Source organism: Paenibacillus gallinarum (assembly GCF_014836635.1).
GTDB classification, from domain to species: Bacteria; Bacillota; Bacilli; order Paenibacillales; family Paenibacillaceae; genus Paenibacillus; species Paenibacillus gallinarum.
On record NZ_JACSQL010000009.1, the window covers coordinates 1 to 57671 of the forward strand.

Annotated in this window: 54 protein-coding genes and 1 tRNA gene (1 of these 55 running past the window's edge); 42 read left to right on the forward strand and 13 right to left on the reverse strand. The window is 41.1% G+C overall.

The window, feature by feature from the left end:
* Positions 1-346 precede the first annotated feature (346 nt).
* Both H9647_RS17425 and gyrA read right to left on the reverse strand, forming a co-directional pair.
* A complete protein-coding gene (locus H9647_RS17425) occupies positions 347-1459 on the reverse strand; it encodes an HD-GYP domain-containing protein (protein WP_191802338.1) in 1113 nt (370 codons plus the stop codon).
* Between the two features lie 159 nt (positions 1460-1618).
* On the reverse strand, positions 1619-4201 hold the full coding sequence (gene gyrA, locus H9647_RS17430) for a DNA gyrase subunit A (protein WP_191802340.1): 2583 nt from the start codon (positions 4199-4201) through the stop codon (positions 1619-1621).
* Positions 4202-4606: 405 nt separating this feature from the next.
* Between gyrA and H9647_RS17435 the strand changes: the two genes are divergently transcribed.
* Positions 4607-5434, forward strand: coding sequence for a YheC/YheD family protein (locus H9647_RS17435; RefSeq protein WP_191802342.1), 828 nt, complete (start codon positions 4607-4609; stop codon positions 5432-5434).
* A gap of 42 nt (positions 5435-5476) precedes the next feature.
* Here the strand turns inward: H9647_RS17435 and gyrB are convergent, their stop codons facing one another.
* The 9 genes from gyrB to H9647_RS17480 form a co-directional block, all read right to left on the reverse strand.
* Complete coding sequence (gene gyrB, locus H9647_RS17440) at positions 5477-7387, reverse strand: DNA topoisomerase (ATP-hydrolyzing) subunit B (protein ID WP_191802344.1); 1911 nt, start codon at positions 7385-7387, stop codon at positions 5477-5479.
* 140 nt (positions 7388-7527) lie between these two features.
* Positions 7528-7776 carry an extracellular matrix regulator RemB gene (remB, locus tag H9647_RS17445; protein ID WP_191802346.1) on the reverse strand — a complete coding sequence of 83 codons (249 nt, stop codon included), beginning with the start codon at positions 7774-7776 and terminating at the stop codon, positions 7528-7530.
* A 15-nt stretch (positions 7777-7791) separates the two neighbouring features.
* A complete protein-coding gene (gene recF, locus H9647_RS17450; protein ID WP_191802348.1) occupies positions 7792-8904 on the reverse strand; it encodes a DNA replication/repair protein RecF in 1113 nt (370 codons plus the stop codon).
* Positions 8905-8970: 66 nt separating this feature from the next.
* Positions 8971-9189: a S4 domain-containing protein YaaA gene (gene yaaA / locus H9647_RS17455; RefSeq protein ID WP_318245333.1), complete on the reverse strand. Its 219-nt coding sequence runs from the start codon at positions 9187-9189 to the stop codon at positions 8971-8973.
* A 33-nt stretch (positions 9190-9222) separates the two neighbouring features.
* A complete protein-coding gene (gene dnaN, locus H9647_RS17460; RefSeq protein WP_191802350.1) occupies positions 9223-10365 on the reverse strand; it encodes a DNA polymerase III subunit beta in 1143 nt (380 codons plus the stop codon).
* 335 nt (positions 10366-10700) lie between these two features.
* The gene (dnaA, locus tag H9647_RS17465) at positions 10701-12047 is read right to left on the reverse strand and encodes a chromosomal replication initiator protein DnaA (RefSeq protein WP_191802353.1); all 1347 of its coding nucleotides are present in this window, start codon (positions 12045-12047) and stop codon (positions 10701-10703) included.
* Positions 12048-12642: 595 nt separating this feature from the next.
* On the reverse strand, positions 12643-14190 hold the full coding sequence (gene gntK, locus H9647_RS17470) for a gluconokinase (RefSeq protein ID WP_191802355.1): 1548 nt from the start codon (positions 14188-14190) through the stop codon (positions 12643-12645).
* Between the two features lie 56 nt (positions 14191-14246).
* Positions 14247-15608, reverse strand: coding sequence for a GntP family permease (locus H9647_RS17475; protein WP_191802357.1), 1362 nt, complete (start codon positions 15606-15608; stop codon positions 14247-14249).
* Between the two features lie 193 nt (positions 15609-15801).
* Positions 15802-16470: a GntR family transcriptional regulator gene (locus H9647_RS17480; RefSeq protein ID WP_191802692.1), complete on the reverse strand. Its 669-nt coding sequence runs from the start codon at positions 16468-16470 to the stop codon at positions 15802-15804.
* Positions 16471-17052: 582 nt separating this feature from the next.
* Here H9647_RS17480 and rpmH point away from each other — a divergent pair.
* From rpmH to H9647_RS17540, 12 genes are all read left to right on the forward strand, one after another.
* Positions 17053-17187, forward strand: coding sequence for a 50S ribosomal protein L34 (gene rpmH / locus H9647_RS17485; RefSeq protein ID WP_091159838.1), 135 nt, complete (start codon positions 17053-17055; stop codon positions 17185-17187).
* A 162-nt stretch (positions 17188-17349) separates the two neighbouring features.
* The gene (rnpA, locus tag H9647_RS17490) at positions 17350-17706 is read left to right on the forward strand and encodes a ribonuclease P protein component (RefSeq protein ID WP_191802359.1); all 357 of its coding nucleotides are present in this window, start codon (positions 17350-17352) and stop codon (positions 17704-17706) included.
* A gap of 69 nt (positions 17707-17775) precedes the next feature.
* The gene (locus tag H9647_RS17495; RefSeq protein ID WP_191802360.1) at positions 17776-18663 is read left to right on the forward strand and encodes a YidC/Oxa1 family membrane protein insertase; all 888 of its coding nucleotides are present in this window, start codon (positions 17776-17778) and stop codon (positions 18661-18663) included.
* 67 nt (positions 18664-18730) lie between these two features.
* On the forward strand, positions 18731-19459 hold the full coding sequence (gene jag / locus H9647_RS17500) for an RNA-binding cell elongation regulator Jag/EloR (protein WP_191802362.1): 729 nt from the start codon (positions 18731-18733) through the stop codon (positions 19457-19459).
* Between the two features lie 278 nt (positions 19460-19737).
* The gene (gene mnmE, locus H9647_RS17505) at positions 19738-21114 is read left to right on the forward strand and encodes a tRNA uridine-5-carboxymethylaminomethyl(34) synthesis GTPase MnmE (RefSeq protein WP_191802364.1); all 1377 of its coding nucleotides are present in this window, start codon (positions 19738-19740) and stop codon (positions 21112-21114) included.
* A gap of 229 nt (positions 21115-21343) precedes the next feature.
* Complete coding sequence (mnmG, locus tag H9647_RS17510; protein ID WP_191802366.1) at positions 21344-23230, forward strand: tRNA uridine-5-carboxymethylaminomethyl(34) synthesis enzyme MnmG; 1887 nt, start codon at positions 21344-21346, stop codon at positions 23228-23230.
* Positions 23231-23232: 2 nt separating this feature from the next.
* A complete protein-coding gene (gene rsmG, locus H9647_RS17515; RefSeq protein WP_191802368.1) occupies positions 23233-23958 on the forward strand; it encodes a 16S rRNA (guanine(527)-N(7))-methyltransferase RsmG in 726 nt (241 codons plus the stop codon).
* 378 nt (positions 23959-24336) lie between these two features.
* Positions 24337-25155: a nucleoid occlusion protein gene (gene noc, locus H9647_RS17520; protein WP_191802370.1), complete on the forward strand. Its 819-nt coding sequence runs from the start codon at positions 24337-24339 to the stop codon at positions 25153-25155.
* 114 nt (positions 25156-25269) lie between these two features.
* Positions 25270-26031: a ParA family protein gene (locus H9647_RS17525; RefSeq protein ID WP_191802372.1), complete on the forward strand. Its 762-nt coding sequence runs from the start codon at positions 25270-25272 to the stop codon at positions 26029-26031.
* Positions 26024-26866, forward strand: a complete 843-nt coding sequence (locus H9647_RS17530; RefSeq protein ID WP_191802374.1) for a ParB/RepB/Spo0J family partition protein — start codon at positions 26024-26026, stop codon at positions 26864-26866. The genes H9647_RS17525 and H9647_RS17530 overlap by 8 nt, the downstream gene beginning before the upstream one ends.
* 156 nt (positions 26867-27022) lie before the next feature.
* The gene (locus H9647_RS17535; RefSeq protein WP_191802377.1) at positions 27023-28177 is read left to right on the forward strand and encodes an aminotransferase class V-fold PLP-dependent enzyme; all 1155 of its coding nucleotides are present in this window, start codon (positions 27023-27025) and stop codon (positions 28175-28177) included.
* 24 nt (positions 28178-28201) lie between these two features.
* On the forward strand, positions 28202-28702 hold the full coding sequence (locus H9647_RS17540) for a DUF4446 family protein (protein WP_191802379.1): 501 nt from the start codon (positions 28202-28204) through the stop codon (positions 28700-28702).
* Here the strand turns inward: H9647_RS17540 and yyaC are convergent.
* Positions 28674-29282, reverse strand: a complete 609-nt coding sequence (gene yyaC, locus H9647_RS17545) for a spore protease YyaC (RefSeq protein ID WP_191802381.1) — start codon at positions 29280-29282, stop codon at positions 28674-28676. The two genes, H9647_RS17540 and yyaC, sit on opposite strands and share 29 nt — an antisense overlap.
* A 101-nt stretch (positions 29283-29383) precedes the next feature.
* On the opposite strand from yyaC, the gene H9647_RS17550 reads away from it, so the two are divergent.
* From H9647_RS17550 to H9647_RS17565, 4 genes are all read left to right on the forward strand, one after another.
* Complete coding sequence (locus tag H9647_RS17550; protein ID WP_191802383.1) at positions 29384-29632, forward strand: DUF3343 domain-containing protein; 249 nt, start codon at positions 29384-29386, stop codon at positions 29630-29632.
* A 43-nt stretch (positions 29633-29675) separates the two neighbouring features.
* Positions 29676-30644, forward strand: coding sequence for a mechanosensitive ion channel family protein (locus H9647_RS17555; protein WP_191802695.1), 969 nt, complete (start codon positions 29676-29678; stop codon positions 30642-30644).
* A complete protein-coding gene (locus H9647_RS17560) occupies positions 30634-30843 on the forward strand; it encodes a DUF951 domain-containing protein (protein ID WP_191802385.1) in 210 nt (69 codons plus the stop codon). Before H9647_RS17555 ends, H9647_RS17560 begins: the two co-directional genes overlap by 11 nt.
* 65 nt (positions 30844-30908) lie before the next feature.
* Positions 30909-31000: transfer RNA gene (locus H9647_RS17565), tRNA-Ser, on the forward strand.
* 446 nt (positions 31001-31446) lie between these two features.
* Here H9647_RS17565 and H9647_RS17570 read toward each other — a convergent pair.
* Positions 31447-31641 carry a YjzC family protein gene (locus tag H9647_RS17570; protein ID WP_191802387.1) on the reverse strand — a complete coding sequence of 65 codons (195 nt, stop codon included), beginning with the start codon at positions 31639-31641 and terminating at the stop codon, positions 31447-31449.
* Between the two features lie 200 nt (positions 31642-31841).
* On the opposite strand from H9647_RS17570, the gene rpsF reads away from it, so the two are divergent.
* The 25 genes from rpsF to yycI all read left to right on the forward strand — a co-directional run.
* On the forward strand, positions 31842-32126 hold the full coding sequence (gene rpsF / locus H9647_RS17575) for a 30S ribosomal protein S6 (RefSeq protein WP_160035531.1): 285 nt from the start codon (positions 31842-31844) through the stop codon (positions 32124-32126).
* Positions 32127-32177: 51 nt separating this feature from the next.
* Positions 32178-32663 (forward strand): single-stranded DNA-binding protein, encoded by a 486-nt coding sequence (gene ssb / locus H9647_RS17580; RefSeq protein ID WP_191802390.1) that lies wholly within the window; start codon positions 32178-32180, stop codon positions 32661-32663.
* Between the two features lie 19 nt (positions 32664-32682).
* Positions 32683-32952 (forward strand): 30S ribosomal protein S18, encoded by a 270-nt coding sequence (rpsR, locus tag H9647_RS17585; RefSeq protein ID WP_160035535.1) that lies wholly within the window; start codon positions 32683-32685, stop codon positions 32950-32952.
* A gap of 186 nt (positions 32953-33138) precedes the next feature.
* Positions 33139-33762 carry a M15 family metallopeptidase gene (locus H9647_RS17590; RefSeq protein WP_225229381.1) on the forward strand — a complete coding sequence of 208 codons (624 nt, stop codon included), beginning with the start codon at positions 33139-33141 and terminating at the stop codon, positions 33760-33762.
* Positions 33763-34552: 790 nt separating this feature from the next.
* Positions 34553-36295, forward strand: a complete 1743-nt coding sequence (locus tag H9647_RS17595; RefSeq protein ID WP_191802392.1) for an ABC transporter substrate-binding protein — start codon at positions 34553-34555, stop codon at positions 36293-36295.
* A gap of 75 nt (positions 36296-36370) precedes the next feature.
* The gene (locus H9647_RS17600) at positions 36371-37333 is read left to right on the forward strand and encodes an ABC transporter permease (protein ID WP_191802394.1); all 963 of its coding nucleotides are present in this window, start codon (positions 36371-36373) and stop codon (positions 37331-37333) included.
* 12 nt (positions 37334-37345) lie between these two features.
* Positions 37346-38269: an oligopeptide ABC transporter permease gene (gene opp4C / locus H9647_RS17605; protein WP_191802396.1), complete on the forward strand. Its 924-nt coding sequence runs from the start codon at positions 37346-37348 to the stop codon at positions 38267-38269.
* Between the two features lie 11 nt (positions 38270-38280).
* Positions 38281-39258 carry an ABC transporter ATP-binding protein gene (locus tag H9647_RS17610; protein WP_191802398.1) on the forward strand — a complete coding sequence of 326 codons (978 nt, stop codon included), beginning with the start codon at positions 38281-38283 and terminating at the stop codon, positions 39256-39258.
* Positions 39255-40220 (forward strand): ABC transporter ATP-binding protein, encoded by a 966-nt coding sequence (locus tag H9647_RS17615; protein WP_191802400.1) that lies wholly within the window; start codon positions 39255-39257, stop codon positions 40218-40220. The genes H9647_RS17610 and H9647_RS17615 overlap by 4 nt, the downstream gene beginning before the upstream one ends.
* 358 nt (positions 40221-40578) lie before the next feature.
* The gene (locus tag H9647_RS17620) at positions 40579-41514 is read left to right on the forward strand and encodes a D-alanyl-D-alanine carboxypeptidase family protein (RefSeq protein WP_191802402.1); all 936 of its coding nucleotides are present in this window, start codon (positions 40579-40581) and stop codon (positions 41512-41514) included.
* A 280-nt stretch (positions 41515-41794) separates the two neighbouring features.
* Positions 41795-42835: an LCP family protein gene (locus tag H9647_RS17625; RefSeq protein WP_191802404.1), complete on the forward strand. Its 1041-nt coding sequence runs from the start codon at positions 41795-41797 to the stop codon at positions 42833-42835.
* Positions 42819-42947, forward strand: coding sequence for a hypothetical protein (locus H9647_RS26040; RefSeq protein WP_263621327.1), 129 nt, complete (start codon positions 42819-42821; stop codon positions 42945-42947). The genes H9647_RS17625 and H9647_RS26040 overlap by 17 nt, the downstream gene beginning before the upstream one ends.
* Positions 42948-43013: 66 nt before the next feature.
* Complete coding sequence (locus tag H9647_RS17630; RefSeq protein ID WP_160035551.1) at positions 43014-43445, forward strand: CBS domain-containing protein; 432 nt, start codon at positions 43014-43016, stop codon at positions 43443-43445.
* Positions 43446-43564: 119 nt separating this feature from the next.
* On the forward strand, positions 43565-43867 hold the full coding sequence (locus H9647_RS17635; protein WP_191802698.1) for a MazG-like family protein: 303 nt from the start codon (positions 43565-43567) through the stop codon (positions 43865-43867).
* 6 nt (positions 43868-43873) lie between these two features.
* Positions 43874-44794 (forward strand): DUF2232 domain-containing protein, encoded by a 921-nt coding sequence (locus H9647_RS17640; RefSeq protein ID WP_191802406.1) that lies wholly within the window; start codon positions 43874-43876, stop codon positions 44792-44794.
* A gap of 11 nt (positions 44795-44805) precedes the next feature.
* Positions 44806-46797 carry a DHH family phosphoesterase gene (locus H9647_RS17645; protein ID WP_191802408.1) on the forward strand — a complete coding sequence of 664 codons (1992 nt, stop codon included), beginning with the start codon at positions 44806-44808 and terminating at the stop codon, positions 46795-46797.
* On the forward strand, positions 46794-47237 hold the full coding sequence (gene rplI, locus H9647_RS17650; protein ID WP_191802410.1) for a 50S ribosomal protein L9: 444 nt from the start codon (positions 46794-46796) through the stop codon (positions 47235-47237). The genes H9647_RS17645 and rplI overlap by 4 nt, the downstream gene beginning before the upstream one ends.
* A gap of 1 nt (position 47238) precedes the next feature.
* The gene (dnaB, locus tag H9647_RS17655; RefSeq protein WP_160035559.1) at positions 47239-48600 is read left to right on the forward strand and encodes a replicative DNA helicase; all 1362 of its coding nucleotides are present in this window, start codon (positions 47239-47241) and stop codon (positions 48598-48600) included.
* Between the two features lie 363 nt (positions 48601-48963).
* Complete coding sequence (locus H9647_RS17660; protein WP_191802412.1) at positions 48964-50250, forward strand: adenylosuccinate synthase; 1287 nt, start codon at positions 48964-48966, stop codon at positions 50248-50250.
* Positions 50251-50559: 309 nt separating this feature from the next.
* Positions 50560-51171, forward strand: coding sequence for a hypothetical protein (locus H9647_RS17665; RefSeq protein WP_191802414.1), 612 nt, complete (start codon positions 50560-50562; stop codon positions 51169-51171).
* 246 nt (positions 51172-51417) lie between these two features.
* Positions 51418-52899, forward strand: a complete 1482-nt coding sequence (locus H9647_RS17670; RefSeq protein WP_191802416.1) for a M23 family metallopeptidase — start codon at positions 51418-51420, stop codon at positions 52897-52899.
* A 170-nt stretch (positions 52900-53069) separates the two neighbouring features.
* Positions 53070-53795 carry a response regulator YycF gene (gene yycF / locus H9647_RS17675; protein ID WP_191802418.1) on the forward strand — a complete coding sequence of 242 codons (726 nt, stop codon included), beginning with the start codon at positions 53070-53072 and terminating at the stop codon, positions 53793-53795.
* Positions 53796-55622, forward strand: a complete 1827-nt coding sequence (walK, locus tag H9647_RS17680) for a cell wall metabolism sensor histidine kinase WalK (RefSeq protein WP_191802420.1) — start codon at positions 53796-53798, stop codon at positions 55620-55622. It begins immediately after the preceding gene.
* Positions 55619-56902: a YycH family regulatory protein gene (locus H9647_RS17685; RefSeq protein ID WP_191802422.1), complete on the forward strand. Its 1284-nt coding sequence runs from the start codon at positions 55619-55621 to the stop codon at positions 56900-56902. The genes walK and H9647_RS17685 overlap by 4 nt, the downstream gene beginning before the upstream one ends.
* Before the next feature lie 59 nt (positions 56903-56961).
* Positions 56962-57671 carry the 5' portion of a two-component system regulatory protein YycI gene (gene yycI / locus H9647_RS17690; RefSeq protein WP_191802424.1) on the forward strand. It continues 37 nt past the right edge of the window, so only the first 710 of its 747 coding nucleotides appear in the window; the start codon lies at positions 56962-56964; the stop codon falls past the right edge of the window.

Genomic DNA, 57671 nt, shown 5'->3' on the forward strand with positions numbered 1-57671 from the left:
TTGAAATTGTATTAATTCACTCATGAGTTTTACTTGCGTAAAACTCCTCGTTGTTCAGTTTTCAAAGATCAATCTCGTTAACAACTTTCGCCGTCAACTTTTATATCATATCATGTCCGGTTTAGAAATGCAAGCTTTTTTTTCAAAGTTTATTAACTTCGTTTTATGAAGCATGTTATCCAGTGTCTTGCTTACTGGCTAACTTCTTGGCCGGAATTAGAATATACCATGCTGATATTAATTATGCAAGTCCTTTTTCGTAAAAACTTTTAATTCTATTTAGACTTCTTATTAGATTCGAAAACCCTGCCTTCATACAACTGAAAGCAGGGTTTTTCTATATGATCTATTTTTGTATTAACTCTTTAATGTATAGCTGCCTTTGCGCTACTAGATTAACAATCGTCCCTTCTACTGAAACCATAGGGCGAGTTGGATGATCTCGATCTGTAAAAATGATTTCACCTATTCTGCCATCACTTAAGCGAACGATCGTCCCTTGATGGAACTGTGTAGCTTTTCGAATAAAGATCTGTACAATTCTCGGGTCCAGCTTACCAAATGACTCAAGTAAGATTTGTTCTAATACCAAATAAGGTGATTGCGATTCTTTATATGGCTTATCCAAAGTCATAGCATGAAAGATATCAGCTACAGCTACGATCCTGGAATAGATATGAATTTGCTCTCCTACCAGTTTAAGTGGATAGCCTGATCCGTCTATCTTTTCATGATGCTGCAGGGCAGTTAGTTTAACCCCATCATTAATTGCCTTTACTTGTTTGAGAATATTATATCCGTATGTTGTATGTTTACGTACCTCCTCTTCCTCTAAATCAGATAAGAGATTAGGGCTCATTAATAATGATTGATCAATTTTGCTATTACCTATGTTGTGCAGCAGTCCCGCAAGAGCTACTTGGACCCAATCTTTTGATGGCATCTTACACCACTGAGCTAACAAGTAGGATGTTAAAGCTGTCAGTACTCCATTGTGAAACATATATTCTTCTTTCTTAATAGAAGAAGGTACAAAATAAAGAACTTGGTATTTCTTAATATGTAAAATTAAAATTTCTAGCTGGGTACGAAGCTCAAATATTGGTATATCAAATGTTCCTGCCTCATTAAAAGCTTTTTTTGTAAGTATTATCATCTTATCGTATTCTTCATCAAATGAAGTGAGTTCAGCAGAGCGTACAATTGGTTCAAACTGCTCGTCTTCTTCCTTCTTTTGTTCCATCTCTTGTTTCTTACTATCTTGGGTTGGTGAAGAATTGTTTTGTTTCGTCTGATTACTATCGATATCTACCGTCTGAATAAGGAAAGCACGTAATATATCTAGATCACGCGGAAGTATTACTTTTCCTTTGGGAAGCAGCAACCCCCCTAAAGGTGTATGAACATCTTTAAATAATCTAGCTCCTGGTTTTAAATCGATAATCGACATCAACGCCATTTTACTAACGCTCCGTTCTTATTACTTAGGGATTTTAATATTTTTACATTATATACCTTTTATATCGGTGTGTATATTGGTATTACGAAGATGATTATCGCCCTCTCGCTTGCTTCACATAAAAAAAAGAGCCTCCTATGCAGGAGACTCTTTATTATATTATTCTTCCTCGGATTCCTCTTCTGATTCTACATTGCTCGTGTCTACGTCCGTTTGATCCGTTACAGTCTCTTCTGCATCCGTATCTGTATCAGACATTTCAACTGCTCCAGCAATGTTGCCCTCATCGTCGAATTCACCGTCTTCTTCATCATTCTCTTCAGACTTATCTGTTCGACAAACTGTCGCTACAGAATCATTATCACGAGTATGAATCAACTTAACCCCTTGAGTATAACGTCCCATTGTAGAGACACCTTCCATACTCATTCGAATCAGTGTACCGCTGGTTGTAATAATCATGAGATCCTCTTCTGATTTTACAACTTTGAGGCTCACAACAGGACCGTTTTTCTCCGTAACATTGATCGTCTTGATCCCTTTACCGCCACGAGTCTGAATACGATAGTCACCAACTGGTGTACGCTTACCGTAACCATTAGCCGTAACAATCAGCACTTCCTGATCTGGATCAATGATATCCATACCGATAACCATGTCGTCGGAATCAAGAGTGATCCCCTTCACGCCAGTAGCACTTCTGCCCATGGAGCGAACATCGCTCTCAGAGAAGTGAATAGACATCCCTTGTGCTGTACCCAAGATCATTTCTTGTTTTCCATCCGTAAGTTTTACCTCAATAAGCGAGTCATCTTCACGAAGATGAATAGCAATTAGGCCGCCCTTACGTATGTTTATATAATCCTCAAGCGGTGTCTTTTTCACTACCCCTTGCTTCGTAGCAAAGAACAGGTATTTATCGCTCTCGAACTCTTCAACCTCAATAACGGCATTCACCGTTTCTCCCTGTTCGATCTGAATCAGGTTAATAATTGGGGTTCCTCTTGCTGTACGTCCTAATTCAGGGATCTCGTAAGCTTTGAGTCGGTATACTTTCCCCTTGTCCGTAAAGAACATGAGATAGTTGTGGGTGTTCGATACAAAAAGATGCTCAACAAAATCCTGATCCTTCGTATCCATACCTACAACACCGCGTCCTCCACGTCTCTGAGATCGATAAGTCGATACCGGCAAGCGTTTGATGTACCCAGTATGGGTAATTGTAACGATCACATCTTCACGAGGAATAAGATCCTCATCAAGAATGCTCTCCTCACCAACGGTAATTTCGGTACGACGCTCATCAGCGAACCGATCCTTAATCTCTTGCAGCTCATCACTGATGATTTGAAGAACAAGATGCTCATTCGCCAAAATCTCTTTAAACTCCGTGATTTTAGCTAGAAGCTCATTGTATTCATTCTCGATCTTCTCGCGTTCCAATCCAGTGAGTCGTTGCAGACGCATATCCAAAATTGCCTGCGCTTGATCATGGCTTAATTCGAAACGATTAATCAGGCTTTCTCTTGCTGCATCCGTCGTTGCCGATGCACGAATAAGTGCAATAATCTCGTCGATATGATCAAGAGCGATTCGTAGACCTTCGAGAATATGCGCACGAGCCTCTGCTTTACGCAATTCAAACTCTGTACGGCGGCGAATAACAACAATCTGATGCTGCAAGTAGTGATACAACACTTCGCGCAAATTCAGTATTTTCGGCTCGTTATTTACGATAGCCAGCATGTTGATACCAAAATTAGATTGCATGGAAGTATGCTTGTATAAATTGTTCAGTACTACATTCGGATTTACATCACGGCGAAGTTCAATAACAATCCGCATCCCGCTGCGATCAGATTCATCTCGAAGATCTGTAATACCTTCGATTCTTTTGTCACGAACGAGTTCTGCAATTTTTTCTACAAGTCGAGCCTTATTAACTTGATAAGGAATTTCATGCACAATAATTCGTGCTTTATTATTTACTTCTTCAATTGTTGTTTTGGCCCGCATCGTGACAGAACCACGGCCTGTCTGATAAGCCTGTCTGATACCTGATCTACCTAGGATATATCCCGCAGTCGGGAAGTCAGGGCCATGAATATAATCCATCAGTTCCAGAGAAGTAATCTCTGGATTTTTGATCATAGCTTGTACCCCATCAATAACCTCACCCAAATTATGCGGAGGAATATTGGTAGCCATACCTACGGCTATACCACCTACCCCGTTTACCAGCAGATTCGGATATCTAGCCGGAAGTACGATAGGTTCATGTTCCTCACCATCATAGTTTGGCTGAAAATCAATGGTATCTTTATTGATATCACGAAGCATTTCCATAGCAATCTTGGAAAGACGTGCTTCCGTGTAACGCATAGCCGCCGCCATATCTCCATCAATGGAACCGAAGTTACCGTGTCCATCAACGAGCATATAACGCAGTGAAAAATCTTGAGCCATCCGTACCATTGTTTCATATACAGCAGAGTCACCATGAGGATGGTACTTACCGATAACCTCACCGACGATTCTTGCAGATTTCTTATAAGGTTTATCCGGTGCCATGCCTAGCTCTGACATTGCAAACAAAATACGTCTGTGAACAGGTTTTAGCCCGTCCCTAACATCAGGCAAAGCACGGCTGACGATGATACTCATCGCATAGTCCATAAAGGACTCACGCATCTCCACGCCTATATCACGGTCTTTAATTTGCGAGTTATTTTGATCCGCCATGCTGGACCTCCTTCTAGTCTATCAAAACCACATTGTTAAGCTGTCTTACGTTTAATCTTTATATAACTATAGCCTAACACGACTGTAGTACTTCTAAATCGACATCTATCCTATTACATAAGCCTTTACAAAAAGAGCATTATTAAACCTGCTCTATTTCTATATATCCATGCCGTTCCTAGGGAAGTGCCCTTCCTATTTCACAGCTAAGGAATACATTGTATTAATGCAGATGCCACCATTTCCTACAGGATTTCACCTGAGTCCACAGGAATCGTCATATTCCTCTATTATACCACTGTTTTAAGTCGTTGTCCTATGGATTTCCCTCAGTTCTCTAACGTGTAAATCAATTTTATGTGAATGTGAAAAAGAACGGAGTGTTCACAGTAGAGGAGTGTTTTTGTGAGTATACAGAAAGTCTCGAGTAAGTGGAAAAAGATGAAAGTGCTTCTGAAAGATAAATATATTGCCCCCTTCCATCCTGAAACTAGAAAATATAGTCTTACTGCATTAGAACAGATGTGCCAGATCTACCGAACAGTTTATGTTAAGCCAGAACAGGGTACCCATGGAAAAGGAATTATGAGGATTGAATATACTTCATCATCTGCAGCTACAAACAACACAGATGAGTCAAGCAGTGAAGATGTGACCAAGGCAACGTATAAACTTCATTATGTAAAAAAGAAAGAGCTATACTACTCTATTTCTGACCTGCATAAAGCAATACTTAAACGCACCCAGGGAAAATCTTATCTTGTTCAAAGAGGAATCCCCCTCCTGAAATATCAGCAACGCCCCTTTGACTTACGAGTGATGATTCAGCGTAATTTGAGCGGCAATTGGGAAGCTACAGGAATAATAGGTAAAGTAGCTGCAAAAGGAAAAATTATAACCAATATCAATGGCGGGGGACGCATCGTATCTTTTGAGCAGCTAATGAAGCCCTATCTTACCAAAGCTCAGACTGCCAATTTGAAAAAGGAACTTTTTGTGCTAGGGGTACGTACAGCAAAATGTATGGAAAAGAACTATCCTCGCATTAAAGAAATTGGACTAGATATTGCACTTGATGGTCAAGTTAAACCATGGATTCTTGAAGTGAATACTTCTCCAGGTCTATATGTGTTTGGTTATCTACCCGATAAAAGCATCTATCGTAAAATTAAAAAGTACGCCATTGCCTATGGCAGACTTAAGCCTGCCTCCAAATCAAAAACAACAAAATAGATATTAAAAAAGAGGCCAAACTGGCCTCTTTTTATTTTGATGCTATACATCAAGGTTTTTAACGTATCTAGCATTTTCTTGGATAAATTCACGACGTGGTTCAACATTATCCCCCATAAGGGTGTCAAACATCGTATCAGCTAACATAGCATCGCCAATGGAAACCTTTAACATCGAACGGCTTTCTGGATCCATTGTCGTTTCCCAAAGCTGTGTTGCATTCATCTCTCCAAGACCTTTATAACGTTGCACGTTAACTTTCGCATTTTCGCCGAACTCACGAATAATGGCATCACGTTCTGCTTCTGAACCTGCATAACGGACCGTTTTATTTCGCTCCACTTTGAAAAGCGGCGGCTGAGCGATATATACGTATCCTGCTTCGATAATTTTACGCATATAGCGGTAAAAGAAAGTCAGCAAGAGCGTACGAATATGAGCACCATCGACATCAGCATCTGTCATAATAATGACTTTGTGATAACGTGCTTTTTCAATATCAAAATCGTCGCCAATCCCTGTTCCAAGAGCAGTGATCATAGCGCGAATCTCTGCATTAGACAAAATACGATCAAGTCTTGCTTTCTCTACGTTTAGAATCTTACCACGCAGTGGTAAAATCGCCTGGAAGTGACGATCACGCCCCTGTTTGGCAGATCCACCCGCAGAGTCACCCTCTACAATATAGAGTTCGCTGATAGAAGCATCTTTGGAAGAGCAGTCAGCCAGTTTACCTGGCAAAGAGCTTACTTCTAGTACGCTTTTACGGCGAGTCATCTCTCTTGCTTTCCGGGCCGCTTCACGTGCTCGGGATGCTTGGAGCGCTTTATCTAGAACGCGGCGGGAAGTGGAAGGATTCTCAATCAGGAACTCCTGCAGTTTTTCTGCAAACAAGGATTCGACTATACCGCGAACTTCACTATTTCCAAGTTTCGTTTTGGTCTGTCCTTCAAACTGAGGTTCAGGAATCTTAACCGAGATGATTGCTGTGAGTCCCTCACGTACATCATCACCAGTAAGATTGCTGTTGTTGTCCTTAATAATACCTGTCTTCCGAGCATAATCGTTGACTACACGTGTTAGGGCACTCTTAAAACCAGACTCATGAGTACCGCCTTCATGTGTATTAATGTTATTGGCAAAAGAGTAGATGTTCTCAGCGTAGCTGTCATTGTACTGCAATGCTACTTCCACCTGGATACTTTCTCTCTGTCCTTCTACATAAATCGGCTGCTCATGGAGTACTTCTCTTTTACTGTTCAGGTATTGAACATATTCTTTAATTCCGCCTTCGTAATGAAAAGAGTTAGAAACTCCTGTACGTTCATCGGTAATTCGAAGCCCGATTCCTTTGTTAAGAAATGCAAGTTCACGAATCCGAGTAAGTAGCGTATTGTAATCATATTCCGTCGTTTCTGTAAAAATTTCACTATCAGGATAGAAGGTTGTCGTCGTTCCTGTTTCTTCTGTATCTCCAATTACCTTAACGTCATACTGAGGAACACCTCGTTGATATTCTTGTCTGTAGACGTGCCCATCTCTTTTTACGGTAACCACTACTTTACTCGACAATGCGTTCACGACAGAAATACCTACCCCGTGAAGACCGCCCGATACTTTGTATCCTCCGCCGCCAAATTTACCGCCAGCATGAAGTACGGTCATTACGACCTCAAGCGCTGACTTTTTCATTTTGGCCTGTTCGCTTACGGGAATTCCCCGCCCATTATCAACAACGGTAATGCTGTTATCTTCATGAATGGTAACATCAATCTGATCGCAATAACCCGCTAGTGCTTCGTCGATACTATTGTCCACGACTTCCCACACGAGGTGATGCAAGCCTCTTGCGCTGGTAGAGCCGATATACATCCCTGGACGTTTTCTGACAGCTTCAAGTCCCTCAAGGACCTGAATCTCATCTGCATCGTATGCCGGTTGATTCATAGACATGCCTTTCACCTACTTCTCAAGATTAGAGTGTATCCAAGTGATGCTATATGAGTGTATAAAATAAAAAAACTGACTGCGATATAAAAGTACCGCCTCCTTACTAACGGTTAGCAAGGTGACGATACTCGTGATAATTGCTTTTATATTTCAGATAATACGTTCGCTCTTTTTTTGAGTGTAGCAGAGGATATTGGAGAATAGTAAACCGTGCTTTTCGTTACAACAATCGATTTGGCTTCCTCTTCACCAATCTGTTCGATGTTCTTCTCCTGTTTTGCGTACGTAACATACTGTTTGGAAATCTTCGAAGATTTCTCGATAGAGATATCAAAAATGGCTACGAGTTCAGAAGAGCGGATAATCTTGTCACCGCCCAGGTGAATATACATTGTCCGATCCTCTCCTTAACGTTCCACATGACCAGCGTCAACTTGATAGATGTATGCATCCTTCAGTTTGCTAGTGTTGAGTGTCTCTATGCCTGTTGCGGTAATGAAGGTCTGCACCTTGCTCTGAAATGTTTCGATGAGCTGGGTCTGACGATACGGATCCAGTTCAGAAAGCACATCATCCAGAAGCAAAACAGGATACTCCCCTATTTCTTCCCGGATCAGTTCAATCTCTGCAAGCTTTAGGGATAATGCAGTTGTTCGCTGCTGTCCCTGCGAGCCATAGGTTTGTACTTCACGTCCGTTGATGAAGAAGGATAAGTCATCCCGGTGTGGTCCGGTAAGGGACATCCCCCGCCGAATCTCCTGATCCTTCGTTTGTGATAATTTTATCATAAACCGATCTAATAAGACAGCTTCATCTTCTTCCATAGGGTCTGCAAAGGAGGGGACATAGGCAAGTTCAAGCTTTTCCTTCCCCCCAGTGATCCCCTCGTGAATCGTTTCCGCCCACTTTTGCAGCTTCTTTATGAATTGTTTCCTTTTTTTGACGATTTTAACACCGTGTTCTGCAAGCTGATCATTCCATACGGCCAGCATTACTTGCTGCGACTCGCCTGCGCCATATAATTGCTTGAGCAAATTATTACGCTGAACAAGAATTTTCTGATACTGCTGAAGATGATAAATGTATCCCGGAGCAACCTGACCTATCTCCATGTCAAGGAACCGGCGGCGAACCCCCGGTGTCCCTTTTACAATTTCGAGATCTTCTGGTGCAAACATAACCACATTCAAACTTCCAACAAAATCACTTAGCTTTCGCTGCTCTAGTCCGTTAATCTTCGCTTTCTTCCCTTGTTGGGAAAGAGCAAGTTCAAGCTGAATCTTGCCATACTTTTTATCCACATGTGCACGAATGTTTGCACTGCCAGACTCAAAGCGAATTAATTCCTTATCTTTCGATGTACGGTGACTTTTCGTAAGAGCCAGTGCATAAATGGCTTCAACAAGATTTGTCTTCCCCTGCGCGTTTTGTCCTATGATGAGATTGACTGGACCAAAAGAGTCTAGTTTCAAATACTCATAGTTACGGAATTGTTTTAGTTCGATATCAGTCACAAACACGCTCTATTTCCTCCCTTGCCCCTCGCCCCTTTGAGGAAGCAGCGGGTGTTCACATCCTACTGCTGCCTATGCCTTTGCTTCTACCTCGAATGAGCCTGACCCTTCAACTTCAATCTGATCTCCAGGGTAAAGCTTGCGACCGCGACGTTCTTCAATTTCACCATTCACTTTGATCGCTTGATCTTGAAGAAGTGCTTTTGCCATACCGCCTGTGGGTACACATTCAGACAGCTTAAGAAACTGGTCGAGCTTAATATATTCACTGTGGATAACTATTTTTTTCACGATAAACTTCCTCTCATGTGCATAACTTTTGCCTTAATTGGTTGTACGGTAAGGCAAAATAACATAAAGACTATTGCTGTTGTCTATAGGTTTCAGAATAATCGGACTCATAACTCCTGTAAAGGAAATCATCAGTTCCTCACTTTCAACGACCTTAAGAACATCCAGCATATATTTGGAGTTGAAAGAAATTTTCAGAGGTTCCCCGTTAAATTCTTTGAGCTCTAGTTCCTCACGTACCTTACCAAGTTCAGATGAACTGGACGAAATCTCAATATCCCCGCTTTCAAGTGTCTGCATGCGGACAATATTGGTTTTTTCCTCACGAGACAGCAAATAAGCCCGGTCAATCGATTCGCTTAATTTTTTTGTATTCAAAACCAGTTCTGTTTTAAACGTGGTTGGAATAATTCTAGAAGTATCGGGATAAGTTCCATCCAGGATACGAGTGTAGAATAATACACGGTCGATTTTGAACAAGACTTGATTATCAGCTACGACAATATCGACGAGTGTATTTTGATCAGGCACGATTTTACTGAGTTCATTCAGCGTTTTACCCGAGATGACCACGTTGTGGAATTTAATCTCGTCAGCTCCTTCGATGTGAGCGGAGCGTGTAGCTAGACGGTGACGATCTGTTGCCACAAATTTGAATTCATTATCAGCAAGACTCCAAAGAACCCCTGTCAAAATAGGCGTAGTTTCGTGAGTCGAGATAGAGAACACCGTTTGTTTAATCATATTTTTAAGTAAATCTCCAGGAATAGAGACCGTTTGGTTCTCTTCAATGCTCGGGAGTACTGGGAATTCTTCTGGATCAAGGCCGACCAGCTGAATTTCTGTTGCTCCAGCAGCGATATAAGTGTTGAAGTTTTCTTTCACTTCCATTTTGACTTCTTGAGAAGGCAGCTTCTTAATAATTTCGACAAAAAACTTAGCTGGTAAAACAACACTTCCTGCTTGTTCGACAGAAACTACGTTTTTTCCATCTTCCTCAAGAGGGATAAAGGACTGAATTGAAATATCAGTATCACTTGCCGTAAGTGTAACGCCTTGATAGTTAACGTCAAACTTAATACCGCTGAGGATCGGAATTGTTGTTCTGCTAGAGATCGCTTTAGATACTTGCTGAATGGCATCATTCAGATAACTTTTCATTATGCTGATTTTCATAATTACACTCCTTGGAAAATGAATTCTCTTTTTGAAGAGAGGTTTGAAGTCCTGGAACTTGTGGTGATTAAATGATTCAAAGTTAAAAAGTTGGTTATAAAAAAATCTATACCCGCATAAATTAATTAATCCGTTTTTAAAAAATAGAGACCTTGAAACTAAGCTTTTTTGCAGTTCAAATTGTTGAGCTGAAAGCTTAGTTTATTGGTGTAGTAATCTTTTAAAAAAGAGTAGTAATAGTAATAGGGGCACTGAATATGTGGATAAGTGCCTTAAACGACATAAAATTAAGCCTATCCACATGTGTACAGATTGTGCATAGGCTTTGTACTTGTTCAAGTTGGGTTTTTAACTTTTTCGATAATGCTGTTGATAACTTTAAAGAGTTCTTGATCCGTTTTAATGAGCTGCGAAATCTTCTCGTGAGCATGGATGACCGTAGTATGGTCTCTTCCCCCAAATGCCTCTCCGATCTTCGGTAAAGAATAATCTGTCAGTTCTCTTGAAAGGTACATGGCAATCTGTCTTGGATAAGCAACCGCCTTTGTCCGTTTTCTCGCCTTAAAATCCTCCATCTTCAAGTTGTAGTATTCTCCAACTTTCTGCTGAATATCTTGAATCGTAATAATTTTAGGCCGACTTGACGGAATGATGTCCTTTAGAGCTTCTGCAGCTAAATGGGTTGTGACATCTTGATTAGTTAGAGAAGAGTAGGCTACCACACGTATTAGTGCTCCTTCAAGTTCTCTAATGTTTGTATCAATTTGATTCGCAATATACATCATTGCTTCGTTTGGAATATCCAGGTTTTCTGCTCTCGCCTTTTTGCGTAAAATAGCGATTCTTGTCTCCAAATCCGGAGGCTGAATATCCGTAATAAGTCCCCATTCAAATCTTGAACGCAATCGTTCTTCGAGTGTTGGGATCTCTTTTGGAGGCCGGTCACTTGAAATAATGATTTGCTTACGTTCTTCATGCAGTGCATTGAACGTATGGAAAAACTCTTCTTGTGTTGATTCTTTCCCAGCTAAAAACTGAATATCATCGATCAGCAATATGTCTACGTTACGGTATTTATTCCGAAAATTCTCACCACGGTTATCGCGGATGGAATTAATGAATTCATTCGTGAATTTCTCCGAGGAGAGGTAAACAACCTTACTACTGGGGTTGTGCTCCAAAATGTAGTGCCCAATGGCATGCATGAGGTGTGTCTTGCCGAGTCCAACTCCACCATATAGGAAGAGAGGATTGTACGCTTTGGCCGGTGCTTCTGCTACGGCAAGTGAGGCTGCGTGTGCAAACCTATTGCCAGGGCCAATGACAAACGTGTCAAAAGTGTACTTCGGATTAAGCATGTGAGACACAGCTTCCTCATGAGTTACAGGAGGAGGAGTGAATACTTGCTGCGGATCCGGCTCAGCCGTCTTGTCTTCTTCTATAACAAATTTTACGTCCACTTGCTTTCCGAGCAGTTCGTATACAGTCGAACCGACAAGTTTCGTATAGCGGCTTTCCAGCCATTCTACGGCAAAGGTGGTTGGCGCTGAAATAACAATAGTTCGGTCAGTCAGTTTCGTTGCCTTCGTTGCTTTAAACCAAGTGTCGTAGCTAGGCTTGCTTAGCTTCGTTTGTATAATCGATAGTATTTGCTGCCATAATTCGGAAGTATGGCTGTCCACAGACTGTCACTCCTTTTAATCTTCCAAATGTGGCCCAGTGCCATGAGTGGAATGTCGAAAAAAAATTTATATTGTAGAATTTATCCCCAATGTCCATAGGACGCTAAACAAAAAAAGAAGGAACAACGGAAAATTGTTCACAACTTTATCCACAGGCTGTTGATAATATTATGGATTGAAACAACTATTCACATCCAAAAGCAATATAATCATAGCAAAAGAAGTCTTATATTTCAACGTATCTCAGGATTTTATCCACAAATTCAATAACTTGTGTATAATTTTTAATCACAACACTACATATTGTTTATAAATTGTTTAGTTTTCGACAAGAACACTAAAAATCTGAAATCATTTATTCACAGGTTATACTTATGAATTATCAGTTGATGTTGGATAAGAGGGAAGATTGAGAATCGCGTGAGACTTCTTTTTTCTGTGGATAACTGAAAAACGTAATAAATGTGATTGTAAATGAGGGAAAAGTTGATCTTAATTAGCAACAATAATCGTGGAGCTGATTTATTTATGAACAGACCAAAAAAAGCCGGTCAAAATGACCGGCTCTTCGATTTTTCTATAAATAAAGGAGAACTTACCTGGTAGTAGAGATGTATTTACGCTGAAACTTGGCCAGGTCTTCATACTCTTCTGAAAGCTTACGAGAGATGCGGATAAAAATCGGAAGCAGCTCTTGATAGATGTCGACTTGATCTTGGTTAGGAGAATGCGCATGTGTTGTTCCAACCATGCTCGAAACAACTTCTAGGGAATCTGCATGACCTGTTGCATATAGTCCAAGTACCACCGCACCTAGACAAGAGCTTTCGAAGCTCTCGGGCACAACCACTTCCTGATCAAAAATATCGGCCATCATTTGCCGCCAAAGCGGAGAACGAGCAAATCCACCAGTGGCTAAAATTCGGCTTGGTTGTCCCATTTGTTCTTTCATGGCAAGCAGAACGGTATACAGATTGAAAATAACACCTTCTAATACAGCGCGAATCATGTGTTCTTTTTTATGTTGCAGCGTAAGACCGAAGAAAGATCCTTTTGCATCTGGATTCCACAGGGGAGCTCTTTCACCTGATAAATAGGGGTGGAAAAGGAGTCCGTCTGCTCCTGGAGCTACTCGCTCAGCAATACGGGTGAGTACATCATAGGAGCTGATTCCGAGTCTTTTCGCCGTTTCTACTTCTGACGCTGCCATTTCATCACGTACCCAACGGAAGATCATCCCCCCGTTATTCACGGGTCCTCCAACAACCCAGTGATTCTCAGTTAAGGCATAGCAGAAGGTACGGCCCTTTACATCTGTAACCGGCTTATCTACAACCGTACGGATCGCACCGCTTGTACCGATCGTAGCAGCAACTTCTCCCGGGTGGATTGCCCCTACACCTAGATTGGAAAGTACTCCATCACTTGCCCCTACAACAAATGGGGTAGAAGGGTTTAGCCCCATCTCTTTTGCATAATAAGGATCAATTCCTGTCAGCACATGTGTAGTGGGAACAAGCTGAGATAATTGTTCTGGAGTTATGCCGGCTACTTCAAGTGCTTCTTGATCCCAATCTAGCTGCTGCAAATTAAACAGTCCGGTAGCGGAAGCAATAGAATGGTCTACAACATATTGATTGAACAGTCTTAAAGTGACATATTCCCGAATCGATATGAATTTGGCTGCTTGATCAAAAATATTTTTTTGGTCATTTCTTAGCCAGATGAGCTTAGATAAAGGAGACATAGGATGAATTGGTGTTCCTGTTCTGCGATATATTTCATGTCCATTTTGTTCTTCTTTTAATCTCCGTGCCCAAACATTACTTCGATTATCTGCCCATGTAATACATGGTGTCAGAGGAAGTCCGCTTGCATCCATAGCAATTAGGCTGTGCATAGCAGAGCTAAAAGAGGCGAACAAAACCTGCTCTGGTAAGATCCCGCTTTCTGACATCACCGCTTTGACCGTATGGATTACAGCAGACATGATTTCATCTGGATTCTGAACAGCCGAATCAGGAACAGGCGTGAGAAGAGGGTACTCTTCACTCGCCTTTGCTACGACCATTCCATTTTTCTCAAAAAGCACTGCTTTCGTACTTGTCGTTCCAATATCAATGCCGATCATATAGGATTTCATATTTGGAAGCCTTCTTTCTATAAGCTGTTACCTTTAGATAAAGGTAAGTGTAGCAATTAAATAACGATACTTAGCAATAAAATTAGGACAAGCGCGACGACAGAAAGTAAACTTTCCATGACAGACCATGTCTTGAGAGTTTGAGGCACCGTCATATTGAAAAATTCTTTAATCATCCAGAATCCCGCATCATTCACATGGGAAAGGAAAACAGATCCTGCTCCGGTTGCAAGAACCACAAGTTCTACACTTGCACCTGGTGAAAGTGCGAGGACAGGAGCAACAATACCGGCAGCAGTTGTCATCGCGACAGTAGCTGATCCTGTTGCTACACGAATTAGAGCGGCAACAAGCCAAGCGAATAATATAATATTGATATTCATACTTGTAGCGAGTTCTGCAATGGCTGCACCGACACCACTATTAATAAGTACTTGTTTAAAAGCACCGCCGGCACCGATGATCAGAATAATACTTGCAGTCGGTGCAAGACATTCACTTGTGAACTTGGAAATTTCACTTTTATTAAATCCCCGAGCAAACCCAAGAGAAAAGAGAGCAAATACGACAGAAATAAGAAGGGCGATAACCTCATTACCAATAAACTCTAGAAAATGAGAGAAACCATTAACACCTTCCGGATCTACAATTAGTGCGATTGATCCAGCCAGCATAAGGATAACAGGCAGTAAAATAGTAAGCAATGTAATACCGAAACCAGGTAGTTCGCGTTCGCTTTTTAATGAAAATTGTTCTGCAAGTTCAGTTGGCGGCGCTACATCGACTCTCTTGCTAATAAAGTTAGCAAATACAGGACCAGCAATAGCTGCAGTTGGCAGTCCCACTAAGAGAGAATACATAATGGTTTGACCTAAGTTAGCACCGAATGCCTCAATAGCAATCATAGGTGCAGGGTGAGGAGGAACAAGTCCATGCACAGTAGAAAGACCCGCCAAAATTGGGATTCCGATTTTCAGGATAGATAAACCTGTTTTTCTTGCTACCGTGAATACAATTGGGATAAGAAGAATCAGACCAACTTCAAAAAATACAGGAATACCAACAATAAAACCAACAATCATCATGGCCCAGTGGACCCGTTTCAATCCAAAACGGTCAACGAGAGTAGTGGCAATTCGTTCTGCCCCGCCAGACTCTGCCATCATTTTACCTAGCATTGTACCCAGCCCAATAACGATTGCAATCGTGCCGAGTGTTCCGCCAACTCCGCTTGTAATGGATGTTACAACATCCTCCGTATTCATGCCTGTGAGTAGACCCAAAATTAATGCGGCAATCAGGAGTGATACAAACGGATTCCATCTGTATTTGGAAATAAGTATAACTAAAAATACGATAGTGAGAAGAGTCCAAACCAGCATTGTTGCTGTATGACTAAGGCCAAAGATACTTTCCATGATGAATGTTCTCCTTTTTGTTGTGATATATGTAGAGGGGGAAACCTCTATTCAGAAAATAAATACGCTTACAAGAACAACTGTCTTTCGGTAAATCTCCAATTTGTATACTTGTCGACAACTTTCAGGAGAGAAAAAGCACATATTTTGCACCTATCTCTTGGATATAAACTACATTAAAAAACGCCATGGTTTAAAAAGTTTTATGAAGTGTTTGCCGTGAATCTGAAAAGTAGATTCTTACCTCATTCGCTACGATCTCGGGATCCTTAGATGCCAGACCTTTCATTAACTTATGGTGCTTTTCAATGACAGCTTGGATACGTTCTTCGCCATGGGAGAAAATCTCTTCGGTTGTAAGTAAAAGTAACGTCATAATAATCTGCCGAATACTTTTCCAAAGATGTAGAATTCGAGTATGATTTGCTTCGATAATAATCGTCTCATGGAACTGGAAATCGAGATAAGCAAATTCAATAAAGTCCGAATGTCTCATTGAAAGTTCCATCTTATCGATGATTTGCTGTAGTTTTGTTAACAGATCATAAGGCAGTTGCTTGGCCAAATTCTCTTGAACGAAACTTTCAATTAGATACCTTACATCATAAAGCTCGTCCTTATCTTTTGAGCTAAGTCCAAGAACGACGGCACCCATCCGCTCTAAGCTAATTAAACCCTCATTTGAAAGCGCTTTAAAAGCTTCTCTTACGGGGGAACGACTGCTGTTAAACTGAGCAGCTATTTTATTCTCGGATAAGATTTCTCCCTTTGGGATCGTACCATCAATAATTTGTAAACGTAAATCGCTTACAATTAACTCCCCTAAAGAACTGCCTTGCAGCCAAGCAGAAGGATAACGCATCATATAACTCTCCTATTCATACACTACACTCTTTATCTTCATGATAACGAACGATAGTGTTAGTCGGCAATAAATGAGGAAAACTTCATCCGTGTATACTTGTATACAAGTTATTGTTACAACTATCGTACCTCAACTGTGAACATTTTGTAAACGGTTGAATAGAGAAATACTTCTAGCCGATGTCCATGTATAGCTATATACATATAAACATAAGGAACAAATTGAAACACTTTTATAAAATAGAAGAATCAGATTTTTACTGGATGTTAAACTCAGTTATATAGTAGAAGAGAAAATATAAAAAGAATTTAATTCGCTATCCACATGTGTATAACTCGTAGAAGAGCATCAATTTATTAAAAATGTGGACAAATGAATCAAAAGATATGAAATTGGGATATAATGTAGTTCAGTTGACTTTTTGACTTGTACATGGTTAAATATATAAAGGCATTTTCTGTGTTGATGAAAATGATTAAATTAAGATATCGTTATAGATTGCGCTATGCAAATAAACAGTTTATATGTACTACTAGGTAGTTCAATCTGTACAGGATTCCTTTTAAGGGGGTGCAATACATGAGACCAACATTTAGACCGAATGTTAGCAAACGTAAGAAGAACCATGGTTTCCGGAAAAGAATGAGCACGAAAAACGGCCGTAAAGTTCTGGCAGCCCGCCGTCTTAAAGGCAGAAAAGTACTCAGTGCGTAATGCGTGCATGAAGACCACTACGGTGGTCTTTTTTTCTTAAACAAGAAATTTCTATTTTAAATAGGGGAGCGTTTATAGCTTCCTACGATCGTCCATACTTAATTTTAGGATGTAACAATGCGTTTATTATGACAGACGCGTCTTAGCAAGGAGAAGAGATCATTGCATAAAAGATTACGTTTACGAAACCGTGCCGACTTTAGTCGCGTATACCGTTATGGTAAGTCTCAAGCAAACTATCAGTTTGTGGTATATGGATTGCGTCGCAAGGATGTCGAGCAGTTTCGTGTCGGCGTATCTTGCAGCAAAAAAATAGGGAATGCGGTTGTCCGCAATCGCATGCGAAGAATGATTAAAGAAATTATTCGACATCATGAAACCGAAATTGTTGAGAATATGGATCTCATATTTATCGTAAGAAAGGGAGCAGTTTCGATGAGCTACAAAGAGATGGAGAAAAGTCTACTTCATGTCTTGCGTAAAGCTTCGCTGCTCAAGGCAGAAAGACGCTCGAATTAGCGTTTCTTTGTTCTTCTACTTATGGTATTATTTACGGTGGAATGGATAGGTTAAGAGAGGGGTTATCAAGTGTCTCGACTCAAGTCATTGAAGGGGAAAAAGTGGATTCTCCTGATCGCTGTTATTGCTTTAGTTGCTGTACTATCGGGTTGTACATCTGCTAATACAACTCATGTTACCACAGAAGACCTCAAAAACAGTGGATCCTTTTGGAAAAGTAACGTTGTTTATTGGTTCTCATTATCTTTAGACTCATTAGCTAAGCTGTTTGGTGGAGAATATGGATTGGCAATTCTCGTACTGGTAATTATCGTTCGTACGTTAATCCTTCCACTTACTATTAAACAAGTTAAAAGTTCAAGAAACATGCAAAAGATTCAACCGCTTATTAAGGAAATCCAAACGAAATATAAGGATACCCCTGAAAAAATTCAAGCGGAAACGATGAAGCTATTCCAAGAGCATAAAGTCAATCCGATGGCGGGTTGTTTGCCTCTGATTATCCAGATGCCTATTTATATCGCTCTTTATAACTCGATTCTCTATAACTCAAATATTAATCAGCACACTTTCTTATGGATGGAACTTGGTTCCCCAGATAAATTGTTTATACTTCCTGTGCTTGTTGCTGTATCTATGTTCTTCCAAACATGGTACATGATGAAGCAAAATCCGTCGCAACAACAAGGACCTATGCAGTTTATGCTTTGGGTATACCCAATCTTGATGTTTATCATGTCCTACCAGTTTGCTTCGGCTTTGCCGCTCTACTGGTTCTACTCAAACATCTATACCATCATTCAAAACTTCTTCCTCTATCGCAACAACGACAAGCTTGTAGCTGCTACAAATGTTCAGGGAACAAAAAGCTCCTCTAAAAAGGGACAAGCTGGAATCGTAACTACGAACGGTGTAGGATCTCAAGCGAAGAAGAAAAAGAAAAAGAAGAAGAAATAATATAAATAAATAATGTATTGTCCGGTTTATCAGATCAGTAAGTGGCGAAGGAGGCACGGCGTTCCATATGACCACCGTCATTGTGACAGGTAAAACGATAGAAGATGCTGTAGATCAAGGTCTGGCACAACTTGGTGTCAGTCGAGATTGGGTTACGTTAAACGTCTTAGAACAGCCATCCAGAGGTTTTTTAGGTCTCATTGGTGTTAAGCCAGCCAAAGTAGAATTGACTCTTAAGCCAAAACAGGCAGAAGAATCTTTTCAAAACGAGCCCGATTCTGCTCTGATCCGTACCTCTGAGCTTACATCTTCAAGATCGACTGAGCTAGATACTAATATATCTAATGATGTAGATCCATATGTTGAAGCGAGCAATTTTGTGAAAGAAGCAGCTGCGGGTATGGGTCTTGATGTTGAGATTGAGATGAAAAAAAGCAGGGATGGTAAGATATTTAATATTACCGGAGAAGACCTTGGTCTTATTATTGGACGTAGAGGCCAGACTTTAGACGCTTTGCAATATTTAACGAATATTGTGGCAAACAAACACTCAAGTAGTTTCGTACGGATTATTCTCGATGCGGAGAACTTTAGATTAAGACGCCGCAAGACATTAGAAGAACTTGCAGACCGATTAGCTTCACAGGTGATTCGCACGGGAAAAGAAGTCGTGCTTGAACCCATGCCTTCCCAGGAGCGCAAAGTGATTCATGCAAAACTTCAGAATCATCGTCAGGTGAATACAATTAGCAAGGGCGAAGAGCCTAACCGTAGAGTGGTTATTACACTTAAATAAGCTTAATGTGATTTTATGCGATTACGCAATGGCTTCCTGCTTCATGCAGAAGCCATTGCTTTTTTCGTAATCAGGGTAGGTAGCGTATATCAATTTCATAACTCATTAAAACGATAAATTTGTAACTATATATAGACAAATAAAACCATTTCGATCTATATATAGTCCTGATTAAAGCAACCAAAGGTATTATGAAATTGATTCAGTTAATAATGAATATAACAGTCTTGATAACTTGAATATAGATCGTAAGCATGGATAAGGGAAGGTGAACATAGGTGATTAGTGATACAATAGCAGCCATTTCAACAGCTGTAGGCGAAGCGGGGATTGCTGTCATTCGAGTAAGTGGTCCAGATGCAATCAAAGAGGTAGGTAAGATTGTAAAAAGCAAAACACCACTGGAACAAGCGGAATCTCATACGGTTCATTATGGACATATTATCAATCCACAGACAGAAGAAAAGGTGGAAGAGGTACTTGTCACAGTGATGAGAGCCCCACGATCCTTCACAACGGAGGATGTTGTAGAGATTAGCTCGCACGGTGGTGTTATTTCAGTTAAACGGATTATGGATTTACTGCTTATGCTCGATATCCGAGTAGCAGAACCAGGCGAGTTTACCAAAAGAGCTTTTCTGAACGGGAGAATTGATTTATCTCAGGCCGAAGGTGTTATGGATCTCATTCGTTCAAAATCAGATCGTGCTTTTTCTGTTGCTTTGAAACAAGTGGGAGGAGTTCTCTCTACAAAGATACGCGATCTTCGTTATACACTTGTGGAAACAATGGCACATATTGAAGTGAATATTGATTATCCAGAGCATGATGTAGAATCACTTACTTCTGAATTCATTAAAGAAAAATCGTCTCATGTTATGAGTGAAATTGATAAGCTGCTAAAAACAGCAGAACAAGGGAAAATACTAAGAGAAGGAATTACAACAGCCATCGTTGGAAGACCCAATGTAGGTAAATCTTCTCTCCTTAATACACTGGCCCAAGATAACCGTGCGATTGTCACAGATATTCCAGGGACAACTCGCGATGTCATTGAAGAGTTTGTGACCATTAATAATATTCCATTAAAACTGTTGGACACTGCTGGTATTCGGGAAACTATGGATGTTGTTGAGAAGATTGGTGTGGAACGATCTCGTACTGCTTTTACGGAAGCAGATCTGATTTTAATGGTAGTCAATGCGGGAGAACCGCTTCATGAGGATGAACTTGAACTTCTGGAGCAGATTAAAGGCAGACAGGCCATAGTTATTTTAAATAAAATGGACTTACCAACAAAAATTGATCGGGACATTTTAGAACGATATATTGATCCAGAATTAATCGTACCGATGTCTGTAAAAGCGGAAGAAGGCATTGACCTGCTTGAAGAAGCTATTTCAAAATTATTTTTTAGCGGGCAATTGGAATCGGCAGATCTAACTTATGTAAGTAATGTACGCCATATCTCTCTTCTGAAAAAGGCGAAGCAATCTTTACAGGATGCTTATGATGCTGCTGAACAGTTTGTTCCGATTGATATGATCCAAATTGATGTGAGATTAGCTTGGGAGCAGCTCGGTGAAATCGTTGGGGATACTGCGCATGATGCTCTAATCGATCAGATTTTCTCTCAGTTCTGTTTAGGGAAATAAGGAAGATATTTTTAGACTCACGGGATTTAATTCGAGCATTATCATTCCAAATGATTTGAATCAACTCTTATGGAATCCCTGTATTTTTTGATATAATGAAGTTTAGTGCTTTGTATAAGCACTCGGAAATGAACTTGATAAGAAATCTAGAACAGCAAGGTTCTGATTTCGTTTCAATACAGTAGTACAAATTACGGGGAGTAATCCCTGAAACAAGGAGGAAGATACGATGGGATTTGATGGCGGTACATTCGATGTTATTGTCGTTGGTGCAGGTCATGCTGGTGTCGAATCAGCTCTTGCCGCCGCTCGTATGGGCTGCAAAACGCTGATGGTCACTATTAATCTGGATATGGTCGCATTTATGCCATGTAATCCATCGATCGGGGGACCAGCAAAAGGTCATGTAGTTCGTGAAATCGATGCACTAGGTGGAGAAATGGGCCGTAATACTGACCGGACATTCATTCAGATGAGAATGCTCAATACAGGTAAAGGCCCAGCGGTACATGCACTTCGAGCGCAGGCAGATAAATTCTCTTACCAGCACACCATGAAAGAAACGATGGAAATGGAACCGAATCTTACGATGCGCCAAGGCATGGTAGAGCGTTTAATCGTGGAAAACGGAGAGTGTGTCGGTGTCGTTACACAGACAGGATCAGAATACCGTGCTAAATCAGTTGTACTTACAACAGGAACCTATTTACGCGGTAAAGTAATTATGGGTGAACTGATGTATGAGAGCGGGCCAAACAATCAGCAGCCTTCAATTAAGTTATCTGATCATCTTAAAGAGCTTGGTTTTGAACTTGTACGTTTCAAGACAGGGACTCCACCTCGTGTGCATAAGGATACCATCGATTTCAGTAAAACAGAAATTCAACCAGGAGACGATATTCCTAAGTTTTTCTCCTATGAGACGGAAAGCTCAGACAATGAACAATTGCCATGCTGGTTAACGTATACTTCTGCTGAAACACATCAGATTATTACTGATAACCTGCATCGTGCTCCGATGTTCTCGGGTGTGATTGAAGGTACGGGACCACGTTATTGTCCTTCCATTGAAGACAAGATTGTTCGTTTTAGTGATAAACCAAAACATCAAATTTTCCTAGAACCCGAAGGAAAAAACACAAAAGAATATTATGTTCAAGGTTTGTCTACCAGCTTACCTGAAGATGTACAATTAGAAGTATTGCGCTCGGTTCCGGGGCTTGAGAATGTACAAATGATGCGTAACGGCTATGCAATCGAATATGATGCAATGGTACCTACGCAACTTCTTCCATCTCTTGAGACCAAGCGTCTTCCAGGTCTGTTCACTGCAGGACAGATTAACGGAACTTCTGGTTATGAAGAAGCAGCTGGCCAAGGAATTATGGCTGGAATCAATGCAGCCCGTAAAGCACAAGGAAAAGAAGCGGTTGTTCTAGATCGTTCGCAAGGGTATATCGGTGTTCTTATTGATGATCTGGTGACGAAAGGTACGAATGAGCCATACCGTCTACTTACTTCGCGGGCTGAGTATCGACTGCTTTTGCGTCATGACAATGCAGACATGAGACTTACTCCACTTGGACACGAGATTGGTCTTGTGTCAGATGAACGTTATGCTAAATTCCTTAATAAAAAGGAAAAAGTAGAACAGGAGATTGAACGTCTGCGCACTACTCGTACTCGTCCATCAGAAGTGAATGAACTTCTTGCAAGTATAGAGTCAACTCCTTTGCAAGATGGAATTTCCCTTCTTACGTTAATGAGACGCCCTGAAGTGAATTATTCATTTATCGAGAGAATCTCCCCTTCTCCTTATGATTTAAATGAGGAGATGAAGGAACAGGTTGAAATCCAAATTAAGTATGCGGGTTATATTGAGAAGCAACTCACTCATGTAGAACGTCTGCTGAAAATGGAGAAAAAGAAAATTCCAGATACCATCAACTACAATGAGATTCATGGTCTGGCAATGGAAGCAAAACAAAAGCTAGAAAAAATTCGTCCAATTTCTATCGGTCAAGCTTCCCGGATCTCGGGTGTAACACCGGCAGATATTTCGATATTGCTCGTTTATTTGGAACATTATAATCGGGTTACTGCATCTAGGGGGTAACAATGGATCATATACAGAAAGAATTGCAAGAACGCTTAGCAAAACATCAAATTGAGCTAGACGAGAAGCAGTTAGACCAATTTGAGATTTATTATAAAGAGCTCGTATCTTGGAATGAGAAAATGAATCTAACCGGTATCACGGAAAGAGAGCAAGTATATACAAAACACTTTTATGATTCTGTCTCACTTGCTTTCTATGTAGGGATGGATAAAGTGAATACGATTGCGGATATCGGGTCTGGAGCTGGTTTCCCTGGTATTCCGCTAAAGATTTGTTTTCCTCATTTGAAGCTAACGATTATTGATTCTTTGAATAAACGAATTAATTTTTTACAGCATCTTGTTAACGCTCTTGGACTTGAAGGTGTGGAGCTTATTCATGGGCGAGCCGAAGAAATCGGAAGACGCGCAGGTTACCGGGATCATTATGATCTAGTTACTGCACGTGCTGTTGCCAGGCTTGCGGTACTTAATGAATTTTGTTTACCATTTGTTCGTAAAGACGGAATTTTCGCTGCAATGAAGGGTAGCGATCCTACCGCAGAATTGACAGAAGCGGCATACAGTTTAAAGGAGTTAAAAGGTAAACTCATAGAGACTCATGCTTTCCAACTACCCGTGGAAGAGTCAGCAAGGCATATGATTTTAATCCGTAAGACAGCAAACACGCCGAAGATGTATCCTAGAAAACCAGGAACACCATTAAAGACACCACTTGTTAAATAAGATAAAGGGAATGTTTCACGTGAAACATTCCCTTTTTTTGTTTTTCCTTAAGCAATCTACCTATCTCAAAAGAAGAAATAAATGTGAAATTTATCTGTATAAAAACACGGTTGAAAATCAATAAATACGATGAAAATAGTAGAAGTCAATTTTCCTTAAAATGAGATAAAATTCACTCTCAAACAATAGGATTATGGAAGAAAAAGTGATAGAATAGAGGAAGTAGTTTCTTCGTACAGAATGAGTCTAATCGTCATAGAACATAATCCTATACATAAAGAAGACGGCTTAGCCTAGGTGCAACACGGAATCGAAGAGAGAACAGTCAATGAAGTGTCTAAAGTGGCACTATTTTGAATTTAGGTGGTAATCTACGGAATGAAAGAACAATTTTCGAAGTTGTTTGGTTTGACGGAACGCAGTAACGGGGAAGAAGTAAAACAAATTGCAATCGACGAAATTGTGAGCAGCCCGTATCAGCCCCGTACGATTTTTGATGACGAGAAGATTGAAGAGTTATGCCAAACGATTAAAACACATGGTGTTATTCAGCCGATTGTAGTCCGCGTTCGGAACGGCCAATATGAACTTATTGCTGGGGAAAGACGCTGGCGTGCTGTTAAGAAGCTTGGTATGGCACATATTCCTGCAATTGTTCGTGAATTTAATGATTCCCAAGCAGCTTCAATAGCGCTTATCGAAAATCTACAGCGCGAAGGGCTTACAGCGATTGAAGAAGCAGTAGCCTATCAAAAGCTGATTGATCTGCACCAATTAACACAAGAAAGTCTGGCGCAGCGCCTTGGCAAAAGCCAATCCACAATAGCAAACAAAATTCGCTTGCTGCATTTACCTGAAGAAGTGAAAATGGCTCTTATGGAACGGAAGATATCAGAGCGACATGCGAGGGCATTACTTTCCTTAGATAGTCTGGAAATTCAATTAAAAATTCTCGAAGAAATCATCACAAAAGAATTGAACGTAAAACAAACGGAAGCAAGGGTCGCTTTTTACAAGGAATCTTCCAAGATCAAGAAGTCGAAACGAGTTTCTTTTACAAAAGATGTTAGACTTGCTTTGAACACAATTAGACAATCCATTGATATGGTGTCAGACTCGGGTCTAGACATCAAAACAAAAGAATCTGATCATGAAGATCATTATGAAATAGTAATACAAATTCCGAAACGTAAATAATGAACATACAGCGGCTCAAGTGCCGCTTTTTCTATCTAGTTCATTCTAACTTTTCCGCCGACTATCTATTATCTCGTACCCCTAAGGAATGACTCCTATACTGAGGTGAACAAAGTGTCAAAGATTATTGCCGTAGCAAACCAGAAGGGCGGAGTAGGAAAAACAACGTCCTCTGTTAATCTGGGTGCAGGATTGGCTTCACTTGGCAAGCGTGTACTTCTTGTAGATATAGATCCCCAAGGCAACACAACAAGCGGTGTGGGTATTAATAAAGCAGATGTTGCTTACTGTATTTACGATGTGCTCATTGAAGAAATACATCCTAGAGAAGCAATTGTCGAAACGAATATTCCGGGGCTTCATCTGATTCCCGCAACAATTCAGCTCGCTGGAGCTGAAATTGAACTTGTATCTACCATTTCTCGTGAAGTTCGTCTGAAGAAATCTCTGCAAATGATCAAACATGAGTATGACTATATCTTGATTGATTGTCCTCCTTCACTTGGGATGCTTACTATTAACTCACTGACTGCATCCGATTCTGTTATTATTCCAATTCAGTGTGAATACTACGCTCTCGAAGGTTTAAGTCAGCTCCTAAATACCGTTAGACTTGTACAGAAACATCTGAATACTTCTCTTCAAATAGAAGGCGTTCTTCTTACGATGTTTGATGCTCGTACTAACCTTGGGATTCAAGTTATAGAAGAAGTGAAAAAGTATTTTCAACAAAAAGTTTATAGAACGATTATTCCACGTAATGTTAGGCTTAGTGAAGCACCATCACATGGACAGTCTATTATTACGTATGATCCTCGCTCAAGGGGAGCTGAGGTTTATCTAGAGTTGGCAAAGGAAGTGATTTCATATGAGTAAGCGTTTAGGTAAAGGCTTGGATGCACTTCTACCTTCGCTTTCAATCAACGATGATGACAAAGTTGTGGAGATACCACTCAGCCAGCTTCGCGCAAATCCTTATCAGCCTAGAAAAACATTTGATGAAGAGTCCATAAAAGAACTGGCCGAATCTATTCGCCAGCATGGAGTCATTCAACCAATTATTGTTCGCAGTGTGCTCAAAGGGTATGAAATTATAGCTGGTGAGAGGCGTTTTCGTGCATCTCAATATTGTGGTAAATCAACAGTTCCGGCAGTAGTGCGTAATTTTTCCGAACAGCAAGTCATGGAAATTGCACTTATTGAAAATCTGCAACGTGAAAACCTAAATGCTATGGAAGTGGCTGTAGCATATCAAGGTCTTATGGAACAGTTCTCTCTAACTCAAGAAGAGCTGTCTATGAAAGTTGGTAAATCAAGATCTCATATTGCTAACTTTCTACGGTTGTTAACCTTACCGGAGGAAGTAAAGGATTATGTTTCACGTGGAACATTATCCATGGGGCATGCAAGAGCTATTGTTGGTCTTAAGGATCAAAAGGTAGTAAAGGAACTGGCTGAGGAATGTATCCAGAAGCAATGGAGCGTTAGAGAACTTGAAGAAGCTGTTCAACAATTGGATCGTAAGGGAAACGACAGCAAATCTAAGTCAAAGCAGAAGAGAAGAGACCCTTACATTGAAACGGTTGAGGAAAGTCTGCGTGATCGTTTCAAGACTACGGTAAAGATTAAGGCTAACAAGGAAAAAGGAAAGATTGAACTGAATTATTACAGCAAACAAGATTTAGAGAGACTATTAGAATTACTTCAATAAGTGGACTTCTCGAATGATCTACATGTCTAACCTATCATCAATACACATAAATATGAGGGTAATGGGTAAGTAAGTCTTTAGTGTAATGACATATCGTCCTCTTACCTCAGGTAGGAAGAAAAGATATGTCATTTTCTTTTGTAGAGGAGTAGGGAAATGAAAGAAATCATATATTTGGATCACGCTGCTACCTCTTGGCCGAAGCCGGAAGTAGTAAAAGAAGCGATGCTTCAGGCAATGGAAACAGCAGGTGCAAATCCTGGCAGAGGAAGCCATCAGATGTCTGTCAACGCAAGTCGGGTGTTATTTAATACTCGCCGTGTTATTGCAAAGCTGTTTGGGATTCATAATCCAAATGATATCGTACTTACTTCTAATACTACAATGAGTTTAAATTTAGCTATAAAAGGAATTTTGGAACCAGGCGATCATGTAATTACAACAATGATGGAACATAATTCTGTAAGAAGACCTTTAGAATACTTAAAATCTCTCGGGCAGATTGAAGTGGATTATCTTCCGCTTACGGATGAAGGGCAAATATATGTCGACATGATCGAGAGCCAAATCCGCCCTCATACCAAATTAGTAGCAGTAACCCATAGTTCTAATCTGCTAGGAAGTATTCTTCCATTGCAAGAGATTAGTGCTGTTACTCGAAAATATGGGATAGCTCTGCTCGTAGATGCTGCTCAAAGTGCGGGAGTCCTGCATATTGATGTAGAGAAGATGGGTATTGATATGTTGGCTTTTCCAGGGCATAAAGGTTTGCTTGGGCCACAGGGAACAGGTGGACTTTACATTCATCCTAATCTCGACGTGAAGCCACTGCTTTACGGCGGGACAGGCAGTCAATCAGAAGCAATAGGTCAACCTACAGTAAGGCCGGACCGGTATGAATCAGGTACACCAAACGTGGTAGGTTATGCTGGTCTAAGTGCAGGAATAGAACAAGTACGATCTTTGACGATAGATCAAATCTATGAACATGAGTGGTCACTCTCTCAATATTTAATAGAGGAATTAGAAAAGATTCCGGGAGCGCATATTCTTGGACCAAGAAAAGGGTGGCCAAGAAGCGGACTTGTATCTTTTAATATAGAAGGAACGGATTCCGCAGAGTTAGCTTTCCGGCTTGATCGGGAATACGGCATCGCAGTGCGTTCGGGATACCACTGTACCCCGCTTGCACATGAAAGTGCAGGAACTTTAGATCGAGGAGCAGTGAGAGCTAGTTTTGGTGTAAACTCAACGGAGGCAGAAGTGTCGGCGCTGCTCGCAGCTGTCCACCATCTTGCCGGTAGATCTTAATTAATAGAGGAGTAGGAACAATAAATGACAGATATGAATGAGCTGATCCTGGAACAATTGTCTATTATTATTTTCAGTATTTTGTTAATTGTTCTTGTTCTTTTAATCATGATGATTGTCCAAGCTACAAAGATGCGTAAACTTCGTAAAAACTATGATAACTTAATGTCTAGTACAGGAGTGGAAGATTTAGAATCCTTACTTTTCCAGCTTAAAGTTCAGATGGATTCCATTGAGGATATGCAAGCTGAGAACAAAGATGATATTAGAAAGGCGCTTACGAAGTTGAATCAAGTCCAAGGGAAAATAGGAGTAAAACGTTATAATGCATATGGAGAGCGGGGGACAGATCTAAGCTTTTCTGTTGCCATGCTGAATGAACAGAGCGATGGACTCGTGTTAACAGGGTTATATAATAGGGATGGTTCCTATGTATATGCAAAGCCCCTAAAAGGGGGAGAATCAACGTATTCCTTATCAAACGAGGAGAAAGAAGCTATTGTTCTTGCACAGCAAGAAGCGTAATACGTTTATGCCATTCTGTAAGTGCATCATATAAACTGTGGGAGATAACCTCTGCCATACGAACGACAAGACTAAGCCGAGTATTCTGAAGTACGAAATACTCCATAAAGCCGCCGACGTTAACGATACCAGTCAAATGGATATCGCCGACCGGCGGTAATTCTTTATTTACACCTGCTCCAGGACGAAGCGGTCCTGCAGCTACCTGAATGCAGCCTACACTAGAAGATTGTCCAAGACAGGCATCGATACCAATGACATAGGGGTCAGCATGTGTGGAATAAATTGCATCCAGCGTATCTTTCAGATTCATTGCATGAACGGGTTCCTCTAGTGTACCGTATAGGTGGTAGATGGGACTCTTTAACTTGGATAGAGATGTACCCACAAGAGGACCAAGACAATCGCCTGTTGAGCGATCGGTTCCGATGCAGACGATGACGATTTCTTTATGGGCAGGTGTCTGAAATAAATGGAATAGTAAACGGTGGACAATGGCTGATGCGATGCCTGGATCGGTATGGGGTATTTTCAGGCCAGGCATGTCCTGTGAAGATAAAGCTTTTGGAATACGATTCATAGTCGCACTATCTTCCTTTCGTGCTTGGAATAGTAGTACTAGTATATGGAAGTATGTTGGATTTTATACTTACTAGACCATCGTAGATAAGGAGTATTCGAATGGATACATGGATTACAATTGCTTTTGACTCAACACAGCAAGCTATCTATGCAGAAATGTTGCTAGAATATGCGGAAGTTGAGATCGATACCTATCCTACCCCAAAAGAAATTACGGCAGGCTGTGCCTTATCTATTCAGTTTCCTGAGCAATTTCTGGACAAAGTAAAGTATGTTATCATGACAGAGAAGGTTGAAATTCGCGGTATTTTTCGAAAAGAAGGTACCGGGTATATAGAAATAAAGTAGAGAGCGTTACTGAAGAGGTGAATAAAGAGTGGATTGGCCGTTAATGTTATTGACTGGTACAACAGGTTTACCGGAAGAATCAGGTAATGGAAAGGTTGAAGAAACGGTTGAGGAAGCCGTCAGCTGGGTTCAGAAAATTACAGATGGTATATGGAATTGGTTCACAGATGCCGACATGTGGATCGGCTACGCAGGTATACTATTACAGATTATTATCGTATTTGTTCTAACACGGATTGTTATTAAATTACTGCATGGAATTATAGATAAATCTTTACTGAATAATGGGTCTGAAAGAAGAATAAGACTCAATACACGAAGAGTGAATACGGTTGGAGAACTCTTGAAAAATGTAGTCTCCATGGTATGTAACTTTATTCTGGTACTACTTATTCTTAGTCAACTAGGTGTAGATTTAGCACCCGTGTTAGCCAGTGCTGGTGTACTTGGACTCGCCATTGGTTTTGGTGCACAAAGTTTAGTCAAAGACGTGATTACAGGATTCTTTATTATTCTTGAAGATCAATTCGCCGTAGGGGATGTCATTCAAACAGGTACCTTAAAAGGTACGGTGGAGATGATTGGTCTAAGAACAACGAAGATCGTTAGTTTTACCGGAGAGGTTCATATCATCCCTAACGGAGGAATTACTACAGTTACTAACTTCTCAATGGCTAACTCAAGAGCTGTGGTAGATATTCCGATGAAAGGTGAAGAACGACTGGGTGAAGCAATGCGGCTTGTAAAAGAGGCTGTACGCGACCTCCCAGAACGTAATACCAATGTACTGACTGTTCCTGAGGTTGTTGGGATTCAGTCTATGACCACATCTGAGTATGTGATCCGTGTTGTAGCCGAGTGTCTGCCGAATATGAATAATGCAGTGCAGCGTGACATCCAGATGGATGTGAAGGAAGCTCTCGAATATCAAGAAACAGTTCGTATGGCTGAGTTAGAGAGTGCGGCATCAAGGGAAGATGATGAGACAGGAGATGGATCGGGTGGAGCGTAAAATTTATGGTCTTGGAGACATCGTACAGATGAAAAAACCACATCCATGTGGAAGCAATGAGATGGAGATCATACGCATGGGAATGGATATCCGTATTAAGTGTGTTGGATGTAAGCATAGTGTGCTTGTTCCTAGAGCAAAATTCGAAAAAAACTTCAAAAAAGTACTTCGCTCATCTGAAGAGCCTCAGTCAGAATAAGAAGCAGACTGGGGCAATCTTTTCTTGCTAATAGAAGACTTTTTTGATATAATGAATCTTGCTGCGGAAAGGTACCCAAGAGGTTATAAGGGGACTGACTCGAAATCAGTTAGGCGCCTCACGGCGTGCGAGGGTTCGAATCCCTCTCTTTCCGCCATTTAACTAAATGAATGAACCTAACCTAAAAATACGGACGCACCTCTTACGTTTACAACGTAAGAGGTTTTTTCGTCTATGTGGATTTTTTTCATTTTTCGCTATAAAGAGTGTTTACTTTAGATAAACCAAAAAAGGACCCTAAAGGGTCCTTCTCGGAAGGCAGTGCGTTATGGTAAAGAAAACATCTTCACGTAACAATTCGTAAGAAACTCGGTGTACTGCAAGCAATACCAGTGCATCTGAATCCATTTATTTCATCTTCCGCACATTACCTTCCGCTTCTATTTGCCACGATCAAGACCCTCCTTTAAGCGAATGTCCGGCTCGGTCTTCAAATCATCCAACGGAACCACACCTCTCCTTGAGCACTGCCTTAACTGTATTATGTCCGTTAATGAGAAAAATAAACGTAAGCAGCAAATGAAATTATTTAGTTATTAATAATTAATGAACCCGGGCTTTGGTGAGCTTCTTCCATTTACGATCTTTATTTGTTGTTTCCGGGAACGCATCGCCTTTTTTCAGCTTAACTCGTTTGGGGTTGTTGATCTCAGTGTGAAAACTGGCCTCCCCTACCTCGGTGTATTCTCCGTCATTTGGTGCTTTATCTCCTGGTTCGAATTCTGTTCTTTCACCCATTCGTATCCCTCCTTATATTGTAGTGCTTAATTATTGTGTGCAGATTCCATTACAATCATGTTGGGAAATCTGATGGTAAAAGAGAACATGTGCTTGCACTCATATCATGAAAATGTTATATTGAAGTGGTGCGAGTTTATTCTCGTTCCTTGCTCTCAGCTAAGCTAGAGGGCCTTATGTCCATAAGGAGGTGTATAGTTATGCGCAAATACGAAGTGATGTACATTATTCGTCCTGATATTGAACAAGAAGCTGTTCAAGCTGCAGTCGAAAAATTCCAAGGCATCATCTCCAATGGCGGGGAAATTACAAAACATGATGTTTTGGGTAAACGCCGTCTTGCGTATGAGATTAAGAAATTCCGTGATGGTCACTATGTGTTGGTTAACTTCAACGCTGAACCAGCTGTCGTTTCCGAGTTGGAACGTCTCATGAAAATTTCTGACGAAGTAATTCGTTATCTCATCACGAACGATGTTGCTTAATCCGTAAAACATGATTTTTGTAATAATTACGCTCAGAAGGAGGGGATTAGATTGTTGAACCGAGTCATTCTGATTGGCCGGTTAACCCGTGACCCTGAATTACGTTATACTCCTGCTGGAGTAGCCGTGACTCAATTCACGCTTGCTGTAGACCGACCGTTTACAAGTCAAGGTGGAGAACGGGAAGCTGATTTTATACCGGTCGTTACCTGGAGACAGCTAGCGGAAACTTGTGCAAATTATTTGCGTAAAGGCCGTCTTACAGCCGTCGAGGGACGCATTCAAGTACGTAATTATGAGAATAATGAAGGTAAACGTGTATACGTTACTGAAGTTATCGCTGATAACGTTCGTTTCTTGGAATCTAGCCGTGATGGTGGTAACACAAATAGCGGTGGAACTGTGCGTGAAGAGCCTTCATTCGGAGGCGGCGGCAACGGTAACCGAGGGAACAATAATTTCTCACGGAACAATCAGGATCCTTTTTCGGATGACGGTAAACCGATTGATATTTCGGATGATGATTTGCCATTTTAATTAGGAAGGACTGAATAGCATGGGCTTCAAACAAAGAGAAGGCGGAGACGATAAAAGACCGGCACGCCGCGGTGGCCGTAATAAACGTCGTAAAGTTTGTTTCTTCACTGTTAACAAAATTACTCACATTGACTATAAAGATACGGACCTGCTTCGTAAATTTATCAGTGAACGCGGAAAAATTTTGCCACGTCGTGTTACTGGCACGAGTGCAAAATACCAACGCATGCTGACGATTGCGATCAAACGCTCCCGTCAAATCGCATTGCTTCCGTACACAACTGAATAGTTTCAGGTTCAGTGATCGAGAACAACCTGCTGTTTACAGCAGGTTGTTTTTTTTGTTTAATAATTACATATGATTCTCTGTTCTAATATATAAAGTAACTATTAACTATGGAAATATTGGTATAACGTTGTGATCGTCCTAACACACAAAATATAATGATAGGATAGATAAAATATAGGAGTGGTTATGAGAAGGCAAACACATCAAAGACGCGGGACTTCAGGACGTTTATTTTTAATGCTGTTGCTCTTGGGACTTGTATATTATATTTCGCAGTCGGACACTTTCCGTATTAATTGGAGCCTTCCTTTTTTTAGAGAGGTAGAAGAAGAACAGTTTGAAGTAACTGGATTACACCCGGTTGTTGCCGAAAAGCAAAATCAGTTAGTAGAACGAGCAAGAAAGAGCGGAATAAAGATTGTCATAACAGAAGGATACCGAAGTGAAGAGAGACAAGATGAGCTCTTTGAACAAGGACGATCGACAGCTGGACAAATTGTAACTTCTGCTAGAGGCGGGGAATCCTATCATAATTATGGACTGGCTATTGATTTTGCAATTAGGGTCTCAGAAGACAAGGTTATATGGGATATAGATTATGATGGGAATGGAAATGGAAAGTCAGATTGGATGGAGATTGTAGATATCGCTAAAGAACTCGGATTTGAATGGGGAGGCGATTGGATCAGTTTTCCGGACTATCCTCATCTTCAGTATGATTTTGGCTATAGTATAGCTGAATTGCAACGCGGTAAAAGACCACCAGGTTATGAACTAAATGCTAAAGATCTAGAAGCAAGTGAAGATTAAATTGAAAATAGCATGAAAAGATATTAGTAATTTATCTTAAATTATATCTGGTCCTGCCAAAGCAGGGCCTTTTTTTATTTTCTGAAATCTTTCACAAGATGTTTACAATTCATTGTAGATTCCACTTGAAATAACGAAGTAGAATTGTATAATAGGAAAAAAGTTCTAAAAAGAAGTTAATTAGCCTCGTTTCATTTACACCAACCAAAAGTCGTCCTCTTCTAAACGATAACGCTAAAAAACATGAAGTCTAGAATTAGTATGCGTTATGTTTACTTACACCAACCTTCATTTCTTATTTTATTTGTAATATATATGTTATATATATGCAATAATTTCATGAAATATAACAATACACTATCATCTATTAAATAACATACACACTCCCAAAAATTAACACATATCCCTAATAAATAAAAATAAACGCTAAGTATCAATAAAATGTAAAAAAAGATTGACGTTAGTAAAATTTACACGTATCATTACAATAAATTATTTAATACCAATAAATAGGATCATATTACATTTATTGACCGATGGTCTAAAAGTATGCATCTCTAGTACTACGTTTACACTAATTCTATTTATATTTATAACCTCACTTCAAGAATATTCTACATATATAGATCCATATACATGTATATACCATCCATTATTTCAAACCTACTCACTTTGTTTCCCTAGCATCATGGTCAGTCTTTCTTAGTAACTCTGTAATTATTCATGGATAATTTTCATATATTTTATCCTGATAATTTATAAACATTATGATTTTACGAGGAGGATTTTCATGAGAAAGAGATTTTCGCTAATGCTAGTGATCATGCTTATGCTGGTAACGGTACTTGCAGCATGCGCTGGCGGACAAACGGCAGAACCAACTCCGGGGGAAACACCAACACCACCAGCAGAGACACCAGAGACACCTGCTGAAGATGCTACACAGAACGATGGTTTGTTTGAAGCAACAGACTTGTCACTAAATCCACCAACGGCCACAGAACGTAAAGATACGTTGATTGTAGGGGTAACTTCTCCTAAGGGTGTATTTAACCCACTTTTCCAAGATTCTGCTTATGATGATATGGTTAACATTATTCTATTTGATTTCTTCCAAACCATGAACGGTGATGGAACATATTCTCTTCATTTAGCAGACAGCATTGATGTTAGTGAAGATGGTTTGAAATATACTTTCAAACTAAAACCAGGTGTGACTTATACAGATGGAACACCAGTAACGGTTAAAGATTTCTATTTTTCTCTAAAAGTTCTTCATGACAAGAGTTATGATGGACCGTCCGATGCATTGTCTTACAAGATTAAAGGCGGACAAGACTATTACGACGGTAAAGCTAGCGAAATCTCTGGCGTGACGATCGTAGATGAGAACACTGTAGAAGTAGAAGTTACTGAAGTTACAGCTCTTACTAAAGACTTCTTAGGCTCGGTTCCTTTCCTTCCAGAAGCTTACTACGGTAAAGACTATAAACAAGGTAACGTGGAATCTGTAAAAGCATTGAACGACAAGCCACTAGGTTCGGGTCAGTATATTATGAAATCCTTCCAACCAGGTCAACAAGTTATATTTGAGGCGAATGAGAACTACTTTGCTGGTGCACCGAAAATCAAAAATGTAATTTACAAATCGACTACAGATGAAACTAAACTTGCTATGCTTAACACAGGCGAGATCGATATGGACATGGTAACTGTAAATGAAGATAACATTGAGGAACTTCAATCCTATGGTTTCTTGAACATTAATGTCTTCCCTACTAACGGTTATGGATATGTAGGTATCAACCATGAAAAAGAAAAATTTAAAGACCCTGCAGTTCGTCAAGCATTGGTATATGGTTTGAATCGTGCTGAAATTGTAGAAGCTGTTTACGGTAAATTTGCAGACGTCATTAATATTCCACAGTCCAAACAATCTTGGGCTTATACTGACGAAGGAATTGAAGCTTATGCATTTGACACAGAAAAAGCAAAATCATTGTTAGATGAAGCGGGCTGGACAGTAGGTGCAGACGGTATTCGTGAAAAAGATGGAGAGAAATTTGAAATTGATTTCTCTGGTACTGCTGAAAACCCAGTAGTTGATGCTATCTTGCCAATTATGACTGCTAACTATCAAGATCTTGGAATTAAGTTAAATGCAGAAAAACTTGATTTCAATGCAATCCTAGATAAAACAGATAAGGGCGATTTCGATATGTTCTTCATGGCATGGGGACTTACTCCAGATCCAGATGGAACAGTATATACAACGGGCGGAGCACAAAACCGAGTGAAATACTCTAACGAAGCTTATGATGCGTTGATGAAACAAGGTAAAAAAGAACTTAATCAAGAGAAACGTAAAGAAATCTACGCACAGGCTTACCAAGAACTTAACAAAGATATCCCTGATATTCTGATGTACCAAAGAAGAGATGCTTGGGCTGTTAATGGTCGTGTAACTGGACTTGAGATTACTCCTTATAAAGACTTCACATATTCTCTTTATCAAGCGGAACTGGCACAATAATTTAACTGCATGATTATGATAAGCTCAGCTCATTAAAGAGCTGAGCTTATCCACTTATAATCCGGGAGGAATATTATGAAGCAGTACATTATCCGGAGGCTGCTGCAGATGATTCCGACGATGATCGGTATCAGCATAATTGTTTTTGCAATTACAGCACTCATTCCAGGAGACTATATTACAGCTCAGCAAAATCCGAATATGACTGCGGAAAAGGCTCAGCAATTACGAGAGATATATGGTCTCGATAAAGGTGTCGTTGATAGGTACTTTACATGGGTAGGACATATGATTACCGGTAATATGGGGGACTCACTTCAACATAAAAGACCCGTTACTGATGTCATTGGAGATTATGTGTGGAATTCATTTATCATTGCATTTTTCAGTCTAATGTTTAGTTGGATTATAGCTATTTTTACAGGAGTTTTATCAGCCAAATTTCAATATTCATTTTTCGATAAGATTGTTACGCTCTTTGTATTCTTATGTATGTCATTACCCTCTTTTTTCTTAGGACTCGTTTTAATTAAATTCTTAGCTGTTGATTTAAAACTATTCCCTGTAGGAGGAATGACAACTGCAGGCCAGCCTGGTTCTACATGGGATTATATTTTAGATGTAGCTAATCATATGTTTATGCCTGTTCTTGTGCTCACCATGCTCAGTACTGGATCACTAACGCGTTATTTCAGAACGAGTATGCTTGAGGTGATACGTCAGGATTATATTCGTACAGCCCGTGCAAAAGGTCTGAAGGAAAGAACGGTAATTTTCAAACACGCACTTCGAAATGCAATGCTTCCTGCGATTACGTTGATGGGTCTAGAACTTCCAGGGTTATTTGGAGGAGCAATCATATTAGAGAAGATTTTCGTTTGGCCTGGTGTAGGACAAGTTTATCTGGAGTCGATTACGATGAGGGATTATCCATTTATGCTTGGATTCACTATATTCTTAGCGGTTCTTACATTACTCGGAACTTTGCTATCCGATGTTCTCTATGGGGTTGCTGATCCTAGAATACGTTTAAAGTAGGAGGAGATTTCATTGTCAATAGAGGCTGCACCATTAAATACGAATGCTCAAGCTCCAGTTAAGCAGCCAGATTCCCCATGGCGTGTAGCAGTACGTCGTTTTACCCGTAATCGGCTTGCTGTAGGTGGACTTTTTATTCTAGTACTAATGATCATTATTTGTATATTTGGTCCCATGATTTCACCATATAGTTTAAATGATTATAAGGTAATCGACAAAAATAAAGCTCCGTATGCGGAGCACTGGTTAGGGACTGATAAGCTCGGAAGAGACATTCTGCTTCGTGTAATGTTAGCAGGACGTGTATCTATTATGGTAGGTATTATTGCTACTGCAATCACTGTAATTTTAGGTTCGATCATGGGTGCATTAGCTGGTTTTTACAGAAATTTTGTGGATACGATTATTATGCGTGTTTGTGAGATTTTTATGTCTTTGCCGTCCTTGCCGCTTCTTATTATCTTAGGGGCAGTTCTTTCTGATATGAAAGTTGATCCTAAGGATCGAATTTATTATCTAATGCTTATTATGGGGATTCTCGCATGGCCGTATCTGGCTCGCTTGGTCCGTGGTCAGATTCTGACGCTGCGAGAGCAGGAATTTATGCAGGCTACTGAAGCACTCGGGCTTCGTGATCGTCGCAAAATTTTTAAACATCTACTGCCTAATACCATTCCAATTATTATCGTATCAGCAACGCTTGGAGTCGCAGGTGCCATTATATCGGAGTCTACCCTTAGTTATCTAGGACTTGGTGTTGTTCCACCAACCCCATCTTGGGGCAATATGATCTCCGAAGCAAATGGACTGATTGAGTTCCGAAAGAGACCTTGGGTCTGGATTCCACCAGGTATGTGTATTCTGATTACCGTAGTATCGATTAACTTGATTGGTGACGGGCTACGCGATGCGCTCGATCCTAAAATGAAAAAGTAGGAGATGCGAAGATGGCAAAAGACTTAGTAGAATTCCGTAACTTAAAAACGCATTTTCATACATCCGCAGGGGTCGTGAAGGCGGTTGATGACGTGAGTTTTACGATTCGCGAAGGCGAAACCGTATGCGTCGTTGGTGAATCTGGATGCGGAAAAAGCGTAACGGCAATGTCACTGATGCGTTTATTAGAGGTAGATCCGGCCGGGGGACAGATTTTATTTGAAGGTAAAGATCTTCTTAAGCTGAATAAAAGAGATATGGGCCGAATTCGGGGTAATGACATCTCCATTATTTTTCAAGAACCGATGTCTTCCTTAAACCCTGTACTTACCATTGGAGAGCAGATCAGTGAACCACTAATGATTCACCTCCTGCTGGATAGGAAGAAAGCTCGTAAGAGAGCGATTGAACTGATTAGCCTGGTTGGAATTTCTCGTCCAGAGAAAATTGTAGACTCATTTCCACATGAACTCAGCGGTGGTATGCGTCAGCGGATTATGATCGCCATTGCGCTAAGCTGTAATCCAAAGCTGCTCATTGCTGATGAGCCGACGACTGCACTTGATGTAACCATCCAGGCACAGATTCTTGATCTCATGCGTGATATCAAAGAAAAGTTTAATACCTCCATCATGCTCATCACCCATGATCTAGGTGTCGTTGCGGAAATGGCTGATTATGTGGTGGTTATGTATGCAGGCAAAGTGATCGAGGAAGCCTCAGTATTCGAATTGTTCAAAGCACCGAAGCATCCATATACGAAAGGTCTCCTTAAGGCCAAGCCCATTATTAATCAAAGACAGGAACGTTTGTATTCAATTCCAGGCCAAGTGCCAAACCCAGTTGAACTCGGGCAGAATTGTCATTTCCACGATCGCTGTGAGTCTTGCATGAGCATATGCCGCGAGAAAGAGCCTCCACTGCGTAAAGATGAACAAGGACATAAAGTCGCATGTTGGCTCTATGAGGAGGAGGCAATGGTACGATGACAGAAGCGCTGATTGAAGTACAGAATCTAAAGAAATACTTTCCGATTACGGGTGGCGTGTTTCAGCGCCGTGTTGGTGATGTAAAAGCAGTAGACGATGTATCGTTCACCATCTACAAAGGAGAGTCATTCGGACTTGTAGGAGAGTCTGGCTGCGGTAAGAGTACCATTGGCCGAACCATTCTCAGACTGAATGATAAAACGTCCGGCAAGGTTATTTTTAAAGGACAGGATCTTCACACGTTATCCAAAGAGAAGCTGCGCTCCATTCGGCCGGAAATGCAGATTGTATTCCAAGATCCTTTCAGCTCACTAAATCCTCGGATCAAGGTAGGAGATGCGATTGGCGAAGCACTACTGGATCATAAGCTGATTCCTAGAAAGATGGTACGAGCTACAGTAGAAGAAACTTTACGTATATGTGGTCTCTCTGCGTATCATTATGATCGGTATCCGCATGAATTCTCAGGTGGGCAGCGTCAACGGATTGGAATTGCACGTGCGCTGATTCTAAACCCCGACTTTATTGTGGCAGATGAACCGGTTTCCGCACTTGATGTATCCATTCAGGCTCAGATCATCAACTTGCTTAGTGATTTGCAAGCTGAAAAACAGCTGACGTATCTGTTTATCTCTCATGATCTGAGTGTAGTAGAGCATCTCTGTACAAGAATTGGTGTTATGTACCTTGGTTCCATGGTAGAAATGGCTAGTAAGGATGAATTGTTCCGTAATCCGCTTCATCCCTATACGAAGGCTCTATTATCGGCTGTACCTATTCCAGATCCAACACTGAAAAGAGAACGCATTGTGCTGAGGGGTGATATCCCGAGTCCGGCAAATCCACCTTCAGGCTGTAAATTTCATACCCGTTGTCCTATTGCTTCTGATCGTTGTAAGCAAGAGATTCCGGAGTACCGTAATGTAGGTTCAGATCACTACGTTGCATGTCACTATGCATAAGTGGCTTTAAAATACATGTGGAGTATGGATTGGGGTCCTACGCTCATAAACGGTGTTTTACAATGGTTTTTTATATGAATGTTGAGCACAGTTTTTTACACTAATGTAGTGTGAGAACTGTGTTTTTTTTGTTATGAATGCCGGTTAAAATTTCATTTAATGAACGAAAAAATATTTTTTTGAAAAAAATATAAAGAAATGCAGACAAAATGATCATTTCTTACGTCTATATATATAGATTGGTTTAATAGAGTAATAGGTGCCTTTACTTTAGTCTGCAAATAAATTCTAATTACATATAGTAGACACGAATAAGATACGAATTTTCGAATCAAATTTGAAGAATGGGGGAATAGAGATGAAGAAATGGATCCTACGAAGCAGTACACTGGTTGTTCTCATCGCTGTCATATTTATAGGTATAAGGCCAGAAAGCTTAGTAGGAAAACCATCTATTCAATCTAGTGCCGCCCTGCTTATGGACGCTTCTTCAGGTGAAGTTATTGTTAGTTCTAATGGGGATCATCCTTTGCCTGCAGCAAGCTTATCTAAATTAATGACACAGCTGATCATTCTGGACGAAATAGATGCAGGACATATTTCTGGAAATGACACCGTAAAGATCAGTGAACATGCTGCTGAATCCGCAGGAATTAATGTATCCCTAAATGAAAATGATCAATTTACAGTCAACGAACTATTCAAAGTAATCTCCGTTTATTCGGCCAATGATGCAACGATTGCCCTTGCAGAGCATGTGTTTGGCTCTGAGGAACGTTTTGTAGAAGAAATGAATATAAGAGCAAAGTCCATTGGACTGTCCGTACATACACAGTATAACAATGCGACAGGTTCTTCTCCTTTATCTGGCGGACCATCTGAGAATTATATGACGGCAAAAGATGTCGCAAAATTGTCCGCTCACCTCATTAAACAACATCCTGAAATTTTAAAACTTTCTAGCCAGACTCAAGTTGAACTAAGGAACAAAGGATTATATATGAGCAATACAAACTGGATGCTGGATAATGTAAAGGGTCCATATGCATACAGTGGTGCAGACGGTCTTAAAACAGGATATACAGAAGATGCAGGATATTGCTTATCAAGTACGGTCAAAAAGAACGGTCAACGATTGATTGCTATTGTCATGGGAGCAGAAACTAAAGAACAGCGTTTTGAAGAAGCTAAACAATTGTTTGACTATGGGTTTGCTCACTCCTATAGTGCAAAAGAGTGGACGCAAAACTGGGCTTCAACGTGGCATCAAGTTATTCAAAGACCCTCTATTTAGTTCAAATTGTTTTGAAACCCCTTCTCTATTTTCTAGAAATAAACCAAAAAGGTTACAAAATGCGGAGAAATATGACAATTTGCATGGTGCCGTCTTACAGATTATTATGGTAATATAGCAAAATGTACAAGTTGCATGATAAAAAATAATAGGACATTATAAAGTGAGGCGTTTTCGCTGAGAAGTAGTCTTTACGAATTAGTCGCCTCCTATGACCTCCAATGCCTACTAAAATAGAACTAGGATTTGATGACCCCATACTAAGAGAAGGAATGAACCAATGAGATCTAGATCAAGAAGAAAGCAACGCAATAAAAAAAAGGGTTTACTCATCACGCTTGTAACCCTTGTTGTGTTAGTCGCGGTAGCCTATCCTTTTAGACAAAAAATTGCTCTTGCAGCATTTGATTTGTTCTTATCAGATACAATTAAAAATCAGCTTGAAAGATCATATAGAGGGGAAGCTAATGCCGAGCCTATTGTATATCAAGAAAAACCATTCTCTGTTCTATTACTAGGAACGGATGCAAGACCCTATGAGAAAACGAAAGGTCGTTCGGATACCGTTATTTATTCGGTGGTTCGTCCTAAAGAATCAAAAGTCCTGCTTGTCTCGATTCCCCGTGATACGTATGTACAAATCATAGGACACGATTCAGATAAAGACGGTGAAGATGATTATGATAAACTCACTCATGCTTTTGCCTTTGGGGAAGAGGAGATGTCAATTAACACCGTAGAAAATTTCCTAGAGAAGGAAATTGATTACTATGCAACGGTAAACTTTACAGCCATTCAGGAAGTTGTCGACGCGATTGGCGGTATTGAACTTCCGATTGAAGAAGATATCGTCAACAAAAATCCAAATCACGTACAGTTTACGATTGAAGGTGGTAAGCCGCTGTATAGTGGAGAGGAAGCACTTTATTACATTCGTTATCGCGAAGACAGTGACTTCAACCGGACAAAGCGTCAGCAGATCTTTTTAAATGCAGTTGCTAACAAAATGCTGAGTCTTAGCCAAATTTCGAATATACCGAAACTGTTTGATATTATGGGAGATAACTTCCAAACCAATATGCAGCCTTCTTTTATTATCGACCTAGCTAAACAAGTTCTTACTCAGAGCAAACCTGAAATTTCTAGTTTCACTATTATGGGTGAAGGGGTAAGAAAGAATGGGATCTTCTATGATGACGTAGATGAAGATTATCTGGCGTATGCTAAAGAGTTGATTAGTAATTGGCTCGATCCAAATACGACGGCAGAGACGTTAATGAAACCGAACACGGATGATATAAAGAGTGAAGATACAGAATAGGTGGACAGAAGATCAGCACTGGACAGAAGATCAGCACTGGACGATTATTTCTTTAAGTCTGGTGCTGATTTTGTTGTGTTATGAGAATATAATGGTAGTAAGTAAGAAGTAAACCCGCAATATGTAAGAGATACAAATACTTAACTATTGCCTTAACATAAGGAGGAAGTGTTTAGTTATGAATATTGCTTTTTTCTTGCTGCCCAAACAGGAGGTAGCAACCGTTACCTCGGATGCAACGCTTAGACAGACCCTTGAACGGATGGAATATCACCGCTTTACTGCAGTCCCCATTTTGACCAAAGATGGAAAGTATAAAGGTACGGTAACAGAGGGAGATCTTCTATGGCATATGAAGAATTCTAAGGGAGAGATTACATTTGAAAACGCTTCAAAATTTTATCTCAAGGATGTACCTCTTCGAGTAAATATTAAACCCGTTTCCATTAATGCGAACATGGGTGATTTAATTAATCTGGCAAAAGCGCAAAATTTCGTGCCGGTAGTCGATGATATGGATCGGTTTATCGGGATTGTACGTCGCAGTCAAATTATTGAATATTGTGAAAACATGGTGGAGAAAGAATCGCTTAATACGAATTCAGGTTAAAATAGAGGAAAAGGGCTGATTTTTGATACAGGAGATTCCGAGCAGTCCTTTTTATGGATATTCCCTTTTATGCTATAATGGAGAATAAAGCTTTTCACGGGAGTGTGACGATCATGAGCATGCCAAAAGAACTGGATGTAGCGAAACGCGCAAAAGTAATTGAATGGCTTAAAACTGAAATGCTGGATCAAGTGTCACGTTTGTTTAAAGCGCTATGGGAAGGAAGTACAGCGCGAATCAGCGATAGTCTTGCAAGTCTCATCATGAGCAGTTACATCCTGGGACGAAGGCTTGGGATTTCTTTCAAAGATATGGATGATCTGCTCATCGAGAAGCTGAGGAAACACAAACAGGAAGGTCACCAGCTTGAAGACTGGTATAAAGATATTTCTGCTCTCGAAGATCATATGCGTAAGAGGTGAAACCATTTGAAATTTCGCTGGTCAACAGCTATATGGAGTTTAGTATATCTATTACTTTTGTTATCATTACTGACTCCTCCGCTGACAGCTATTAGTGTATTTTTGATTATTTTGCCCGGGGTGATACTGTATAGCTCACTGAGTTTAAAAGCCTTCTGCCTGCATATTATCCCCGTGGCTCTGATTGCTTTCATTGTAGAGCCTTTTTATTTGCTGTTATCTATCTTCTTTTTAATACCAGCTATTGTAATGGGGTATTTCTACAAAAACAAAAAGCCGGCACTGAATACCCTTATGGCCGGGACAGGTACCATACTTGCTGAATTTTTGTTGTTGCTGCTTATCAGCACTACTATTTTTCAGTTTGATTTTCAAGGATATATGAAGGACGTCGTTACACTCACACTCACTCCGGTGACCGAAGCCGGTGGTAACAACGTACTTACCAATGGTTTGGTGTTGGATGAAGAAATGGCAAAGCGCATTGAAACGACAACAGTACAGATGATTCCTTTTGCTCTGATTGTCACTTCGTTTATTATGGCTTCCATAACACATGCTATTGCTCGTCCGGTGCTTAGTCGATTGGGCGTTCATGTACCAAGACTAAAGCCTGTACGAGAGTGGAGATTACCAAAAGCGTTAATTTGGTATTATTTTATAGGTATTATTCTACAACTGGTTGCAGATGGCTCGGAATCTAGCTTTATGACGATGATTGCTCTTAATTTCGTTCCGCTGATTAGTTTCTGTTTTATGATTCAAGCCGTCGGTTTCTTCTTCTATGTAGCTCACGCAAAAAAATGGCATCCTATACTGCCCTTCTTGCTTGCAGTAGCGACGGTTCTGATTGGACCCATGCGGATTATCGGAATTATTGATCTTGCTTTCCCACTCCGTGAAGCCATTTCGAGACCAAAACGATAGGATGAATTTTAATGCCTAAATTTCTTTTAAAACGCTGGCACGGATACCAGACCGTCTGGGCGTTTGCTCTATTACTCATTCTGGATGCATTTCTCGTTGCCTATAATTGGCCGCTTGGTCTTGTCTGTCTTGTCCTCGTGGCGATTCTTGGTTTCGTAATGGTCAAAGCCGAACTTGATTTCAGGAGAGAGCTGAATCAGTATATAGGCGGACTGAATCTACGTATAAAAAGGGTAGAAGGAGAAGTCGTCAGTAACTTGCCGCTTGGGATTGTGCTATACAGTGAGGACCGCTCTATAGAGTGGAATAATCGCTTTGTCTCTCGTATGTTCGGTGAGAAAACACTTATTGGCAGTGATCTGACGACCCTTTTTCCACAGCTGCCCTTTAAGGTGAAAGACAAAAAAGATCATCATAAAGATCATCCTCATGATATTCAATTTGAATATCGGATGAATGAACAAGTATATGATCTAAGACATTATCCGGAAGAGCGGCTGATCTACATTTATGAGACAACCGAGCTTGCAACACTTCGGGATAAATATGAGAAGGAAAAAATAGCGCTTGGTATTATCATGTTGGATAATCTGGATGAAGCATCCCAAGGAATGGATGACCAGCAGCGCACTGCTTTGACTGCTCGTGCAGCTAGTGAGATTACTTCCTGGGCTAAGGATTTCAATATCTATCTGAGACGATTGTCTTCAGAACGTTATCTAATGATTCTTAATCATAACTCCTTGCAGGATCTCGAAATGAGTCGCTTTATTATCCTCGATGATATTCGTGAGATGACAGCCGATTTGAAGGTTCCAATGACGCTCAGTATTGGTCTTGCCTACGGTTCAGACAGTATTCGTGAGCTCGGAGAGCTCGCGCAATCGAGTCTAGATATGGCACTTGGACGGGGCGGGGATCAGGCTGCAGTAAAAGCGGGTCAGCGACTTTCTTTTTATGGCGGTAAAACCAATGCCGTGGAAAAAAGAACTCGGGTAAGAGCAAGGGTTATTGCTCATGCTCTGCGTGATCTCATGCAAGAGAGTGACCAAGTTTTTATTATGGGTCATAAAATTCCAGATATGGATGCGATCGGGGCTTCCATTGGGATATGGAAAGCTGCTAATCTATATCATGTGGATGCATACATTGTGCTCGATGAATCCAATCCTTCGATTGAACGGTTAATGGAGCAGGTGTATAAAGACGAGCAGATCGGTGCTTCGTTTATTACACCGGAAGAAGCACAGCAGATGATGACAGAGCACAGTTTGCTTGTCGTCGTCGATACACACAAAGCATCCATGACGATCGAACCTAGACTTGTACAAGAGGCTTCTCGTGTGGTGGTGGTCGACCATCATCGCAGAGGAGAAGAATTTATAAATGACGCAGTGCTAATCTATTTGGAGCCATATGCCTCCTCAGCAGCTGAACTCGTCACAGAGCTACTACAGTATATTCATGATAAATTGCAGCTTAGACCGCTTGAAGCCACTGCACTGCTGGCAGGTATAACGGTGGATACGAAACATTTTGCAATTCATACAGGTTCAAGAACGTTTGAGGCGGCAGGTTATTTAAGACGATCTGGTGCCGATTCCATTCTGGTGCAACGTTTGCTCAAAGAGGATCTTCAGGAATATATTGCGAAAGCAGAAATCATAAAACATGCTAAAATGATTCATGGGCATATTGCAGTAGCTGTTACGGAAGAAGGACAGATTATTTCACAGCTGCTCATTGCACAGGTGGCAGATTCATTACTTAATATGACCGATGTCGTTGCTTCTTTCGTTGTTAGTGAACGTCCGGATGGATTAATTGGCATCAGTGCCCGTTCTCTTGGTAAAATGAATGTTCAAGTTGTTATGGAACGACTTGGAGGCGGCGGTCATTTAACGAATGCAGCTGTTCAGCTAGACATGCCCATTAAAGAGGCAGAAACACGTTTGTTAGATGTACTTTCTGAAATCGAGAAGGAAGAGGGGTTGTTCGAATGAAAGTCATTTTTATAAAAGATGTAAAAGGTCAAGGGAAAAAAGGTCAAGTTAAAGAGGTGTCTGAAGGTTACGCAGCAAACTTCTTGCTGCCAAGAGGACTTGCACGTCCTGCAACAGAAGGTAACGTAAAAGTTTTGGAGAACCAAAATGCTGCGGAAGAGAAACGTAAACAGCAAGAAAAAGAGGAAGCTGTAGCACTTGGTAAAAAGCTGGAATCTTTAACGGTGGAACTGAAAGCAAAAGCGGGTGAAGGCGGTAAATTGTTTGGTGCAATTACAAGCAAACAGATCGCGGAAGCACTGGGCAAGCAAGGACATAAGATTGATAAACGGAAAATCGAGCTGGATGAACCGATTCGTACCCTCGGGGTTACAAAGATGAGTGTTAAACTCCATCCGGATGTCAAAGCCACGCTCAAGGTCCAAGTGACGGAGGAATAAGATGGGCGGCGAGATTTATTTCGACCGGGTTCCACCGCAAAACCTTGAAGCAGAGCAGGCCGTTCTAGGTGCTATTCTTTTACAAGCAGAGGCTTTGATTACCGCTATGGAGCGGGTATCGACTGAAGATTTCTACGACAAGTCTCATCAGTTAATCTATGAATCCATGATTCAGCTTAGTGAAGATAACCAGCCAATTGACCTTATTACGCTCACCTCGCTTATGCAGGATAAAGGGCAGCTTGAGGATATCGGCGGGGTAAGTTACCTTGCAAAATTGGCTCAAGCTGTTCCAACAGCGGCTAACGTGGATTATTATGCGCAGATTATTGAAGAAAAATCGATGCTCCGCAGATTGATTCGAACAGCGACTACCATTGTAAGTGAAGGGTATGCTGGCGGAGAAGATGTGTCAGGAATGCTTAGTGATGCCGAGCGGAAAATCCTTGAGATTTCTAATCGCCGTTCTAGCAGTGGCTTTATTGCCATTAGAGATGTGCTCATGGAAGTGTTTGATAAAGTAGAGACCCTTTATCAGAACAAGGGGAATACAACGGGGATTCCTTCCGGCTTTGTGGATTTGGACAAAATGACGAGTGGTTTTCAGCGAAATGACCTCATCATCGTTGCGGCACGTCCTTCTGTAGGGAAGACGGCATTTGCCCTCAACATCGCACAGAACGTAGCGGTAAGAGCAAATGAGACGGTAGCTATCTTTAGTCTCGAGATGTCAGCCGCTCAGCTGGTACAGCGGATGATCTGTGCAGAAGCTAACCTCGATGCGAATGTCATGCGTAACGGGGAGTTTAAAGGTGACGACGATTGGTCCAAGCTGACAATGGGGATTGCTGCTTTATCAGAAGCAGAGATTTACATTGATGATACACCAGGAATCACCGTTGCGGATATTCGGGCTAAATGTCGCCGTCTTAAAAAGGAAAAGGGTCTCGGTATGATTGTGATCGATTACCTCCAGCTGATTCAGGGGCGCGGCAAGAGCGGCGAGAACCGTCAGCAGGAAGTATCGGAAATCTCTCGTACACTGAAGCAAATTGCCCGTGAACTAGACGTTCCTGTTATCGCGCTCTCGCAGCTAAGCCGTGGTGTAGAGCAGCGACAGGATAAACGTCCAATGATGAGTGACCTTCGTGAATCAGGTTCGATCGAGCAAGATGCTGATATTGTTGCCTTTTTGTATCGTGATGATTACTATAATCAGGATACAGAGAAGAAAAATATTATCGAGATCATTATTGCTAAACAACGTAATGGTCCGGTCGGTACCGTTGAACTCGTATTCTTGAAAAACTTTAATAAGTTCGTAAACTACGAGCGAGTTCACGCGGATGCTTTTGCTGGGTAATCCATTTGGATTGTAAGATAGATTGATAAGAGATCCACTGACTAGTGTTATTTTACACTGGACAGTGGATTTTTTTTGGACAAACACTTCTATTCCCGAACAATAATTTTATGTTATATATAATTGTTCGTTTTTATGTTTGACTTTGGTTTGGGCGACTGGTAAACTTGAATTGCTGCTTTTAGCAGCAAGCGTACAGATTTAATTATCTGTATTACGCTAAGAATCAAGTAACGTAGTTTTTTTACTACTCTGACGTTTTATGAATTGTTCATGGACATCTATGGATACTATGAATGAAGACAACAATGCCAAGTGAATATAATAAACAGGTTTGTAATTTACATTTACGGGGGAATGAATATGTCAACAGTAGTCGTTGTGGGAACACAATGGGGAGACGAAGGCAAAGGCAAGATTACCGATTATTTGGCAGAAAGTGCGGATGTTGTAGCTCGCTACCAAGGAGGTAATAATGCAGGTCATACGATCCTGATTGACGATAAGAAATATAAGCTTAGCTTGATTCCATCCGGTGTTTTTTATGAAGATAAAACATGTGTCATTGGGAATGGTATGGTTGTAAACCCGGAGGCGCTTATTAAAGAAATTACGTATATACATGATAATGGATTCTCTACAAAGAACTTAGTTATTAGTGATCGCGCTCATGTCATCTTGCCATATCATATGGTTCTCGATGAACTCGAGGAAGATCGTAAAGGTCCAAATAAAATTGGTACAACACGCAAAGGTATTGGTCCGGCTTACATGGACAAAGCAGCTCGTACCGGAATCCGAATTGCAGACTTGATGGATGCTGAGGAATTCGAACTGAAACTTCGTCATATGGTCAAGGAGAAAAACCAAGTAATTCAGCAAGTGTATGGTGCGGAACCACTTGATGTAGAAGAGATTCTGAAGCAATACCTCGAGTACGCTGAATTCATTCGTCCTTATGTGACCGATACATCGGTTGTTCTTAACAATGCCATTGATGAGAATAAACGGGTATTGTTTGAAGGTGCACAAGGGGTAATGCTAGATATCGACCAAGGTACATATCCTTATGTAACCTCTTCTAACCCGTCTGCTGGTGGTGTATGTATTGGTTCTGGTGTAGGTCCATCTAAGATCAATGAGGTTATTGGTGTAGCTAAATCGTATACAACTCGTGTTGGTGATGGACCTTTCCCAACTGAACTTAATAACGAAGTCGGCGACTATATTCGTGAAAAAGGTCATGAGTATGGTACGGTAACAGGCCGTGCACGCCGTGTAGGTTGGTTTGATACCGTTGTTGTACGTCATGCGCGCCGTGTCAGCGGAATCACTGGATTATCCTTGAACTCTTTAGATGTACTTACAGGTCTTGAAACTGTAAAAATCTGCGTAGGATACAAATATCGCGGTGAATTCATTACTCATTATCCGGCTAGCCTGAAAATGCTGGCTGAATGTGAAGCCGTATATGAAGAGATGCCAGGCTGGAGCGAAGATATTACATCAGCTAAAAAATTAGAAGACCTTCCCGAAAATACACGCAATTATGTAACCCGTGTGTCTGAACTGACAGGAATTCCAATTGCTATTTTCTCCGTAGGTCGTAACCGTGAACAAACCAATCAGATTCTGCCAATTTACGAATAATATAAAATAGAACGTGGCTTTGTCTGTAGTAGGACAGAGTTTACCATGTAAATAGAAGCTCTCTACTTCCATCTACCTTAATTGGGTAGGTGAAGTGGAGAGCTTTTTTTTGTTCAGAAGTAGGGTCATTCTTAATTGCTGGTAAAAGAATCAATTTCATCATTTTAATGAGTTAAGAAATTGATTCAAAAAATAAGGATAGAATAGAGCCACATGCGTCAATACTGATTTTATACACTTCTATGATCCCTACTTCTCTAAAGAGGGGGCGGGGAGGAGAGTAAATTCATCAGTAGGAGGCATATAATCATGAGATGGCTGAAATGGTGCGGAAAAATAGTGATAACGGTCATGCTGGTAAGTACACTTACTTTGCTGACAACAGGTCTTATTGTGCAATCTTATGTAGAATCTCTGCTAACTAGTTTTAATATTGCATGGGAGGGACAGCCGACAGGCCTAACTTCTATTTTTCAAGGTGCTTTAGGGATGAACTCTAGCAATACGAGTAAAAGTACAGATGAGCAGAAAAAAGCATCTGATAGTGCAGCAGAAAAACAGAACGGTAATTCACCTGAAAGTTCGAGTGGTGGGAAGGATTCAACCCCTGTTTTGACGGAAAGTCCTGATTTGGTGGAAAATCCCGATGAAGCTGAAAATCCGAAAGAACCAGAAGACCCTGTGATTATGTCACCGAATGATGTGGCTGAATATAAGGACACCATTCCGAATGAAGAAAAGACAGAGGTTTTTGATTTACTAATGAATAAGATACCAACCGATGAGATGCAATTGATAGCGAGTAATATGGAAAACGGCATTACAGAACAAGAATTGCAAGATATGGAACAGGTAATAGCGAAGTACCTCACGGAAGATGAGTATAAGCAGCTTATGGCCATATTGACGCCAGAACAATAGAGGAAAGTTCAGGAAACCCGCGCTTGTCGCGGGTTTTTGGCATGTTTTCCCGTGTTGCTAGAGGAGGAAAACCTATGGTAGAGTATACAAGTGTATAAAAGGTTAAAATTTTGACACTTTTACACAAATATGAAGTTCAGCTATGAAATTGAATGAAATGACTCATAAGTATGTCATAAATAACAAATAATACACCGGTGACAATAACCATCATACCTAAGGCGTGTAAGAATAAAGGAGAGAATCATGAGCAGTTCGAAAGACAACACGAATACATCGGTTTCCATAACTAAAAAGTTTTTTATGAAACCGCGCAGATGGTTTTTGCTTACTGCAGCAGGTTTTTTTATGATGATATCTGTAGGATTTGCAGGTCATCAGTTACTCACGACTCCGTATTACAACGTATATGTGAAGGATGAGCTGATTGGTACCTTATCCAGTGAAGAAGAGCTGCTCTCGCTATACGATCAGAAGAAACAGGAATATGAGAAGAAATATCCCGATGTTACTATGAAGCTGAATACAGAGGCGATCTCGCTTGAGAAGATCCGTACGCGTAAGCCGGTAAGCATCACCACAGAAGAAACGCTAGCTAAACTAGATGGAATGATTACTGCTTATGCAGAAGGCGCTGAACTTAAAATAGGAGACAAAGTGATCGCGATTGTAAAAGATCAGGAAACAGCGGATCAGATTCTGGAGCGCGTAAAAGATATGTATATTCCGGCCGAGGCAAAGGCTGATTCTTCAGATGCTGGGTTAAAAGTCAGATCGGTCGCTGCTTTTACTTCAACAGAAGAAGAGACGGCGGAGGCCAAAGAAGAGCAGGTTACACTCGCTTCTATACAGCTTAAGGAAGAAGTAGCAGTAGAAGAAGTGACAGTTGACCCGAGTAGAGTGTTAACGGATGAGGAAGCGATAAAGCTTTTAACCGAAGGTGTTGAAGAAGAGTTTCCTTATCAGGTCAAAGAAGGAGACACCTTGTCCTCCATAGCTAAGAGTTACCAAATGACACTAGCTGAGATTCGTTCCCTTAATCCAGACATTAAAAATGACTTCATTAAGGTCGGACAGCAGATTACTCTTCTTGCACTGAGACCAGCACTTACGGTAACAACGGTAGAACATGTGGTTGAAGAAGTCATTACCGAACCACAGGTAGAGGTTCGCAAAAGCGACGAGCTTAAATCAGGAGTAACCAAAGTAGTCCGTGAAGGGAAAACAGGACGAAAACAAATGAGCTACCGGATTACCAAAGAGAATGGCGAAGTTGTTAAAGAAGAATGGCTTGGACAAGAAGTATTGGAAGCTTCGGTAACTGAGATTGTAATACAGGGAACGAAAGTTACCGGGGAAGGCAGTGGTGTGTTTACTTGGCCGGTTTCGAATGCCGTCGTAAGCAGCAGTTTTGGACAGCGATGGGGCAGACAGCACAAAGGAATTGACCTTGTCGGAGAACGTTCAATTAAAGCATCAGACGAGGGAGTCGTTACTTTTGCTGGCCAGCAAAGCGGGTATGGGAACGTCATTATTATTAATCACCGTAATGGCTACGAAACGGTGTATGGACACTTAAACAGCATCGATGTGAAGGTAGGCCAGATTGTTGAAAAAGGTGAAATTATCGGTGTGATGGGAAATACCGGTCGCTCGACAGGTACACACCTTCATTTTGAGATTAAAAAAGACAGTGTTGCGCAGAATCCAATGAAATATCTGCCGTAAAATAGGAAAGCATGGTCTGTATAGAGACAGATCATGCTTTTTTATGTGGGAAAGGAGACCTTTTCACCTAGTGAATCTGCCGGTTTAGGTGTGTTAAAATAGATCGTATTAAGCAGATAAATGAGACCGAGGTCTTTTTCACAAAATAAACGTTGGAGCGGAGCGATTGTATGCAAGGAAAGATTCTCGTAGTAGATGATGAACAACCAATCGCAGATATCCTTAAATTTAACCTGGAGAAAGAGGGATATCAGGTTACTTGTGCCTTTGACGGCATACAGGCTGTAGAACTTGCATTGTCTGAACAACCGGATTTAATTTTGCTGGATTTAATGCTCCCAGGTAAGGACGGAATGGATGTCTGCCGTGAGGTAAGGGCGCAGCTTGAAACCCGCATTATTATGCTGACGGCTAAAGATTCGGAGATTGATAAAGTGTTAGGACTTGAACTGGGAGCGGACGATTATGTCACGAAACCATTTAGCACAAGAGAGCTGTTGGCCCGGGTAAAAGCGCAGATGCGCAGACAACAGAAACCACAGATTCAAGCGGATTCCTCATCTTCAGCAGAAGAACAGCAGGGGCTGAAGCTACATGACCTTTATTTTGATACAGATATGTACACGGCTTACAAAGGTGGAACACCGCTTGATCTGACCCACCGCGAATATGAACTGCTCTATTATATGGCCAAAAATGCAGGTAAAGTGATGACGAGAGAACATTTGCTACAGGCGGTATGGGGGTTTGAATATTTTGGTGATGTGCGGACGGTGGATGTGACGATTCGGCGTCTGAGAGAGAAGATTGAAGAAAATCCAAGCAAGCCGGAAACGATTGTGACGCGCAGGGGACTTGGTTATTTGATTCGAGGTTCCAAGAGCGGAGTTTTGTAGATGAAGTGGACTTCTTTTTTTCGTACTGTCCAAGCCAAACTGATTATTGTATACGTACTTCTCATTCTGGTAGCAATGCAGTTGATTGGTGTCTACTTTGTTAGTGCGATGAAAACGTCGCTGACCAGCAACTTTACAGAAGATTTGCACGCACGTGCTGAAATGCTGTCTGTACTTGTAGCGGAGACCCTCGTAACAGGAGACGGTGATGCCGGTGAAGAACGAACCGAAAGTCTAGGGACACTGGTAAATAACCTTTTTAATATTAGTGGTGCAGAGATTCAGGTACTTGATGCAAGTGGTCGTGTGCTGACAACCACCCTTAGCTCGCACAACAATTACATAGGTCGTAAAAATACACAAACCGTGGTCAGCCGTGCACTGCAAGGGATTCGGGATAATGAAGAAAATGTGATTGATGAAGATAATGTACGTAAAAAAGTAGTAGCCAAGCCTGTCTCCTCTGGAGGGAAAATAGTCGGTGCTGTCTATATAGCGGCTTCGATGAACGAATTATACACAACGATGGAGCGGATCAATAATATTTTTATATCCGGAGTCATGATCGCGCTTGGTCTAACTGCTGTGCTCGGTGTCATTCTATCACATACCATTACGGCCCCAATCAAGGAACTAACACGAAAGGCAAATGCCGTGGCGGAAGGGGATTTCCGCACTACAATGCCGGTGCATGGAACCGATGAGATCGGGCAGCTTAGCAAAGCTTTTAATTATATGACAAGCCGTTTACGGACAGCGTTATCTGAGAACGAAGAGGAAAAAGAAAAGCTGTCCTCTATTCTTGCTAATATGAGTGATGGGGTTGTCGCTACGGACGAACTTGGACGTATTATTCTCGTGAATAAACGTGCCAGTCTCATGCTGGGCGTCGAAGAATCTGCAATGACCGGAAGGCACTTTGCTGTCCTGCTCGGACTTGATGTGGAGGAAGCTGAGACGATGCTGAGCGGCATTACAGCTTCTACGCTTTTGCAAATTCACCCCCATGGTCAGGATGGATCACTAGTGATTCGTGTGACGTTCACCCCCGTCCATCGGCGAGGGTATGGCGGAACAGGCACCATTATCGTGCTTCAGGATGTTACAGAGCAGGAAGAGCTGGAGGCATCGCGGCGTGAGTTTGTGGCCAATGTGTCCCATGAGCTGAGAACTCCGCTGACAACGATTAAAAGCTATGCAGAAGCACTCGATAATGGGGCAATTGAAGACCCTGAACTAGGAGGACGTTTTGTTGGGGTAATCCAAAATGAAACGGAGCGGATGATCAGACTGGTTACCGATCTCCTTCATCTGTCACGGCTTGATTCTAGTGAAGCACCGCTGCGTAAGCAGCTTACTCCGATCATTGATGTACTGGAAGAGGTGGCTGATCGCTTCTCATTCCAGATGCAGCAGAAACAGATGAGTATTGCGGTTATTGTAGAGCGGGGAGTCCCGGAAGTACCCATGGATCGGGATCAGATTGATCAGCTTCTCGATAATTTGGTATCCAATGCTCTCAAATACTCAAATGAGGGAGGAAGTGTTACCTTGGCTGCTTCCCTTACTGAAAAAGGGGTGGCCATATCGGTTGAGGATACCGGAATCGGCATTCCTAAAAAAGATATTGAACGCATCTTTGAAAGATTCTATCGTGTTGAAAAAGGAAGAGCTCGCAGTATGGGCGGTACAGGGCTCGGTTTATCGATTGCCCGGGAAATCGTCAAAGCACATGGCGGGGACATTGAACTCGAGTCTGAGTTTGGAAAAGGAACAAGAGTTACGTTCATTCTGCCTCTTGTACAGGAAGAGAGGGGCTATTCATGAAGGAAGGTCTGAAAAATACGGTATTAGTACTGTTGATTACAGCCAGTCTTGTTCAGAGCTATTTTCTTATTTACCGTCTGCCTGGAAGTTACTCCATCGTAAATAGTGAATCTAACTACATCAAGACCGAGAATATGGGTCAAGAACAGCGAGTAGAGAATGTATTATTTCCGGATCAGATGATTATTCATATGGGAAAGGATAAACACACGATTTTTTATCCGGAATCCACCTTTTATCAGCTCATCTATTCACGTCTCCAAGGCCGTAATTTCGGTAATTTTGAAAGGCAGAGCGTAGATTCTGCCGATTGGGAGGAACTGAAGAAGAAGCATCCGGGAATTGAGTTATCATTTGATGGCGGTATCCCCGTATCCCTATTGCAGCGAGTTATGCAGCTGGATACGGATTCTCTTTTTCAGGCAGAAACGATTCATAAGATTTGGATCTATACTTCCGATAAAGACCCGAAGGTACACGCTCTGTTCTTCAGCGCGCGGGGGGATGTCGTTTATGAGGCGTCGGATGTCGATTTAACGGTACAGGATGTGTTGCAGCATGTTGATTTTGGGACAGGCTGGACTCCTTATCAGCTAACAGAGGCCGGATACTATATTCCAAAAGAACCGCTGGAAGTACTTCAAGTAGAGATTCCAACAGGTCAGTATACGGTAGAACAAATGCAGCGCAGTCTATTCTTCGATCCGAGTATGACGCGAAATATTCAGGAGAAAGATGGATCGGAAATTTATACAGACAGCAAGCGAAGTTTGCAGGTGAAATATAACCAGCGCTGGATCAGCTATAATGACCCTGCGGCTGTACTGACGAGTGAAGTAGACCGGACGAAGGACGTGCTTGCAGCGATTGACTTTGTGAATCAATATGGCGGTTTTAACGGGACCTACCGGCTTACAATGGATACGGAGGATCAAAGTACGGAGATCAATTTGCTTCCCTATTATGACAGCTATCAGATCCTGGATCTGCCGCAGTACGGATTTGAGCATATGTATCTTGATGTGCAGAAAGAGTCTGTCGCTACTTACGAACGTTCCCTGCTCTATTTAAGAGAGGGAGAAGAGATCGATAAGCAGATGGTACAGCTTCCTTACGGGGAAGAACTGGAACAGCAGATTAAAGAGGTTGCTGGAGATACGGATTTGGTTAGTGTATACCCTGCTTATCATCCACAGCCAACGGAGGCAGGAATGAAACTCATCCCTGTGTGGACTGTTAAACTGAGTACAGGGGAAGTAAGGACGCTGGAGACAAAGTAAAAAGTGGTTAACCCTTGGACTGGATGTACAGGTGGTCTATAATGAAATGAGGTGAAAAGATGGACTTTGGCCGTGCCAAGAATGTATTAATATATGCTTTTCTGCTGCTGAACTTGGTTCTAGGTTATCAGTTGTGGGTGGATGCACGGGAATCGGCCGGCTCAAGTCTTGACTATACTTCTCTTGGTGACAGTACACAGCGACTGATGGAAGAGAAGGGAATTCAGATTCTTGCGCCCATTCCAAGCGACACACCTGTTATGCCAAAGCTGACCTATCGCTATCTTAATGGGGACAAGGCAGCGGGAATAGTGCAGCTTGATCAGCCTATTGATAGTAAACTTGTGTTTTCTGAAAAAGAAATGGTGGCAGCGCTGAAAAAAACAATTCCAGATATCGACCAGTATAAACTTGATCCGCTTGCGAATCTGGATGCTTCAGACCGATTTATTTTACATCCGCTTGCGGAGCAAAAATGGCCTCTATTTCATGTGAATCTAGAGTTATATTATTCAAATCAGAAAATAACCGCTTACCGGCAATCTCCAATTGAGATGTCAACATTCGAAGAAGAACAGCAGGTGCTTCCGGCTTCCAAGGCCCTTGGCACGCTGGTCGAGCTCTTTTTACCGAATGAAGCGGTCGTACAGGATATCTCGCTTGGATATTATGGTGAGGAGTTTAACTCGGACAGCCAAGTGGCAGCCCCTGCGTGGAGATTTGTGCTTGAAGGCGGGCAGACCTATTATGTTCAGGGCATCAGCGGAGA

Bases quoted from the DNA above. Each gene is read 5' to 3' on its own strand.
- gyrA (WP_191802340.1), bottom strand. From the start codon at position 4,201: ATGGCGGATCAAAATAACTCGCAAATTAAAGACCGTGATATAGGCGTG.
- noc (WP_191802370.1), top strand. From the start codon at position 24,337: ATGAAAGAACAATTTTCGAAGTTGTTTGGTTTGACGGAACGCAGTAAC.
- H9647_RS17630 (WP_160035551.1), top strand. From the start codon at position 43,014: ATGAATATTGCTTTTTTCTTGCTGCCCAAACAGGAGGTAGCAACCGTT.
- H9647_RS17615 (WP_191802400.1), top strand. From the start codon at position 39,255: ATGACAGAAGCGCTGATTGAAGTACAGAATCTAAAGAAATACTTTCCG.
- gntK (WP_191802355.1), bottom strand. From the start codon at position 14,190: ATGAAATCCTATATGATCGGCATTGATATTGGAACGACAAGTACGAAA.
- H9647_RS17620 (WP_191802402.1), top strand. From the start codon at position 40,579: ATGAAGAAATGGATCCTACGAAGCAGTACACTGGTTGTTCTCATCGCT.
- H9647_RS17595 (WP_191802392.1), top strand. From the start codon at position 34,553: ATGAGAAAGAGATTTTCGCTAATGCTAGTGATCATGCTTATGCTGGTA.
- walK (WP_191802420.1), top strand. From the start codon at position 53,796: ATGAAGTGGACTTCTTTTTTTCGTACTGTCCAAGCCAAACTGATTATT.
- H9647_RS17665 (WP_191802414.1), top strand. From the start codon at position 50,560: ATGAGATGGCTGAAATGGTGCGGAAAAATAGTGATAACGGTCATGCTG.
- H9647_RS17610 (WP_191802398.1), top strand. From the start codon at position 38,281: ATGGCAAAAGACTTAGTAGAATTCCGTAACTTAAAAACGCATTTTCAT.
- rpmH (WP_091159838.1), top strand. From the start codon at position 17,053: ATGAGACCAACATTTAGACCGAATGTTAGCAAACGTAAGAAGAACCAT.
- H9647_RS17590 (WP_225229381.1), top strand. From the start codon at position 33,139: ATGAGAAGGCAAACACATCAAAGACGCGGGACTTCAGGACGTTTATTT.
- remB (WP_191802346.1), bottom strand. From the start codon at position 7,776: ATGTATATTCACCTGGGCGGTGACAAGATTATCCGCTCTTCTGAACTC.
- dnaN (WP_191802350.1), bottom strand. From the start codon at position 10,365: ATGAAAATCAGCATAATGAAAAGTTATCTGAATGATGCCATTCAGCAA.
- H9647_RS17625 (WP_191802404.1), top strand. From the start codon at position 41,795: ATGAGATCTAGATCAAGAAGAAAGCAACGCAATAAAAAAAAGGGTTTA.
- H9647_RS17425 (WP_191802338.1), bottom strand. From the start codon at position 1,459: ATGGCGTTGATGTCGATTATCGATTTAAAACCAGGAGCTAGATTATTT.
- mnmG (WP_191802366.1), top strand. From the start codon at position 21,344: ATGGGATTTGATGGCGGTACATTCGATGTTATTGTCGTTGGTGCAGGT.
- H9647_RS17535 (WP_191802377.1), top strand. From the start codon at position 27,023: ATGAAAGAAATCATATATTTGGATCACGCTGCTACCTCTTGGCCGAAG.
- H9647_RS17530 (WP_191802374.1), top strand. From the start codon at position 26,024: ATGAGTAAGCGTTTAGGTAAAGGCTTGGATGCACTTCTACCTTCGCTT.
- H9647_RS17540 (WP_191802379.1), top strand. From the start codon at position 28,202: ATGACAGATATGAATGAGCTGATCCTGGAACAATTGTCTATTATTATT.
- rplI (WP_191802410.1), top strand. From the start codon at position 46,794: ATGAAAGTCATTTTTATAAAAGATGTAAAAGGTCAAGGGAAAAAAGGT.
- yyaC (WP_191802381.1), bottom strand. From the start codon at position 29,282: ATGAATCGTATTCCAAAAGCTTTATCTTCACAGGACATGCCTGGCCTG.
- rsmG (WP_191802368.1), top strand. From the start codon at position 23,233: ATGGATCATATACAGAAAGAATTGCAAGAACGCTTAGCAAAACATCAA.
- yycF (WP_191802418.1), top strand. From the start codon at position 53,070: ATGCAAGGAAAGATTCTCGTAGTAGATGATGAACAACCAATCGCAGAT.
- H9647_RS17685 (WP_191802422.1), top strand. From the start codon at position 55,619: ATGAAGGAAGGTCTGAAAAATACGGTATTAGTACTGTTGATTACAGCC.
- H9647_RS17475 (WP_191802357.1), bottom strand. From the start codon at position 15,608: ATGGAAAGTATCTTTGGCCTTAGTCATACAGCAACAATGCTGGTTTGG.
- jag (WP_191802362.1), top strand. From the start codon at position 18,731: ATGACCACCGTCATTGTGACAGGTAAAACGATAGAAGATGCTGTAGAT.
- H9647_RS17480 (WP_191802692.1), bottom strand. From the start codon at position 16,470: ATGCGTTATCCTTCTGCTTGGCTGCAAGGCAGTTCTTTAGGGGAGTTA.
- H9647_RS17660 (WP_191802412.1), top strand. From the start codon at position 48,964: ATGTCAACAGTAGTCGTTGTGGGAACACAATGGGGAGACGAAGGCAAA.
- dnaB (WP_160035559.1), top strand. From the start codon at position 47,239: ATGGGCGGCGAGATTTATTTCGACCGGGTTCCACCGCAAAACCTTGAA.
- H9647_RS17635 (WP_191802698.1), top strand. From the start codon at position 43,565: ATGCCAAAAGAACTGGATGTAGCGAAACGCGCAAAAGTAATTGAATGG.
- H9647_RS17600 (WP_191802394.1), top strand. From the start codon at position 36,371: ATGAAGCAGTACATTATCCGGAGGCTGCTGCAGATGATTCCGACGATG.
- H9647_RS17670 (WP_191802416.1), top strand. From the start codon at position 51,418: ATGAGCAGTTCGAAAGACAACACGAATACATCGGTTTCCATAACTAAA.
- gyrB (WP_191802344.1), bottom strand. From the start codon at position 7,387: ATGTCTATGAATCAACCGGCATACGATGCAGATGAGATTCAGGTCCTT.
- rpsF (WP_160035531.1), top strand. From the start codon at position 31,842: ATGCGCAAATACGAAGTGATGTACATTATTCGTCCTGATATTGAACAA.
- H9647_RS17570 (WP_191802387.1), bottom strand. From the start codon at position 31,641: ATGGGTGAAAGAACAGAATTCGAACCAGGAGATAAAGCACCAAATGAC.
- H9647_RS17645 (WP_191802408.1), top strand. From the start codon at position 44,806: ATGCCTAAATTTCTTTTAAAACGCTGGCACGGATACCAGACCGTCTGG.
- H9647_RS17550 (WP_191802383.1), top strand. From the start codon at position 29,384: ATGGATACATGGATTACAATTGCTTTTGACTCAACACAGCAAGCTATC.
- rpsR (WP_160035535.1), top strand. From the start codon at position 32,683: ATGGGCTTCAAACAAAGAGAAGGCGGAGACGATAAAAGACCGGCACGC.
- H9647_RS17555 (WP_191802695.1), top strand. From the start codon at position 29,676: ATGTTATTGACTGGTACAACAGGTTTACCGGAAGAATCAGGTAATGGA.